Consider the following 55,337-nt stretch of genomic DNA (forward strand, 5'->3'; position numbering starts at 1 on the left):
GCGGGGACGGAAGCGATGCGAGACATGGCAGGACCCTTCGTACGGTCACGAGGTGGCGTGCCCGGTCGTTCCGGGCAGCATCAGCCTTCCGTGCCCCGCGGCCGCGCACATCGCACCGTGGGCCGGGCCTGCTCCGCCGCACGGGGGAGGAGAGCCGGCCCGAAGTCGTAAGGGCCGCGTCAAGACGACGCAACAAATCGCCGCCGACCGGCCAGGACGCGCAATGAATCATGCGGATGCGCGCAACGGTGGCGCCTTGTCCGGGCCGAACGGCGGAACGTACCGTCTATCCGACCCCACAATGCACTTCCGCCCCTGCCGAGGACTGCCCATGCCGCCGTTGCGCACCGCCCTGCTCCAGAGCTCCGGCCGGCTCTCGGACGTCGCCGCGAACCTGACGGCGCTGGACGAAGCGGCCGGGCGGGCGGCCGCGACCGGCGCCGGGCTGCTCGTCTGCCCCGAACTGTTCCTCACCGGGTACGCCATCGGCGACAACGTGGCGAAGCTGGCCGAGGCCGCCGACGGCCCCTGTGCGCGGGCGATCGCCGACATCGCCGTACGGCACGGCCTGGCCGTCGCCTACGGCTACCCCGAGCGCGACGGCGAGACCGTCTACAACGCGGTCCAGCTCATCGGCCCCGACGGCGGCCGCCTCGCGAACTACCGCAAGACCCACCTCTTCGGCTGCTTCGAGCAGGAGGCGTTCACGCCGGGCGAGCAGCCGGTCGTCCAGGCCGAGCTGAACGGCCTCCGCATCGGCCTGATGATCTGCTACGACGTGGAGTTCCCGGAGAACGTGCGGGCGCACGCGCTGGCCGGCACCGACCTCCTCCTGGTGCCCACCGCGCAGATGCACCCCTTCCAGTTCGTCGCCGAGTCCGTCGTGCCGGTGCGCGCCTTCGAGAACCAGCTGTACATCGCGTACGTCAACCGGACCGGGCCGGAAGGCGAGTTCGAGTTCGTCGGGCTGAGCTGTCTGGCCGGTCCCGACGGCGCGGCGCGGGCCCGCGCGGGCCGGGGCACCGAACTGGTCGTGGGCGACGTCGACCCCGAGTTCCTGGCCGCCTCGCGCGCCGGCAACCCGTATCTGCGCGACCGCCGCCCCGGCCTCTACGCCTCCCTCGTCTGAGCCCCCAGCTCCCTCAACTTCCGTACTGTGCAAGGAGTCCGTACCCCATGACGTCCACGGTGCCCACCGCCGTCCAGCACATCGACGAGCAGCCGCCCGTCACGATGTTCGGGCCGGACTTCCCCTACGCGTACGACGACTTCCTCGCGCACCCGGCCGGGCTCGGCCAGATACCCGCGACCGAGCACGGCGCGGAGGTGGCGGTCATCGGTGGCGGCCTCTCCGGCATCGTCGCCGCGTACGAGCTGATGAAGATGGGCCTCAAGCCCGTCGTGTACGAGGCCGACCAGATCGGCGGCCGGCTGCGCACGGTCGGCTTCCCGGGCTGCGACCCCGAGCTGACCGCCGAGATGGGCGCGATGCGGTTCCCCCCGTGCTCCACCGCGCTCCAGCACTACATCGATCTGGTGGGCCTGGAGACCAAGCCGTTCCCCAACCCGCTCGCGCCCGACACCCCCTCGACCGTGGTCGACCTCAAGGGCGAGTCCCACTACGCCACTTCGGTGGATGAGCTGCCGGCCGTGTACCGCGAGGTCATGGACGCGTGGAACGCCTGCCTCGAAGAGGGCGCCGACTTCTCCGACATGAACCAGGCGATCCGCGAGCGGGACATCCCGCGCATCCGCGAGATCTGGGCCGAGCTGGTGGAGAAGCTCGACAACCAGACCTTCTACGGCTTCCTCTGCGAGTCGGAGGCCTTCAAGTCCTTCCGGCACCGCGAGATCTTCGGCCAGGTCGGCTTCGGCACCGGCGGCTGGGACACCGACTTCCCGAACTCCATCCTGGAGATCCTCCGCGTTGTCTACACCGAGGCCGACGACCACCACCGCGGCATAGTCGGCGGCTCCCAGCAGCTGCCGCAGCGCCTGTGGGAGCGCGAGCCGCAGAAGCTCGTGCACTGGACGCCGGGCACCTCGCTGAGCTCGCTGCACGACGGCGCCCCCAAGCCCGCAGTGACCCGGTTGCACCGCACCGCGGGCAACCGCATCACGGTGACCGACGCGGACGGCGACATCCGCACCTACCGTGCGGCGATCTTCACCGCGCAGTCCTGGATGCTGCTCTCCAAGATCGCCTGTGACGACTCGCTCTTCCCGATCGACCACTGGACGGCGATCGAGCGCACCCACTACATGGAGTCCTCCAAGCTCTTCGTCCCGGTCGACCGGCCGTTCTGGCTGGACAAGGATGAGGAGACGGGCCGTGACGTCATGTCGATGACGCTCACCGACCGCATGACGCGCGGGACCTACCTGCTCGACAACGGGCCGGACAAGCCCGCCGTCATCTGCCTCTCCTACACCTGGTGCGACGACAGCCTGAAGTGGCTGCCGCTCTCGGCGGGCGAGCGCATGGAGGTCATGCTCAAGTCGCTCGGCGAGATCTACCCGAAGGTCGACATCCGGGGCCACATCATCGGCAACCCGGTGACGGTCTCCTGGGAGAACGAGCCGTACTTCATGGGCGCGTTCAAGGCGAACCTGCCGGGCCACTACCGCTACCAGCGGCGGCTGTTCACCCACTTCATGCAGGACTCGCTGCCCGAGGACAAGCGGGGCATCTTCCTCGCGGGCGACGACATCTCGTGGACGGCGGGCTGGGCGGAGGGCGCGGTGCAGACCGCGCTGAACGCGGTGTGGGGGGTTATGCACCACTTCGGCGGTGCGACCGATGCGGCCAACCCGGGGCCGGGTGACCTGTACGAGGAGATCGCGCCCGTCGAGCTCCCCGAGGACTGAGAGCCCCCTCCGGCGGGCGGGGTTGCTGGGGGCGCCGCCCCTCCAGCAACCCCGCTCCTCAAGCGCCGGAGCGGTTTGGTTTTTGCCGACCGGGGCCCGGTTACAGGCCCGCCGCGCGGGCCAGGCCGTACACCTCCTCGGCCACGTCCTTCAGCTCCTCGGCGTCCCGCGTGGAGCCCTGGAGGTCTATCAGGAACTCGCCGACCCCTTCGACGGCGTGTGCGGCGAGGTCCTCCACGATCTGGGCCGCGCTGCCCGTGAACGGAGGCCGCTGAGCACCCTCGTACGGCTTCGCGGTGTACCGGGTGTTGACGCGGACGCAGACCTCGATGGGCCGGGTCCTGCCGCGCTCGGCGGCCAGGTCCCTGAGCCCGGTCCACGCCTCGGCGAGCTGGGCGGCGCCCTGGGCCACGGGCAGCCAGCCGTCCGCGCGGTCCACCAGGCGGCGGGCCGCGCGCGGGCCCATCGCCGGGAGGTAGACCGGGATGGGGCGGGCCGGCTTGGGGCCGACCTCGGACGGGGCGATGGTCGTCAACTCGCCCTGATACGCGACCGGATCGGGGCCCCACACCGCGGCGCACACGTCGAGGAGCTCGTCCAGGACCTTGCCCCGCTTCTCGAAGGGCGCCACCGACGCCGCCGCGAACTCGTCGTGCGACCAGCCCGTGCCGAACCCGGCGAGGACCCGGCCGCCGCTCGCCGCGTCCAGCGAGGCGAGCGAGCGGGCCAGCTGGAACGGCACGTGCAGCGGAGCGATCAGCACGCTGGAGCCGAGCCGGGCCCGCTCGGTCGCCGCGGCCGCCAGCGTCAGCGTGACCAGCGGGTCGGCGACCGAGCGGTAGACGTCGGGCCAGGGCAGGCCCGGAACGCCGTACAGACCCTGGGTGGCGGGCTCGGGGAACAGCACCCGCTCGAAGACCCACAGGCTCTCGAAACCCATGTCCTCGGCCGCCCGTGCCACCGCGGGCACATCGCGGCCGATGTCGTACTGCTTCATCTGCGGAAGGCCGAGTCCGAGCCGGATCGTCATGGTCACTCCTCAGTCGGAACGAGAAAGCGGTGTGAGCAGGCACCGGTTCACAAGGCCGACGCCCGAGTCCAACCGATCTGTGAACTCCTGGACGAGGCCCGGAAGTTCCCGCAGTTGCCACAGCACTCTCGCCGCGGACCAGGAGGCTTCCCGGGCCCGCTCCAGGCTCCAGGACGCGAGGAGGTGGGTCAGAGGATGGGCCACCTCCAACAGGTCGGGCCCCGGCATGAGTTCCTCGCGGATCCGCTCCTCCAGGGCCGCGAGCGTGTCGCCCACGCGGTCGAAGTCCCGTTCCAGAGCGGCGGGTTCGACGCCGAGCCGGCGGCAGCTGTCCATCACGGCGAGCGCCAGGTCGTGCCCGATGTGCGCGTTGATCCCGGCCAGCGCGAACTGCAGGGGATGGACGCCGGGATGGCGCCGGTACTGGAACAGCGGGCGCCAGCAGTCCGGCGGGCGCCGCCCGGCCGACGCCGCGTCCACGGCCGCGAGATAGCGCGCCGCGAACAGCACGTCGAGGGTGGCCGCGGCCCGTGGATCGCCGAACGCGCCGCGTCCGAGGAGCCGGGCGATCTCCTCGGTGACTTCCAGATAGACCCGGTTGAAGACCGCGATGCCGTCCCGGGCCGGCAGATCGGCCCGCAGCGCGCGCATCCGCCGCACCACGGGGCCGAGCGGCGCGGCGAACCGGTCGGCGTGCGGAAGGTGTCCGGTCTGCGTCATGGGGGCAGCGTCCCAGCCCGCCGCCGCGCCGAGCGCCGCCGGACCCGGGCTTGACCGGAACGGATGAATACGCGGCCGGTGGGCGGCCCGTCGGCTTCCTACGCCTCGTTCGTCTCGTACGACGATGTGCCCGAATCGAGCAGCGGCTCCTGCTGCTTGAGGTGGGCCGGGGCCAGTGCGCGCAGCACGTGGTAGCCGGTGATGACCACGATCGTGCCGAGTGCGATGCCGCTGAGCTGGAAGTTCTCGGTGAACTTCAGGGTGACGCCGCCGACGCCGATGATGATGCCCGCGGCGGCCGGCACCAGGTTCAGCGGATTGCGCAGATCGACCTTGGCGTTGATCCAGATCTGCGCGCCGAGCAGGCCGATCATGCCGTACAGGATGACGGTGATGCCGCCGAGGACGCCGCCGGGGATGGCCGCGACGACCGCGCCGAACTTGGGGCACAGACCGAAGAGCAGCGCGAATCCGGCGGCGGCCCAGTAGGCGGCGGTCGAGTAGACGCGGGTGGCGGCCATGACGCCGATGTTCTCGGAGTACGTGGTGTTGGGCGGGCCGCCGACCGCGGTCGACAGCATGGACGCGGCGCCGTCGGCGGCGATCGCGGTGCCCAGCTGGTCGTCGAGGTCGGCGCCGGTCATCTCGCCGACGGCCTTGACGTGTCCGGCGTTCTCCGCGATCAGGGCGATGACGACGGGCAGCGCGACGAGGATCGCGGACCATTCGAAGCTCGGGGCGTGGAAGGCCGGCAGTCCGATCCAGTCGGCCTTGCCGACGCCCGAGAGGTCGAGGCGCCAGTGGTCCACGGCCGCCGGGCCGCCGTGCACCGAGTGGATCTTCCCGAAGACCCGGTCGAGGAGCCAGGAGACGGCGTACCCGAAGATCAGCCCGAGGAAGATCGCGATCCGGGAGAAGAAGCCGCGCAGGCACACCACGGCCAGACCGGTGAACAGCATCACCATGAGCGCCGTCCACTGGTCCTGCGGCCAGTACGTGGACGCGGTGACCGGCGCCAGGTTGAAGCCGATCAGCATGACGACGGCGCCCGTGACGATCGGCGGCATCGCGGCATGGATGATCCGCGCGCCGAACCGCTGCACGGCGACACCCGCGAAGAAGAGCACCACGCCGACGACGAAGACCGCGCCGGTGACGGTGGCGCTGGTGCCGCCGGTCGCCCGGATCGCGGCGGCGACGCCGACGAAGGACAGCGAGCAGCCGAGATAGCTGGGCACCCGCCCCTTGGTGGCGAGCAGGAAGATGACCGTCGCGATGCCGGACATCATGATCGCGAGGTTCGGGTCGAGGCCCATGAGGACGGGGGCCACGAAGGAGGCACCGAACATCGCCACCACATGCTGGGCGCCGAGGCCGATGGTGCGCGGCCAGGAGAGCCGTTCGTCGGGGCGTACGACGGCTCCTGGAGCGGGGGTCCGCCCGTCGCCGTGCAAGGTCCAGCGCACGCCGAGACGCATGGGGTCGCTCCAGTTCGTCCGTAGGTGTCGGTGATTCGACAGGGTGATTCGGCAAGGTTGATTCGAAAAGTCCAGGCCAAATGTTAATGCCGGACCGAGGGGGCGCTCCTTTCGCGGGCCGACGCCCGCGCTCCAACCCGGCGGCCCCACCCGGGCAGGGTGTATGAGCGTTTGCTTAGGATGGCTGGAAATCGCCTCGTCGGCATCTCGCCGCCGGCCTCGGACCAGCAGCTCAGGAGCCCCGCCCGTGACCGCCGAAACCCTGCCCGTCTCCTATGGCTGCCTGGTCCCCGTCGCCGTCCACTTCGACGATCTCGACGCGCTCGGACTGCTGCACAACGCCCGCTACCCGGTGCTGGTCGAGCGCGCCTGGACCGGCTACTGGAACGAGCGCGGCTACGGCTTCGACGGGGACTGGGTGGCGGCCGGGGACTCGTGCAACGCCGTCAAGGAACTGCGCATCGGCTACGAGGCGCCGGTCAGCCGCCCCGGCGGGTACGCCGTCCACCTCTGGCTGGAGCGACTCGGCAGGACCGGCCTGACGTACGGCTTCCGCTTCTGCTCGGCCGACGGTTCGCGGACGTACGCCCACGGCACCCGGGTGCTCGTCCGCCTCGACCCGGCCGAACTGCGCCCCACGCCCTGGAGCGACCGGTTCAGGGCCGACGGGCAGGCGCTGCTGCGTCCGCGGAGCTGACCGCCGTCTGCGGGCGGGCACCCGCCCGCAGGACCCGGGCCCCCGCGACGAGTCCGAGACCGAGCACCGTCACCAGGCCGAACGACACCACGAGCGAGGTCAGATCCGCGATCGAACCGATCGCGGACGGCGCGACCAGGCCCGAGGTGTACGTGATGGTCGCGACGCCCGCGATGGCCTGACTCGGGTTGGGACCGCTGCGCCCCGCCGCCGCGAAGGCGAGCGGCACGACGACCGCCACGCCCAGGCCCAGCAGCGCGAATCCGCTCATCGCCGCCGCGGGGCCCGGCGCGACCACCACGAGCAGCCCGCCGAGCGTGGCCAGAACACCTCCGCCGCGCACCGTCCGCACCGCGCCGAAACGGTCGACCACCTTGTCACCGGCGATCCGCGCCACCGCCATGGTCAGGGTGAACGCGGTGGTGCAGGCCGCCGCCGCCCCGGCCGAACTGCCGAGCTCGTCACGCAGATAGACCGCCGACCAGTCCAGGCTGGCGCCCTCCGCGAACACCGCGCAGAACCCCACCAGGCCGATGACCAGCGCCGACCTGGGCGGCAGCGTGAACCGCGGCGGCGGTGCCGCACCGGGCGAGCTGCGCAGATCGAGCACGCCCCGGCAGGCGGCGAGGCCGAGCAGGGTGAGCGTGGCGGCGGCGACCACGTGGTGCAGCCGCGCGTCGGCCCCCAGGTGCGCGGCCAGCGTGCCGGCCGCCGAGCCGATCAGCGCCCCCGCGCTCCACATGCCGTGCAGACCCGACATGATCGAACGGCCGAGGCGGTTCTCGGTCTCCACGCCCAGCGCGTTCATCGCCACGTCCGCCATGCCCGCGGTCGCGCCGTACACGAAGAGCGCCGCGCACAATGTGTAGACGTTCGGGGCGAGCGCGGGCAGCGCCAGGGCCAGCGTCCACAGGGCGAGCAGCCCGCGCAGCGCGGTGCGGGCGCCGAACCGGTGGGTGACGGCGCCGGACAGCGGCATCAGCAGGGACGAGCCGATCGCCGGGAAGGCGAGTGCGATGCCTAGCCGGCCGGTGGACACCCCGGCGTGCTCCTGGATCCAGGGGACCCGGGTGGCGAAGTTGCCGGTGACCGCGCCGTGCACACAGAAGACTGCGGCGACCGCGATCCTCGCCCGCCTCAACTGCCGTTGATCCAGAGCCGGTTCGGCTGTCATCGGCCGCATTCCCCCTCCCCCGGGGCGGCCTCCCCGCCGCCGCGCCGTAAACTATCAGGAACCCTGCCTGATAAATAGAACGGGCGGCAACCGGCTTTCGGCGATCTGGAAGGATTCCCGGCATGCCCGCATCTCCGAGCACCGCACGGGTCATCAACGACCAGCTCGCCCTGCGCCTCCTGCAGGACGAGGGCCCGTTGACGGCAGGCCAGTTGAAGAAGCTCACCGGACTGTCCCGGCCCACCGTCGCCGACCTCGTGGAACGCCTCCAGGATGCGGGTCTGGTCCATGTCGTGGGGGAGTCCGGCGCCGAGCGGCGCGGCCCCAACGCCCGGCTGTACTCCATCGTCGCCGACCGGGCCCATCTCGCGGCCCTGGACGTCCGCACCCGCAGCGTCTCCCTCGTCGTCGCCGATCTGCTGGGCCGGACGCTGGCCGAGGCGACGCTGCCGATCGAGCCGGACGCCGGCACGGGGCCCGTCGTCGAGCAGGCCGTCGCGCTGCTTGAGCGCACGGCCAAGGAGGCGGGCGCGGAGCGGCTGCACAGCGTGGGCATCGGCGCCCCCGGCCTGATCGACCCGGCGAGCGGCGAACTGCGCGACACCGGCGGGCTGCCCGGCTGGCACCGCGAACTCGCCTCCGTACTCGCGCGCCGCCTGAGCGCCGCCGTCCTGGTCGAGAACGAGACCAATCTGGCCGCCGTGGCCGAGCAGCGGCTCGGCGCGGCCCGCGGGCAGGACACCTTCGTGCTGCTCTGGCTCGGGCAGGGCGTCGGCGCCGCCGTCGTCCTGGACGGGAAGCTGCGCCGGGGCGCCTCGGGCGGGGCGGGGGAGATCGGCTTCCTGCCGGTGCCCGGCACCGGCGCACTGCCGTCGGCGACCGGCTGCGACGGGGGCTTCCATGAACTGGTGCACGCGGGCGCGGTCACCCGGCTCGCTGCCGAACACGGCCGGACGGGCGGCGGGCAGGCGGCGGTACGCGACGCCGACGGACCGTTCCTCGACGCGCTGGCCGAACGGATCGCCATCGGGGCGGCGAGCGTGGTCGCGGTCCTCGACCCCGGTCTGATCGTCCTGGGCGGTGAACTGGGCCACGCGGGCGGGGAGTTGCTCGCCGCCCGGGTGCAGCACCGGCTCGCCGGTCTCACTCCGCTCGCCACCGAGGTCAGACCCAGTGGGCTCGGCGACCGCGCGGTGCTGTGCGGCGCCCTGCTGACCGCGCGGGACGCGGCCCAGGACGAGCTCTTCGCTCCCAAGCCGTAGGAGAACTCCGGGAGTACGAGCCCGACGGCGGCCAAGGGCCGGGAGACCGCCGCCGGGCGTCAGGGGCCGCGCACACCGGCAGGGCCTCTCCTGGGAGGTGACGCAGAGATTAAGAGGACTAGACCATTGCGTCAAGAGGTGGGACCGGACGCGTCGCCGGGCCCGTACCGGAAGGGGAGGGGCCTCTTCCCGGCGTCCGGCTTGAGACTCGCTCGAATCCGGCACCTTGTGAGCCAGGCCACAACCGTTCACTCGCATGGCCCTCGATCGGGCGTGGCACACTGGCCGTGTACCAGCAGCAGCGCACTCCGGGGTCGGTGTAATTCCGAACCGGCGGTAATAGTCCGCGACCCGTCCGCATCCAGCGGCCGGTTGATCAGGTGAAATTCCTGGACCGACGGTGAAAGTCCGGATGGGAGGCAGTGCGCGGCGGGCGGACCGTTCCACGGTCGCGTCGGCCGTCTGTTACCGGTCGCCATCCAGGGCACCGGTCTCTTTCGGCCATGGCGTGAGCTGTGCGCGATGGTCCCGTTTCCCGCTCTCTGTCGTCATCGACAGGCCCCGGAGTCCGTGCCCGAAGAGGCAGGAGGACCCGGTGGACACCGCAGCCGACGCAGACGCCATGCGACGGGCCATTGAGCTCGCCGCGCGCGGACTCGGCTCCACCAGCCCCAACCCGGTCGTCGGATGCGTCATCACCGACGCCTCGGGCGCACTCGTCGGCGAGGGCTTCCACCAGCGGGCCGGCGGCCCGCACGCCGAGGTCCACGCCCTCGAAGCCGCAGGCGGCAAGGCCCGCGGCGGCACCGCCTACGTCACCCTCGAACCCTGCAACCACACCGGCCGCACCGGCCCCTGTGTCCAGGCGCTCATCGAGGCCGGCGTCACCCGCGTCTTCTACGCGGTCGGCGATCCAAACCCCCAGGCCACCGGCGGCGCCGACACGCTGCGCGCGGCCGGCGTCCAGGTCGAGCGGGGCCTCCTCGCCGCCGAGGCCGAGGCGGTCAACACCGCCTGGCTCACCTCCGTACGGCTCGGCCGCCCCCACGTCACCTGGAAGTACGCGGCGACGCTCGACGGCCGGATCGCCGCCGCCGACGGCACCAGCCGCTGGATCACCTCCCCCGAGTCCCGCGCCGACGTCCACCGGCTGCGCGCCGAGTCCGACGCCGTGGTCGTCGGCTCCGGCACCGCCCGCACCGACGACCCGCACCTCGCGGTCCGCGGCATCGAAGGAGCAACTCAGCCCCTTCGGCTGGCAGTTGACACCAATGCCACCGCCGTCAAGGCGGGCGCCCGCATCCTCGACGGCGCCGCGCCCACCCTGATCGCGGTCGCCGAGGACGCCGACGCGGCCCACCTGCCCGAAGAAGCGGTCGTGCGCATCCCGCGCGCCGCCGCCGGACTGGACGTCGCGGCCCTGCTCGCCGCCCTGCACGCGCGGGGCGTGCGCTCCGTACTCCTCGAAGGCGGCCCGGCACTGGCCGGCGCCTTCGTCGCCGCGGGCGCCGTCGACAAGGTCGTCGGCTACCTCGCGCCCGTCCTGCTCGGCGCCGGGCCCGCTGCCCTCGCCGACGCCGGAATCTCCACCATCGCCGAGGCGTTGCGTCTCGACATCAGCGAGACCGTGCGCATCGGCCCCGATCTGCGCATTACTGCCACCCCTTCCGTCAAGGAGCGTTGAGCGTGTTCACCGGAATCGTCGAAGAGCTGGGTGAGGTCACCGCCATCGAGAACCTCGGTGACGCCTCCCGCTTCCGTCTGCGCGGCCCCGTCGTCACCGAGGGCGCCGGCCACGGCGACTCGATCGCCGTCAACGGCGTGTGTCTGACCGTCGTGGAGTTCGGGGGCGGCGAGTTCACCGCGGACGTGATGGACGAGACGCTGAAGCGCTCCAGCCTCGGCGCCCTCGAAGTCGGCTCCCGGGTCAACCTGGAGCGGCCCATGGCCGTCGGCGGCCGGCTCGGCGGGCACATCGTGCAGGGCCACGTCGACGGCACCGGCACGGTCGTGGCGCGCACGCCCTCCGAGAACTGGGAGATCGTCAAGATCTCGCTTCCCGGTGACCTCTCCCGGTACGTCGTGGAGAAGGGCTCCATCACCGTGGACGGCGTCAGTCTCACCGTCGTGGAGGCCGCCGCCGACTACTTCACCATCAGCCTCATCCCGACCACCCTCGCGCTGACCACGCTCGGCATCAAGCAGCCCGGCGACCCGGTCAACCTGGAGGTCGACGTCATCGCCAAGTACGTCGAGCGGCTGCTCGGCGCGAGCCACGGGGGGAACGCCAAGTGAGCGCAGTGAACTGGCTGAACGGTGAGGCCTTCACGGTCTTCGGGCAGCACATCAAGTGGTCGGACATGATCGGCAACACGATCGGGCTCGTCGCCCTCGCGCTCGGCTGGCGGCGCTCCATATGGACCTGGCCCGCCCAGTTCGTGTCGGGCCTCATCCTGTTCGTGGCCTTCGCCGCCGGACACCTCTCCGGCAGCGCGGGCAAGCAGGTCGTGGTGATGGCCGTGGCCGCCGGCGGCTGGCTCGCCTGGAGCCGCGGCAGGCAGCAGGCGCAGGACGGCACCATCGCCGTACGGTTCGCCACCTGGCGGGAGCGGGCCTTCCTGCTCGGCGGCGCCGCCCTCGGCACGGTGGCCGTCGCGGGCCTCTTCACCGCCTACCCGTCGCTGTCCTGGGACCCGTGGCCCGACGCCTACGTCTTCGTCGGCACCGTCGTCGCCATGTTCGCCCAGGCCCGGGGCATGGTCGAGTTCTGGTTCGCCTGGCTGCTCGTCGACCTCGTGGGCGTGCCCCTCAACTTCGCCAACGGCTACGCCTTCTCCGGTTTCGTCTACGTCATTTACGGCGCGCTCGTCCTGTGGGGCATGCGCGACTGGTGGCTGCGCTCGCGCACGAGCGTCAAGCCCGTCCTGGAAGGAGCGACGGCATGACCACGCACGCACCCACCTGGTACTCCACCGACAACCGCGAGGACCTCGCCCTCGACCCCGTCGAGCAGGCCATCCGCGACATCGCGGCCGGCCGGCCCGTGGTCGTCGTGGACGACGAGGACCGCGAGAACGAGGGCGACCTCGTCATCGCCGCCGAGAAGGCCACTCCCGAGATCGTCGCCTTCATGATGAGCGAGTGCCGCGGCCTGATCTGCGCGCCCATGGAGGGCGAGGCGCTCGACCGGCTCCAATTGCCGCAGATGGTCGACCACAACACCGAGTCGATGAAGACGGCCTTCACCGTCTCCGTCGACGCGAGCGCCGCGCACGGCGTGAGCACCGGCATCTCCGCCGCCGACCGCGCCACCACGCTGCGCCTGCTCGCCGACGGCCGGTCCGGCGCCGACGACTTCGTACGCCCCGGCCACGTCTTCCCGCTGCGCGCCAAGCCCGGCGGCGTGCTCGTCCGCAACGGCCACACCGAGGCCGCGGTCGACCTCGCCCGGCTCGCCGGGCTCGCCCCGGCCGGCGCCATCGTCGAGATCGCGGGCGAGGACGGCGTGATGCTGCGGCTTCCCGAGCTCGTCCCGTTTGCCCGCAAGCACGGACTGTCGATCATCTCCATCGAGGACCTGATCGCCTACCGGCGCTCCTCGGAACCGACCGTCCGCCGCGAGGCCGAGGTCCATCTGCCCACCGCCTCCGGTGAGTTCACGGCGTACGGCTACCGCTCCACCGTCGACGGCGTCGAGCACGTCGCCCTCGTCCACGGCGAGCTCGGCGACGGCGAGGACATCCTGGTCCGGGTCCACTCCGAGTGCCTGACCGGCGACATCTTCTCCTCCCTGCGCTGCGACTGCGGCCCCCAGCTCCAGGCCTCCATGGAACGCATCACCGAAGCCGGCCGCGGCGTGGTGGTCTACCTGCGCGGCCACGAGGGGCGCGGCATCGGCCTCCTGTCCAAGCTGCGGGCGTACGAACTCCAGGAGCGCGGCCGCGACACCCTGGACGCCAACCTGGAGCTCGGCCTGCCCGCCGACGCCCGCGACTACGCGGCGGGCGCCCAGATCCTCGCCGACCTCGGCGTGCACAGCCTGCGGCTCATGACCAACAACCCCGACAAGATCACCGCGCTCGTACGGCACGGCCTGAAGGTGTCGGGACGCGAGGCCATGCCCGTCCAGGCGGGCGAGCACAACCTGCGGTACCTGCGGACCAAGCGGGACCGGATGGGTCACGACCTGCCGTGGCTGGACACCGACCCGACGTCGATGTCCGCCTGCGGCAACCAGTAGAAGCACACCCGAGAAACACCTGAGGAGAGCACGTGAGTGGCAAGGGCGCACCCGAACTGTCCGTACGCAACTGCGGAGACCTCCGTGTCGCCGTGATCGCGGCACAGTGGCACGAAAAGGTGATGGACGGACTCGTCGACGGCGCGCTGCGCGCCCTGCACGAACTCGGCATCGACGAGCCGACGCTGCTGCGCGTCCCCGGCAGCTTCGAACTGCCGGTCGTGGCGAAGGTGCTCGCGGGCCGCGGCTACGATGCCATCGTCGCGCTCGGCGTCGTCATCAGGGGCGGCACCCCGCACTTCGAGTATGTGTGCCAGGGTGTCACCAACGGACTCACCCAGGTCAGCGTCGACACCGGCGTACCCGTCGGTTTCGGCGTGCTGACCTGCGACACCGAGGAGCAGGCCCTGGACCGGGCCGGCCTCGAAGGGTCGAACGAGGACAAGGGGCATGAAGCGGTCACCGCCGCCGTGGCCACCGCGACCACGCTGCGCACCGTCAGCGAACCCTGGCGCTGAGCGAGCAACCCCACCCCTTACCCTAAGAAGCATCATGGCGAACAAACCCTCCAAGAGCTTCGAAGAGCTCTTCACGGAGCTCCAGCTCAAGGCCGCCCATGGCGACCCGTCCACCTCCCGCACCGCCGAGCTGGTGGACAAGGGCGTGCATGCCATCGGCAAGAAGGTCGTCGAGGAGGCCGCCGAAGTCTGGATGGCCGCCGAGTACGAGGGCAAGGAAGCCGCCGCCGAGGAGATCTCGCAGCTGCTGTACCACGTCCAGGTGATGATGGTCGCGCGCGGGATCTCCCTCGACGACGTCTACGCCCACCTCTGAGCACGCCCGCACTTCCCACATCACCGAACTAAGGAAGCTGACCTCATGCTGCGCATCGCCGTCCCCAACAAGGGTTCACTGTCCGGACCTGCGTCGGCGATGCTCCATGAGGCCGGCTACCAGATGCGCAAGGAGTCGAAGGAGCTCGTCCTCGTCGACCCCGAGAACGAGGTCGAGTTCTTCTACCTGCGCCCCAAGGACATCGCGATCTACGTGTCCGCGGGCAGGCTCGACATCGGCATCACCGGCCAGGACCTCCTGGTCGACTCCGGTGCGAACGCCGAGGTGATCCTGCCGCTCGGCTTCGCCCGCTCCACCTTCCGCTACGCCACCAAGCCCGGCACCGCGAGCGGCATCGCCGACTTCGGCGGCATGACGATCGCGACCTCCTACGAGGGCATCGTCGCCAAGCACCTCGCGGACAGCGGCGTCGACGCCGCTGTCGTCCACCTCGACGGCGCCGTCGAGACCGCCATCGAGCTGGGCGTCGCCCAGGTCATCGCGGACGTCGTGGAGACCGGCACCTCGCTGCGCAACGCGGGCCTCGAAGTCATCGGCGAGCCGATCATGAAGTCCGAGGCGGTCGTCATCCGCCGCACCGGCGCCACCGCCGACGACCCGAAGGTCCAGCAGTTCCTGCGCCGCCTCCAGGGCGTCCTGGTGGCCCGCAGCTACGTGATGATGGACTACGACTGCCGCGCCGAGCACTTGGAGCGCGCCGTCGCCCTCACCCCGGGCCTGGAGTCGCCGACGATCTCCCCGCTGCACAACGAGGGCTGGGTGGCGGTCCGCTCGATGGTCCCCGCCAAGGACTCCCAGCGGGTCATGGACGACCTGTACGAGCTGGGCGCCCGCGCGATCCTCACCACGGCCATCCACGCCTGCCGCCTCTGAGAGCCCGCTCCGTGTCCGGACCCCGGGGTTCGGACACGGGCTCCGACGCCCGGCCCGCGACAGCAACGAAAGCGAACGACACCGTGTCCGCCCCCGCGCCCCAACCGCCCGTCCTGCCGGTCACGTTCAGGCCGACCCGCACCCGGGCAGTCCTGCTGATCAGCGGAGCCGCCATGTTCGTCGCCATGACGGCGATGTCGCTGCTCCTGGAGGGCCTGAGCGGGGGCGAGCGGGGCAGCTTCATCCTCATGGCCGCCCTGTTCCTCGGGGTGCTCGTACTGCTCAGCAGGCCCAAGGTCGTCGCAGACGACGCGGGCGTCACGGTCGTCAACCTCACCGCCAGGCGCCGGCTCGCCTGGGCGGAGATCCTCCGGGTGAACCTCCGTCCGGGCGACCCCTGGGTCTTCCTCGACCTCAGCGACGGCACCAGCCTGCCCGCGCTCGGCATCCAGCCCGGAATCGGCAAGGCCCAGGCGATCCGCGACGCCAAGGCGCTGCGCGCGCTCGCCGAAGTCCACGGGACGCACGCCGATTCACCCGGCGCGGCTCACGACAACGGCTGAGCCCCCTGCCCCACCTGGCACCATCTTGATTACTCTGATGTCGGCGGCGCCGAGTGCGCCCCGTCCCGCACACGGGCCTGCATCATCGGCCGCGGGGCACCAGCGACCCGAGGAGTGACTCCCTCCAGCAATGGACGGATCGTCCGGTAGTACCTGCGCCGCCCCCTCCCAGGAGGCGGCGGCATGACCATCACGCTTCTGCTGCTCGCCGCGGCATTCCTGCTGATCCTCGCCAACGGCTTCTTCGTGGCGGCCGAATTCGGCCTGGTCACCGTCGACCGGCCGGACGCCGAGCGCGCCGCCGCCGAGGGCGACCGCCGGGCCCGCACCGTGGTGGAGGCCCTGCGCGAGCTGTCCTTCCAGCTCTCCGGCACCCAGCTCGGCATCACCATCACCTCGCTGGTCGTCGGCATGCTCGCCGAGCCGGCACTCGCCGACCTGCTCGACGGGCCGATCGGCGCCACCGGCCTCCCGGCCGGCGCCGCCTCCGGCATCAGCGTCGTCCTCGGCATGCTGCTCGCCGCCGCCGTCCAGATGGTGATCGGCGAGCTCGTCCCGAAGAACTGGGCGGTCTCCCGGCCGCTCCAGGTGGCCCGCTTCGTCGCCGGACCGCAGAACCGCTTCTCGCGGCTCTTCCGCCCGGTGATCGCCCTGCTCAACGCCGTGGCCAACCGCCTGGTGCGGGCGCTCGGGGTGGAACCCGCCGACGAGCTGGCCTCCGCCCGCACCCCCGGCGAACTGGCCTCCCTGGTCAAGCACTCGGCGCTGGCCGGCGCGCTGGAACAGGACACCGCCGACCTCTTCGTACGGACCCTCTCGCTCGGCCACCTCACCGCCGAGAACGTGATGACCCCGCGCGTCAAGGTCAGCGCCCTGCAGACCACCGCGACCGCCGCCGACGTCCTCAACCTCACCCGGGCCACCGGACTCTCCCGCTTCCCGGTCTACCGGGACCGGATCGACGAGGTCGTCGGCATGGTCCACCTCAAGGACGCACTCGCGGTGCGTCCGCCGGAGCGGCTGCGCACCCCGGTCGGCCTGATCGCCGTGCCGCCGCTGCTCGTCCCGGAGACCCTGCCGGTGCAGCAGCTCCTCGAACGGCTGCGCAGCGAACAGCCCATAGCCGTCGTCGTGGACGAGTACGGCGGCACGGCCGGCGTGGTCACCCTCGAAGACATCGTCGAGGAACTGGTCGGCGAGGTGCGCGACGAACACGACCGCGCGGACGCCGCCCGCCCCGAACTGGCCGTGGTGGCCGGCGAGGACGGCCGCCCCGCCTGGGAGGCCGACGGCAGCTGCCGGATCCTCTCGCTGAGCCGGATAGGCCTCGCCGCACCCGAGGGCCCGTACGAGACCGTCGCCGGACTGGTCGCCGACCTGCTCGGCCGGATCCCGGTACCGGGCGACCGGGTCGAGCTGCCCGGCTGGCGGATCCAGGTCCGCCAGGTGGAGCGGTACCGCGCGGAACGGGTCCGCTTCGTGCGGGCGGCCGACGTGCCGGTGGCGGAGGCCGTCCGATGAGCCTGCTCCAACTCCTGTTCGCGCTGCTCCTCGTGCTCGCCAACGGCTTCTTCGTCGGCGCCGAGTTCGCACTCGTCTCCGTACGCCGCAGCCAGATCGAACCGCTCGCCGGTGAATCCGCGCGGGCCCGCCAGGTGCTGCACGGCCTGGAGAACCTGCCGCAGATGATGGCGGCCGCCCAATTCGGCATCACCGTCTGCTCGTTGACGCTCGGCGCGGTCGCCGAGCCGACCGTGGCCCGGCTCCTCGAACCCGTCTTCCAGGCGGCCCGGCTGCCCGAGGGCCTGGTCCACCCGCTCGGCTACGTCATCGCCCTCGCCCTGGTGGTCTCCCTCCACCTCGTCATCGGCGAGATGGTCCCGAAGAACCTGGCGATGGCGGCGCCCGAGAAGACCGCGCTCTGGTTCAGTCCGGGCCTGGTCGCCTTCGCGCGGGTCTGCAAGCCCGTGACGATCGCGCTCGGCGCCTGCGCACGGCTGATCCTGAAGCTCTTCCGGGTCGAGCCGAAGGACGAGGTGGAGGCCGTCTTCACCAGCGTCCAGCTCGGCCGGCTCGTCGAGGACTCCGGCCAGGCCGGGCTGCTCGCGCCCGAGGCCCAGGAACGCCTGGAGGACGCCCTGGAGCTGGGCAGCCGCCCGGTGACGGACGTCCTGCTCGACCGGGCCTCGCTCATCACGGTCGGCTGCTCGGTCACGCCCCGGGAGCTGGAGGAGCTGACGGTACGCACCGGATACTCCCGCTTCCCGGTGTGCGCGGAGGGCGGCGCCTTCATGGGCTTCCTGCACGTCAAGGACGTACTCGACGTGGAGGACCGGGAGCGCGCGGTGCCGCAGCAGCTGTGGCGGCCGCTCGCCGTGCTGCGCGCCGAACTGCCCCTGGACGACGCCCTGACGGTGATGCGCCGCGCGGCCGCCCACCTCGCCCAGGTCGCGGACGGCTCGGGCCGGGTGCTCGGCCTGGTCGCCCTGGAGGACGTCCTGGAAATGCTGGTGGGCGAGGTCCGCGACCCCGCCCACCGCGAGGAGCCCACCCCCCTGACGCGCTTCGCCGAACCCCGCAGCGAACAGGCGGAACAGGCGCTGGCTCGCTAGGGCCTGTCCGGTGGGTCTGGCCGCCTTCGGTCCGGGCCGCCCTTTCGGCGCTGGTGAGCGGGGGCGTGGCACGTGCAGCTGCAAGGCGGAGGAGGGCGGCGACGCGATGGGGGTCCCCCCCTGCTCGTCAAGAGCTTGGGGGAGTCGGCAACCGACGACAACGCCGCAGATGGGCGTGCCACGCCCCCGCGGCCCAGGCAAGACCCACCGGACAGGCCCTAGAGCGGTTCCTGCGGGTCGCGGCGCGTGGGGCCGCGACCCGACAGGACCTCTCCGTACGCCTGCATCAGGTCGGGCAGCCGCAGGGTGGACAGATCGTCCCGGGTGGGTGTCGACGGGTACATCGACAGCCTCAAGTCGCGGTAGGCGCAGCTCTTCTCGTACAGGGTGCGCAGGAAGCGGCCGTTGCCGAGCTCGTCGATCCAGCCCTGGTCGACCACGTGCCCGCTGATCGAGCGCAGCTCCTCCAGCGCCTCCTCGTCCCAGACGTCCCCGTTCTCACCCGCGAGCACCTCGCCGATCGAGGTGAGTTCGAGCGGCCGGTAGGAGGGGAAGTCGACGCGGGTGGTGAAGCGGGAGGACAGGCCGGGGTTGGCGGCGAGCAGCCGGTCCATCCCCTCGGGGTAGCCCGCGAGGATGACCACCAGGTGGTCGCGGTTGTCCTCGGCGCGCTTGAGGAGCACCTGGAGCGCCTCGTCGCCGTACGCATCGCCCTTGCTGTAACCGGAGTTGGAGAGCGAGTACGCTTCGTCCACGAAGAGGACGCCGCCCAGCGCCGAGTCGATCAGCTCATTGGCCTTGACGGCCGTCTGACCGAGGAACTCGCCGACCAGATCGGCTCGTTGGGCCTCCACCAGATGATCGCCGCCGAGCAGTCCGAGCGCGTAGAAGACCCGGCCCAGGATGCGGGCCACGGTGGTCTTGCCGGTGCCGGAGGGGCCGGAGAAGACAAAGTGACGTTTCGGCGGCTGCACCGGCAGCCCCTGACTGGCCCTGAGCCGCGCCATGTTGAGCTGCGCGGAGAGCGCCTTTACCTGACGCTTGACCGGTTCGAGGCCGACCATCCGCTCCAGCTCGGCGAGCGCTTCGGCGAGCAGCACGGCGTCGGTGGGCCCGGCCGGGAACTGCGGAGGGCCGGGCTGCGCCGGCACGCCCGGCTTCTCCCGTACGCCGTCGGGCAGGGCCCGGGGCGCCCCGGGCGGCGGCAATTGCGGCTCCCCGCCGGGTCTGAGCTCGCGGCCCTCGGGTGGATCGAGGCCGAGGGCGGCTTCGGCGTCCGCCTCCACGGTGTCGCCGAAGCCGGACAGGGCGACCGCGGCTAGATCGGGGGAGTCCTCGGAGCCGTCGAACCCGTCGTTCTCGGTGATCGCGGTGAGCCGTGCCGCGGTGTCCATGAACGCCGGGTCGACCCGGTGCACAGCCCGGTACAGGGGGAGCGCCGCGGCCGAGCGCCCGGTGCCCTCGTGGGCGCGGGCCAGCCAGTAGCGCAGCTCCTTGCGCTGGGGCTGTTCACTGCGGCAGCGCATCAGCGCGGCCGAGAGCAGCGGCTCGGCCTGGCCGAACATCTCCAGGCGGACCCGGGCCATCCCGCCGAACAGCCCGGCCTCGATGCCGAGCAGCGGATCGTCCACCAACGGCTCGGTGTGGCGGACGAGTTGCTCCCAGTCCTTGACGAGATAGGCGCGGCAGGCGTGCAGGAAGCGCACCTGCGGATCGGCGTCTACGGGCGGCAGACCCGCCAACGCCCGGTCCAGCTCCGGGACATGGCGTCCGTCCAGCCAGTGCGAGGCGTGGGCGAGCAGCAGATCGCGCGGGCTCTCCAGGACCGGCTGCACCCACCAGCCCAGCCAGTACCAGGAGTTGAGGGTCCTTCGGTGCCCGGCCCGCTGTTCACCGAAGCGGGCACGGTGGCGGTACATGCGAAGCAGCGCGGTCGTGGTGTCCACGCGCAGCGCGTGCAGTCCCAGCCAGCCGTCCGCCATGGCGGGATCGAGGCGCACGGCCGTGCGGAACTCCTCCTCGGCCTGCGGATAGGCGCCCATGGTGTACGCATCCACACCGCGCAGCCAGGCGAGATCGGCCGGGGCGTGCGCGCCCGTAGTGCCGAAGTCCATCACGTCCCCCACCACCGTGCCCCGTGCTGAACCGCCAATTCATACAAGGGAATTGACGGGAGTTGACCGCACCGATGTGCATCGTACCTGCGGGAAGGCCTGCTGCCGAAGGGGGTGCGCGGGGCGCTCTGGTGGTGACCCAGGGTGAGCACAGTGCCCTGCGTGACGGGCCCGATGCGGAAATTTGGGGCAGAACGAAGCCCCCGATCACGGGGGAACAACCGGGGGCTTCGCGTCTGCGGCGGCTTCGGAAAGCCGCACATTGAGAACGTAAGACCTGTATGGCCCCCGGGTCAAGCGGAGTTGAGGCACTCTCGAGGCTGTTTTGCGCCGGTTCAGAGTGGTGGGGTGAGCTCGTCACGCTCGGTGATGGCGCGGTTCGCGCGTGCTGCCGAATCGGGTCCCGGGAGCCACTCGTACCCCTCCCGTCCCTGACGTACCAAGGCGTCGGCGAAGGGTCTCGACGGGTCCTCGGTGAAATGGCGCATCTCCGCCTGCGTCCAGTCGTCCCAGAAAGCGGAGAGTCCGATTCCGTCGCGTTGGCGACCCCGTACCCAGGAGGCTTCCGCGTCGAGCTCCATCCACAGCAGCAGGGCCAGCGAGGGCCGCAGCGCCCGGCGGCCGGCCCCCACCCCCTCGATCAGCACCACGGGCGCGGGCTCCAGGGTGCGGGCCGCCCCGAAGCGCCGGAGGTTCCAGTCGTACGGGTCGTAGCGCGCGGCCTCGCCGCGCTCGAAGGGGACGAGCACCTGCCGGCGGAACCGGTCCGTCCAGCCGAAGAACTCCTCGTGGGTGGCCAGATCGTCGAGGTGCAGCACCGGCGCCCCGTCCAGTGCCTCCGCGAGCCGCGCCGCGAACGTGGACTTCCCGGAGCCCGCGTGCCCGTCGACGCCGACCAGCCGCACCGGGCCGCAGGACGGAGTCAACGCGCGGATGCGGACGGCCAGTTCGCAAAGATCGGTCTCGGGGTGCGGGGTGCCGTTCATGCGTGCTTCCTGATTCTGCGGTGGCCGGTGCGGATCGGTGCGGGGCGGCGCCTGCGTACCCGCAGGTCGGCCCATGGGACTTTGACCGTACCCGGTGGCCGGTGCGGAGCCGGTGTGCCGCTTCGGGTCCGGGTGCGAGGGCGCGGGTCATCGGCAGCCCCGCAGGTCATGTCAGTGGTCGAGACCAATATTGGCGGCGGGACGCGGGGCGAATCACTGGCCGAAGGGCCCCCGGACCCGCGATAGTTGGCCCGCCGACGTGCGCCCGCCGCCCCATCCGTGACCGACTGGGGGTCCCACCGTGACCAGCTCCACCCCGCGCAGAACCGTCCTCGCCGCAGCCGTCGCCATCGCGGCCGGTGCCGCCGTGACCGCCTCGGTCGGTCCGGCGGCGGCCTCCGGCGGCGCGTCCCGGCCGAGGCCGGCCCCGAAGCTCGTGGACAACCGTGCCTGGACCTCGCACGCCCAGTGGTGCTCGGGCAGCGCCGACGGGGTGCGCGCCGAAAGGGGCCGCCGTCCCGGCATCGTCATCGACGCGCCCGCCGGAAGCACCGCCTACACCGACCCGCACACCCACAAGACCGCCACCTGGGAGTACGCGAGCTGGACCTCGCCGGTGCACCGCTCGACCGTCCCCGCCACCGAGGCCGTCGCCCACTGGAACGCGCACACCCCGCCCGGCACCTGGCTCCAGGTCGAACTGCTCGGCACCTATACGGACGGCACCGCCACCCCGGCGTACGTCATGGGCCGCTGGACGGCGGGCGACGGCGACAGCGACATCCGGCGCACCTCCGTCGACGGCCAGAGCGACGGCAGGAGCTCCATCTCCACCGACACCTTCGCGATCGACACCCCGGCCGGGGGCCTGCGCCTGGCCGCCTACCAGCTGCGGGTCACCCTCTACCGCCTCCCGGGCAGCGGCCTCACGCCCACCGTGTGGCGGCTCGGGGCCATGGCCTCCGACATCCCGGACCGGTTCACGGTGGACGCCTCGACCCCGGGATTCGCGGGCGAACTGGAGGTGCCGCGCTATTCGCAGGAGATCCACAAGGGCCAGTACCCGCAGTACGACAACGGCGGCGAGGCCTGGTGCAGCCCCACCTCCTCGGAGATGATCGTCGAGTACTGGGGGCGCAAGCCCGGCGCGGCCGACCTCGCCTGGGTCGATCCGTCCTACGCCGACCCGCAGGTCTGCCAGGCCGCCCGGCGCACCTACGACTACCAGTACGCGGGCTGCGGCAACTGGCCCTTCAACGCCGCGTACGCCGCCACGTACCAGGACATGAGCTCGGTGGTGACCCGGCTGCGGTCGCTCACCGACCTGGAGACGCTGATCCGCGCCGGCATCCCCGCCATAACGTCCCAGTCCTTCCTGAAGACCGAGCTGACCGGCGCGGGCTACGGCACCTCGGGGCACCTGATGACGGTGATCGGCTTCACCGACGACGGCGACGTGATCGCCAACGACCCGGCCTCGGCGGACGACGCCGCCGTGCGCCGCGTCTACAAGAGGCGCGAGTTCGAGAACATCTGGCTGCGGACCAAGCGCCACAACGCGAGCGGGAAGGTGGTGTCCGGCACAGGGGGCGTCTGCTACCTGTACTGGCCCGCGCGCCCGACGGCCGGGCAGCGCAAGGCGCTCGCCGCCGTGGGCATCGGCTGAGCGGCCACCGGCCCCGGGGGCAGTGACGAACGTCTCTCCCCCGGGGGACCGATCCGCTGGCACTGTGGAGAGGTCACCCGGGGGGACCGTGCACCGCCACACGACCGAGTGAGTTCCCATGACCCTGCCTGCCACCACCGCCGACGACCCCCGAGCGCTGGCCGAGCTCCGCGCCCGCACCGGCGGCCCCAAGGACACCGGTCCCAAGATCCTGGAGCACGTCCTCGGCTGGACCCTCGTGGTGGTGCTCGCGATGCTGGTCACGCAGTCGGGCCTGCTCTGAGCGGTCGCGTGAAAGTCCGGTGCGGTTGACCGGTGCGGTCAAGGGGCGCGGGGAACCGCGCGACCAGCCACGGCCGGCCCACCGCCGACGCATGCCACGTCCCGAGGAGCGCTCAGTACGTGGGCTCCAGGTCGAGCTCGGCCTTCCAGTGCCGCTTGGGGACGCCGACCAGACCGTAGAGCAGCCGCACCGGTGAACGCCGGGCCAGCAGGGCGCAGCCCGCCACCGCGGCGAAGACCGCGAGGCCCAGCGGCCACCCCGCGAGGTGGATCAGCAGGCTCGCCCCGAGGGCGCCGGCGAACGGCAGCCCGTAGACCCCGGCCGCCGCGATGGCGACCGCGAGCACCCTCGCCACCCCCCGGTCCTCGTCCGCGCCCGGCAGCTCCCAGCCCTCCATCAGCCAGCCGATCTCCGTGATCAGCATCGTGCCGATCACCGCGGCCCCGAGGACGAGCAGGGCGAGGAACGTCCCCGAGGTCAGGAAGTGCAGCAGATGGTTGACCACGCTGTCCTTCGCCCAGTCCCGGTAGGCCCCCTGGCTCGTGGTCAGCAGCCGGCGGTAGCCACTCCCGTCCCAGCCGTGGACGAGCACCCCGAACAGCAGGAAGTGCGCGCCCACGCACTGGAGGTACGCCCAGTAGCCCGCCCCCACGAGCACGAGCGACTGTGCCACGAGGAAGCCGAGCAGTGCGGCGACGACGGTGCCACCGGCGTAGAACAGCACGAACCCGGCCCAGATCCCGTGCTGGTCGCGGGCCACCTGCATGGTCGCCCACGACGGGTTCTGCCACATCATGAAGAGTCCGGTGGGCACCAGGAGCACGGCCGCGAACAGCACGGTCAGCATCAGGTACGGGTTGGCGGCGCGGCTGCGGGTGCGCACGCCCTCCTCGTGCACCGAGCGCTGCCACCACTGGAGTTGGCGGGCCGCCGAGACGGCGAAGGTCGCGCCGGTTCCGTACGCCCAGAAGAGCGCGGCCTGGATCTGGATCACGATGCCCCCAGGGTCAGTCCGTTCGCGACGATCAAGTCCGAGGTGACCAGGGCCTGTTCGGCCGTGACGTCGGTCATGAAGACGAACGGCGGGACGATCGGCGGCACCGGCAAGGTGTTGGGATCGAAGGTCAGACAGAGCAGCCCTTCGAGGCAGCCGCTGAACTTGGTGAGGTAGAGCGTCACATCACCGCTGAGGTCCAACGAGCTTGCACCGAGGGCGAGTTCGTCGTGGCCGTCGTGGGTCCTGAGCCGGTAGTCGGTGAGTGAGGCCGACTTCATCCTGAGGACCATGGCCTTGAGAGGGCCGTGCGCGGTGGGCACGGTCGTCACCCCGGCGAGCAGGAAGCCGTCGGGGGCGAAGCGGGTGGTGGTGATGGTCGGCGGAACCGCCGGCGCGGAGACCGAGCGGGGCTGTGCAGCTTGGGCGATTGCCGTCCGGGCTGCCGTGCCGGGCTCGGGCGCCTGCGCGAGGGGCCGGCCGCCGAGGGTGATGAGCAGGGCGACGGGCAGGGCCGCGGCGAGGGTGCGCTGGGTGCGGGCGTTCGGCGGGTGCGCCGCGGGTTCCTCCTTCGGGGTCCAGCCGAAGCCCATCGCGCTGCCCGCGATCCCCAGCGCCATCCCGACCAGGAACCCGCCGAGGTTGGTGGCCGCGAACGACAGCACGGACAGGATCAGGGCGTTGACGGACACGTAGTGCCGGGTGTGCGGCAGGAACCACAGGAAGAGCCCGGCGACGGCCAGGGCGAGCCCGATGCCGATCGCGGCGATGCCGCCGAGCCCGAGGCTGACCAGGATGGTCAGCGGCGACAGCGGCACGACGAGCAGTTCGATGCCGCCGAGCAGGAGGAAGAGCCCCGCCCAGAAGGGCCGCGTCCGCCGCCACCCCCGGAACACGCGCCGGGCCTCGGGCAGTGGCAGCCGCGCATCGAGCCATGCCCCGGGCCCCGCACCGGCCGAGCCGTACGAAGCCGTACCCCAGGAGGCCCGGCCGGGTCCACGAGCGGAGGACGCCACACTCCGGCCCCTCCGGGCCCCCGCGCCTGCGCCGGTGTGGGCCCCCGTCCCTTCGCTAGTACGGGGTCCCGCGCCCTCGCCGCTCCGGGCCCCTGCCCCTTCGCCGGTGCGGGGCCCCGCCCCCTCGCTGGTTCGGGGCCCCGCACCTTGGCCGGTCCCGCCGCCGAACCCGAGGCCCGCGAGCAGTCCGGCGTCGGTGTCCGAGGCGTCGGGCCCGCCGGGTCGCGGGCCGCCCTGCACCCGGACCGGTGGGTCGCCCTTCGCGCCCCGGCCCCCGGGTCGCGGGCCGCCCCGCGCGCCCGCGCCCCCGGCCTGACCGGCCGGCGCGGCCCCGCCCGCCGTATGCCTCGCGGGGGTGTCCGCCCCGGCCCGGGGGAGCCGGAGCAACCCCACTCGTCTCAGAAGCACTTCTTGCCGCCGATGCTCACATCGACCTTCATCCCCTTCAGCCGGAAGTTGCCGCCGGTCGCCGACCAGGCATGCGACTTCACGCCGTTGACCTCGATGTCCCCGGCCTGCAGGCCGAACTTGCCCTGCTCGCCCTGGACGCCCTTCACCGCGTCCAGCGTCGAGGCGTCCCGGCCGATCTGCGCCGTGCCGAAGCGGGCGTCGCCGACCAGGTCCGCGCCGTCGATGACCAGGTTGCTGGCCGTCACCTCGCCCGCGTCACCGCCCGCCGTCAGCTTGAACACCACGGTCCCGACAGGGGTGTTGACCTCCGCCGACTGGCAGATGTCGCTGAGCCTCGCGTCGCCGATGCCGAGCAGCGCCACCGGGTGGCCCTTGCCGTCGACCGACCTGTCGGTCTGCACGAACGAGGCGAGACCCGAACTGGTCAGCTTCCCCGACGCGACCTGGAAACTCGTACCCGAGACCGCGAACGACGCGGCCAGCGCGCCCTCGGCCATCACATTGGCCATGATCCCGACCGCGACGACCGCCGGCAGGGCGACGACCGCGGTCTTCTTCCAGGCTGTTCTGCCTTCGGCCAACGGCCTTCCAGCTGCGCTCACTTGATCCTCCCGTACGGTCCGTGGTCCAGCGGTGCAGGGGGAGTGCGAATGCAGGTCTGCCATACTGCGGGCATCCTGTGGCAGTTGGAGACTAGGGCCGAATTTGAATAATAGTCAACAGCGCGGTACGACCGAGAGATCCCAGGTCCGCCGCTCTGAACTCATCGCAACCGGCCGGAAGTTGTTCGCGGACACCTCGTACGACGCGCTGTCGATGGACGACATCGCCCAGCACGCCGGGGTCGCGAAGGGCCTGATCTACTACTACTTCAAGTCCAAACGGGGCTACTACCTGGCCATCGTCGAGGACTCCGTCGCCGACCTCGTGTCCCGCGCCGGGAGCGACACCGATCTGCCCCGCGCCGAACGCGTCCACCGCACCGTCGACGGCTATCTCCGCTACGCGGAGCACCACCAGGCGGCGTACCGGACGATCGTCACCGGCGGCGTCGGCTTCGACACCGAGGTGCAGGCCATCCGGGACGCCGTGCGCGAGGAGCTGATCGCCACCATCGCCGAGGGCGCCTACGGCACCCGGGAGATACCGCCGCTCGCCCGGCTCGCGCTGCTCGGCTGGCTGGGCAGCGTGGAGAGCGTCACCCTGGACTGGCTCGGCACCCTGGAGCCGCCGCGCGACACGGTGCGCGAACTGCTCGTACGGATGCTGCGGCACACCCTCGACACCATCGAGGAGTTCGAACCGTCCTGCCCCTCGCCCGACACTCCCTAGGGAGCCCATGCCGAAGGGGCGGACGGCCGCCGCCGTCCGCCCCTCCAACTCCCTTGCTAGCCGATCGACTTGATGAGCTCACCGTCGCCGGTGTCGCCGCTCAGCTCCCAAAAGAAGGTCCCGCCGAGGCCCTGGTCGTTTTTGTAGGCCGTCTTCCCGGCGATGGTGGACGGGGTGTCGTAACTCCACCAGTCGTTGCCGCAGTAGGCGTACGCGGTCCCCGCGACCGTCCCGTTGGCGGGGCACTTGGTCTTGAGCACCTTGTAGTCGTCGATGCCCTGCTCGTACGTTCCCGCCGCCGGCCCCGTCGCGGTGCCGCCCGGCGCCTGCTGCGTCACGCCCGTCCAGCCGCGTCCGTAGAAGCCGATGCCGAGCAGCAGTTTGCCCGACGGAATGCCGAGGCCCTTCAGCTTCTGGATGGCCGCGTCCGTGGTGAAGCCCTGCGTGGGGATCCCGCTGTAGGAGGTCAGCGGGGAGTGCGGGGCGGTCGGGCCCTGGGCCGCCCAGGCGCCGAAGAAGTCGTACGTCATCGGGTTGTACCAGTCGACGTACTGCGCGGCGCCCGCGTAGTCGGTGGCGTCCATCTTGCCGTTGGCCGAAGCGTCCGCGGTGATGGCGGCGGTCACCAGACTCGATCCGCCGAACTTCGAACGCAGCGCCGCCAGCAGGTTCGTGAAGGCCTCGCGCCCGCTGGTGTCACAGGTGAGGCCGCAGGCGTTGGGGTACTCCCAGTCGATGTCGATGCCGTCGAAGACATCGGCCCAGCGCGGGTCCTTGACCAGCGAGTAGCAGGAGTCGGCGAACGCGGCCGGGTCCTTCGCGGCCTCGCCGAATCCGCCCGACCACGTCCAACCGCCGAACGACCAGAGGACCTTGAGCCCGGGATGCTTCTTCCTGAGCTCCCTCAACTGGTTGAAGCTGCCCGCGACCGGCTGGTCCCACGTGTCGGCGGTGCCGTCGACGCTGGAGGCGGCGTCGTACGTCTTCTGGTAGTCGGCGTAGGCGTCGCCGATGGCGCACTTGCCGCCGGTGACATTGCCGAACGCGTAGTTGATGTGGGTCAGTCGGTCCGCCGAGCCGGAGGTCTCGATGTTCTTGACGTGGTAGTTGCGCTGGTAGACGCCCCAGTCGGTGAAGTACCCGACGACCTTGGAGCCGGCCGCCGCGGCGGGCCGGGGGGCCTTCTCGGGGGAGGCGGTCGCGCTGCCCGCGCCGGTGAGCAGGGTGACACCGAGCGCGGCGGTACACGCGGCGGCGATCAGCGCCCGGATGGGGGTACCCCCCGCTCGACGGGGAGTTGAGAGCCTGGGGGAGCGGGGGCGGTGGGGTCCGAGCATCGTGATCTCCTCGTGGGGAGGGGAGGGTGGGGGCCGGTCACGGGTGCTTTGACATGAACGCACTAAGGCGCCGAGGGGAACGCTAGGAGGACTAGACCAGTTCGGTCAATGGTTCGGACCAATTCCGGAGGGCTCAATTCCAGGGCGCTGTCCGGCGCGGAGCCCGGGGAAATCGTGATCTTGGGGCCAGTGACGGGACGCGTCCGATCGGGCATACTCACAGCGCCACAGCCGCCCGCCTGCTACTTCCGTGACCCGGAGGGGAAGGCAACGGCTGTAGAGCAGAGTCACCGGCGGCGCGGCCACACCCTGCGCGCGCGTCCGCCGAAGCGCCCGACAGGGAGGAGAGCGCCGCCATGCCCGACCGTGCCCCGCAGCCGGTGGAACGACAGCTGCCCACCGAGGAGGCCCGGGACCTTGTAGCGCTGGTGCGCGACATCGTCCAGCGGGAGATCGCGCCCCAGGCCGCCGAGCAGGAGGACGCCGGGCACTTCCCGCGCGAGATCTTCACCCTGCTCTCCGAATCCGGACTGCTCGGCCTGCCGTACGACTCCGAGTTCGGCGGGGGCGACCAGCCCTACGAGGTCTACCTCCAGGTGCTGGAGGAGCTCGCCGCGGCCCGCCTCACGGTCGGCCTCGGCGTCAGCGTCCACTCGCTCGCCTGCCACGCCCTCGCCGGCTACGGCACCAAGGAGCAGCAGACCGAGCACCTGCCCGCCATGCTCGGCGGCGGCCTGCTCGGCGCGTACTGCCTCTCGGAGCCCTCGTCGGGATCCGATGCGGCATCGCTGCGCACCAAGGCCGTACGGGACGGCGACGACTGGGTCATCACCGGCACCAAGGCCTGGATCACCCACGGCGGGATCGCCGACTTCTACACCGTTCTGGCCCGCACCGGAGGCGAGGGTGCCCGCGGCATCACGGCCTTCCTCGTCCCGGGCGACGCCGAGGGGCTGGCCCCGGCCGCCCCCGAGAAGAAGATGGGCATGAAGGGCTCGCCCACCGCCCAGCTCCACTTCGACGGCGTACGCGTTGCCGACGCGCGCCGCATCGGCGAAGAGGGCCAGGGCTTCGCGATCGCCCTCTCGGCACTCGACTCGGGGCGGCTCGGGATCGCGGCCTGTGCGATCGGGGTGGCCCAGGCGGCATTGGACGAGGCGCTCGCGTACGCCACCGGGCGGCAGCAGTTCGGCCGGCCCATCGCCGACTTCCAGGGCCTGCGCTTCATGCTCGCAGACATGGCGACCCAGATCGAGGCGGGCCGCGCGCTGTACCTGGCCGCCGCCCGGCTCCGCGACGCCGGGCGCCCCTTCTCCCGGCAGGCCGCGATGGCCAAGCTGTTCTGCACGGACGCGGCGATGAAGGTGACCACGGACGCGGTCCAGGTCCTGGGCGGCTACGGTTACACCGCCGACTTCCCGGTCGAGCGGTACATGCGCGAGGCCAAGGTGCTGCAGATCGTCGAGGGCACCAACCAGATCCAGCGCATGGTCATCGCCCGCCACCTCGCGGGTCCAGAGACGCGCTGACCCCCCACCCCGGCCACACCGGGGCCGCCGCGAGCCGGGACCACTCCTGATCGCGGCATCCCGGCAGGGCCCGCCCACTGCTCGCCCAGTGGTGCAGGAGGGCCCGGTAGATGGGTGGGTCGGCCGGGCGCGGAACCGATTCTTCGGATGCGGAAGCGGGCCCGACGAGGCGACGCCGACCATGCCCGGGGCCAATCGAGTAAAGCAAACTCATGCCGACCCAACGCGCCCTGCCACGGGCTGGTCACCGCTCATGGGATTCGCCTGTGCGTGCGGGGGGCGCCCGGCGGGGAGTTGGGCTCCGGGGGGGCGTACCCGCCAAGAAGCCCGAGGTGCCGCCCCGCCCCGCCCGAGGGGGCGGGGGACCCTCGAAGGGGGGCAAGGGTCGCGCTCCAGGGAGGGGAGGGATCCCCTTCCGGAGGGGGCTGCATGCGCCCCCTCCGGGGGTGAGGTGTGGCCCGCCCGAGGGGGGGGCGGCAGGCTCCCTTTCCCTGGGGTCAGGCGGGGGTCCCCTCCCCCTGGGCGTCGGCGGGGCGCCTCTCCTCGGGGTCCGGAGGGGGCGGCTGCCCCTGGGGTCGAGGGGCGCAGCCCCCGATGGGGGTGCAGGGGGCGGAGCCCCGCGGGGGTCTGGGGCGCTGCCCCAGCGCTCAGGTTTCTCAACCCCGCCGAACGGGCGGGGTTGGTGGGAAACCCCCGGGGTCTGGGGCGCAGCCCCAGCGGTGCTGGGGGGGATCCGGAGCCCTGGGTATGGCGAGCTCCGCCAGCCTGACGTACCGTCAACTCTCCCCGCTCGGCAGGAGGTTGGCCATGCCGCAGGACCGCCCCGTCCCCCTCGACGAGTACCCCGTCCACCAGGCCCCGCTCTCGATGAAGCACCTCGTCACCGGCGACCGCAACGCCTACGACCGCTGCATCTTCCACGCCTTCGACCACCAGGGCCGCGCCCTGCTCGTCGCGGGCCTCGGGGTCTACCCCAACGCCGGGGTGATCGACGCCTACGCCACCCTCCGCGTGGGCGACCGGCTGCACGCCGTCAGAGCCTCCGACGCCCTCACCGACGACCGCATGAACCTTTCCGTCGGCCCTCTGCGGATCACCGTCGACACCCCGTTGCGCCGCCTCGCACTGCACTGCGCTCCCGATCCGGACGACCCGGATTCACTCTCGTACGAAATCGTCTGGAACGCGGATTTCCCCGCGCTGTGGGAGCCCCATCACACGCAGCGCAAGGGCGACCGGCTCACGCTGGAGGGGCGACGGTTCGTGCAGGCGGGGCACTGCACCGGCGTGATCCGCGTCGCCGGCGAGGAGATTCCCGTCACGGCGGGGGAGTGGACCGGGACGCGCGACCGCAGCTGGGGGGTGCGGCCGATCCCCGGCGAGGAGGCCGGGCGCGGCGACGAGTACCGGCCGGAGGGGTTCCACTGGCTGTGGGTGCCGGCCCGTTTCGACGACCGGTTCGTCATGGTGATCGCCCAGGAGGACGCCGACGGCTACCGCACCCTCAACGAGGCGGTGCTCGTCCGCGACGGCCACCCCGACGCCCAACTCGGCTGGCCCCAGGCCGACATCACCTACCGCCCCGGCACCCGTCACCCCGAGCGCGCCGTCATCCACCTCACCGACCAGTCCCGCAAACCCCTCGAACTCGGCGTCGAGATCCTCGCCTCCTCGCCCCTCGCGGTCGGCGCCGGCTACCCGCCCGCCGACGGCTGGCAGCACGGCACCTGGCAGGGGCGCGGCTGGACCGACCGGCAGACCTACGACCTTGCCGACCCGGCCGCCCACCCGATGGCCGCGTTCGGCGTCACCGACCACGCGGCCCGCTTCACCCTCGACGGGCAGACCGGCTACGGGATCTTCGAACACGGCAGCTTCGGCCGCCACGACCCCAGCGGCTTCACCGACTACGCCTCCGTTGCACCCTGATCCGCCGCCCTGATCCGTCGCCCCGATCCCGTCGTCCGCCGCTGTCATCTCGCTGTGAGTCGTCGCCTCCGCCATTTCGCCGTGAAGGGAGCACCGCCTTGGCCACCGCGCCCCGCCCCCGCACCTCCACCCGCGATCCCGAGGAAGTCGGCCGCCGGCTCACCCTCTGGCTCGACGCCCGGCTGCCCGGCGCCCGGGTCGCGGACATCCGGGTGCCGTCCTCCAACGGCATGTCGAGCGAGACCCTCCTCTTCGACATCGAGCACCCCGAAACCCCCGTCCGGGCCTGCGCCCTGCGGCTCGCCGCCGACCCGGCCGCGTACACCGTCTTCCCGGTGTACGACATGGCCCGCCAGCACCGGGTGATGCGCCTGGTGGCCGAGCACACCGATGTTCCCGTGCCCCGGGTTCGCTGGCTGGAGGAAGACCTCGCGCCGCTCGGGGCGCCGTTCTTCGTGATGGACCGGGCCGAGGGGCGCGTACCGCCGGACGTCATGCCCTATACGTACGAAGGCAATTGGCTGCACTCGGCCACCGACGCGGAACGCGCCCGCCTCCAGGACGCCACTGTGTCCGTACTGGCCCGGCTGCACGGCCAATTCCCGCCCGGGGAAGCCGAGTTTCTGCTCCCCGACGGCAAGGGATCGGCCCTGAGCCGTCATGTGGGCGCCCAACGGGATTACTACGAATGGGTGGTTGACGGCCTTCCGCGATCACCGCTCATAGAGTCGGCCTTCGACTGGCTCGACGCGCACTGGCCCGAGGACGAAGGCCCCTCGGTGCTCACCTGGGGCGACGCCCGCATCGGAAACATCGTCTACGACGGATTCGACCCCGTGGCGGTGCTCGACTGGGAGATGGCCGCCTGCGGCCCGCGCGAACTCGACCTCGGCTGGACCGTCTATCTGCACCGTTTCTTCCAGGACTTGACGGTGAGTTTCGGCCAGCCGGGCCTCCCCGGCTTCCTGCGGCGCGACGACATCGAGCGCCGCTATGCCCAACTCACCGGCCACACCCCGCGCGACATGGAGTTCCACACCCTCTACGCGGCGCTGCGGCACGCCGTCGTCATGCTGCGGATCGCCCACCGGCAACTGCACTTCGGCGAGGCCGAACCGCCCCCGGACCCGGACGCACTGATCCTGCACCGGGCCAGTCTGGAGGCCATGGTGCGCGGTACGTACTGGAGTTGAGGATTCCGTTGAGGTGGAGGCTTTCTGCGGCTCAAGGCCGGACGCGCCTCGGCGGCGCCCGGCCCACCGGCGGCCTCGCGCGCTCAGGCGGCGCGGCGCATCTGCGGCACGCGCATCGGGCGCGAGCCCGGACCGCCGACGTGCGAGAAGGGCTGGGTGCGCCAGTCGAGCCCCTGGGGGAGCGTGAGCAGCAGCGCGGTGTCCTGCTCCTGGACGCCGGGCGACTCGTCCGCCGCCTGGGCGTCCCCCGCGGCGCGGCCGGTCCCGGCGCACACGGTCAGCACGAACGGGTTCCACGGGCTGGGGCACAGCGCGTGCTCGGGCAGCTCGTCCTCGTCGGCGAGCAGGGCGATCGGCTGCACGCAGTCCGGGCAGATCACCCGGTACATCTCGAAGGTGTCGTACGCGTCGAGCGAGTCCTCCTCCTCGATGAACTCGCCGATATCGACAGGCTCCGGTTCGCTGCGTTCACGTTCCGTACGTCCGGTGCGCTTGGGATTCTGCATTGGGACACTCCCCCTCGGGTGGGCCGGCATGTGCGCCGTGGCCGCGACCAAAGCAAGCACTTCCCGCCACGTGCGAGAGGTAACCGCGCGGGCCCCCGCGACCCGTCCGCAAACCTGTGGCGTTCGTCACATGCCGCCCGCAGGTGCCGATTCCGGCGCCGTCCGACTGTGCCGGAAGCGACCTGGGGCAATAGGTTGATCGCCATGGAGGAGCTGGACCGTCAGATCGTGGATCTGCTCGTCAAGGACGGGCGGATGAGCTACACCGACCTGGGCAAGGCCACGGGCCTGTCCACCTCGGCGGTGCACCAGCGGGTACGCCGTCTCGAACAGCGCGGGGTCATCCGCGGATACGCCGCCGTCGTGGACCCCGAGGCGGTGGGCCTGCCGCTGACCGCGTTCATCTCGGTGAAGCCCTTCGACCCCAGCGCCCCCGACGACATCGCGGAGCGCCTGGCGGGCGTGCCGGAGCTGGAGGCCTGCCACAGCGTGGCCGGCGACGAGAACTACATCCTCAAGGTGCGGGTGGCGACGCCGCTGGAGCTGGAGCACCTGCTGACCCGCATCCGCACGCTGGCCGGTGTCTCGACCCGTACGACCGTCGTCCTGTCCACCGCGTACGAGGCACGGCCGCCGCGTATCTAGGCTGTCCTCCATGAGTTCCGCGACCGAAGAGACCGCCCACCGCACCGTCCTGCTGCGCGGCGGCGACGTGCACAGCCCCGCCGACCCCTTCGCCACCGCGATGGTCGTCGAACGCGGACACGTCGCCTGGGTGGGCTCGGAAGGCGCCGCTGACGCCTTCGCCTCCGGTGTCGACGAGGTCGTGGACCTCGAAGGCGCGCTGGTCACCCCCGCGTTCACCGACGCACACGTGCACACCACCGCCACCGGCCTCGCGCTGACCGGCCTCGACCTCTCCTCGGCCCGCACCCTCGCCGAAGCCCTCGACGCGGTACGCGCCCACGCGGCCGCCCGCCCCGAGGACCGGGTGCTGCTCGGCCACGGCTGGGACGCCGCCCGCTGGCCCGAGCGGCGCCACCCCTCGCGGGCCGAACTCGACGCGGCCACCGGCGGCCGCCCGCTCTACCTGACGCGCATCGACGTCCATTCGGCCGTCGTCACCACCGCCCTGCTCGACCTGGTGCCCGGCGTCCGCGACCTGGCCGGATACCGCGACGGCGAGCCCCTCATCGGGGGCGCGCACCACGCGGTGCGGGCCGCCGCCCACGGCGCGATCACCCCGCACCAGCGCACCGAGGCCCAGCGCGCGGCCCGCCGCCACGCCGCATCGCTCGGCATCGGCACCCTCCACGAATGCGGCGGCCCCGACATCTCCGACGCGGACGACTTCACCTCGCTGCTCCGCCTGGCCCGCGAGGAATCCGGGCCGCGGGTCTTCGGCTACTGGGCCGAGCGCGTGGCGGGTGCCAAGGACGCCGATCGCATCCGCGAACTCGGTGCGCTCGGGGCGGCCGGTGACCTCTTCGTGGACGGCTCCCTCGGCTCCCACACCGCCTGCCTGCACGCCCCCTACGCCGACGCCCCGCACACCGGCACCGGTCACCTGGACGCCGCCGACGTGGCCGCCCATGTGGCCGCCTGCACCGAGGCCGGGCTCCAGGCCGGTTTCCACGCCATCGGCGACGGCGCCGTCAGCGCGGTCGTGGAGGGCGTCCGGGCCGCCGCCGAGCGGGTGGGCCTCGCCCGGATCAGGGCCGCGCGGCACCGCGTCGAGCACGCCGAGATGCTCACCCCCGCGACCATCGCCGCCTTCGCCGAGCTCGGCCTCACCGCCTCCGTGCAGCCCGCGTTCGACGCGCTGTGGGGCGGCGACGAGGGCATGTACGCCGAGCGGCTCGGCGTCGAGCGGGCCCGCACCCTCAACCCGTACGCCGCCCTGCTGCGGGCCGGGGTGCCGCTCGCGTTCGGCTCCGACTCACCGGTGACCCCGCTGGACCCCTGGGGGACCGTCCGCGCGGCCGCCTTCCACCGCACCCCCGGGCACCGGATCTCGGCGCGGGCCGCCTTCACCGCCCACACCCGGGGCGGCTGGCGCGCGCTCGGCCGGGACGACGCGGGCACGCTGGTGCCCGGTGCTCCGGCCGACTACGCGGTCTGGCGCACCGAGGAGCTCGTGGTCCAGGCCCCGGACGACCGGGTGGCCCGCTGGTCCACCGACCCCCGCTCGGGCACCCCGGGCCTGCCGGACCTCACTCCGGGCACCGCGCTGCCGGTCTGTCTGCGCACCGTGGTGTTCGGACAAACGGTATTCGCGCAGCCGAACGAGTGACATAGGGATATTTCGTACCGTTGGCGGACGGCCGTCACGGCATCGCCACGACCTGCGGATCTTCGTCGCTGACCTGGTGAATTGCAAAAACGTCGCAGCTCAAACGGCTGTTGACAGAAAGCGGCCGGGGGCCGGTAGGTTCGGCCGAGTCCACCACAGGACGTCCGACCGGTTAAACCTCCACGCAGTCGTCGAACGCCGCTGGGTCATGGGGTGGTGTGCCGCACCGGCACACCACCACTGGGAGCCAGGTTCAGCGCCCGCGCCTCGGGGGCGAGGGAAGGTTTCAGCCGTGCGGGCGTCCCCCCTGCCCGGCTGCGGGCCCAGGGGACGGTGCGACCCGGGTGGGGCCCGGACGCTCAGTAGACAACGGCTTTCGTCGACCCGCAGCCAGCGGGTCCCAGGTCGGCCCGAAGGGCGCCGGGCCCCCGTACCGACACTTCCCGCGACATCCGGCATTCCGGCGGATCCCCACCGCCATCCGGGCGCATCCGACACCACCCACCCTCGCGGTGCGGCCGGACCGCGACCGCTCGCTATGGTGGTCACCTGCGTACGGACAATAAGGGGCAGTAGTGAACGACGGCGGTCAGAGGCGGTACGGCCCGCTGGGCAGGACCTTGGTGATCATTCCGACCTACAACGAGGCGGAGAACATCAAGCCGATCGTCGCCCGCGTCAGAGCGGCGGTCCCCGAGGCCCACATTCTGGTCGCCGACGACAACAGCCCCGACGGCACGGGCAAGTTCGCGGACGAGATCGCCGCCGATGACGACCAGGTGCACGTCCTGCACCGCAAGGGCAAGGAAGGCCTCGGCGCCGCCTATCTGGCCGGTTTCCGCTGGGGCATCGAGCACGACTACGGCGTACTCGTCGAAATGGACGCCGACGGCTCCCACCAGCCCGAGGAACTGCCCCGGCTGCTCACCGCCCTCAAGGGCGCCGACCTGGTGCTGGGATCGCGCTGGGTGCCGGGCGGGCGGATCGTGAACTGGCCCAAGTACCGCGAGTTCATCTCGCGCGGCGGCTCCACGTACTCGCGGCTGCTGCTCGGCGTTCCGATCCGGGACGTCACCGGTGGCTACCGGGCCTTCCGCCGGGAGACCCTCGAAGGCCTCGGCCTGGACGAGGTCGCCTCCGCCGGCTACTGCTTCCAGGTCGACCTGGCCCGGCGCGCGGTCGGCGCGGGCTTCCACGTCGTGGAGGTCCCCATCACGTTCATCGAGCGCGAACGCGGCGACTCCAAGATGAGCAACGACATCCTGATCGAGGCGCTCTGGCGGGTCACCGCCTGGGGAGTCGGCTCCCGCGCCGGCAAACTCCTGGGCCGCAAGCCCTCGTGACCAGCGCGTACTGATCTCCTCCTTACGCCGTACGGATCGGCTCCCAGGCACACTGGGAGCATGACGACCGGCACTCCGCCTCCGACAGTTCCCAAGCGCTCGCGCGCACGCACCTTCGTACCCCTGGGGATCGCCGCCTGGCTGGTCCTGGAGATCTGGCTGCTCACCGTGGTGGCCGGCGCCACCAGCGGCCTCACCGTTCTGCTGCTGCTCATCGGCGGCTTCGCGCTCGGCTCGTATGTCATCAAGCGGGCCGGGCGGCGCGCCTTCCGCACTCTCACGGAGACGTTCCAGCAGCAGCAGTCCGGGGCCGCCCCGTCCGCCGCCCAGAACGGCGGCGAGGGCAACGCCCTGACCATGCTGGGCGGCCTTCTGCTGATCATCCCCGGGTTCGTGTCGGACGCGGTGGGGCTGCTCTGCCTGCTCCCGCCGGTCCGGAAGTTCGCGGCCCGCTTTGCCGAGCGCTCGCTGCAGAAGAGGATGCGCACCGCCCCGCCCGGCAGCTTCGGCGACGCCTTCCAGCAGGCCCGCATCCACTACCCGGACGGCAAGGTCGTGCAGGGCGAGGTCATCCGGGACGACGCCCCGCCCTCGTACCCCGCGCGCGACGACCGGGGCCCCCGTCCGCCGCTGACTCCCTGACCACAGCAAAAGCTGAGGGCCGGTCACACCAGATGGTGTGACCGGCCCTCAGCTTTTGTGCGCTGTGTCGCCGAACTGCGCGACTAGGCGGACTTGCGGCTGTCGCGCGGATGCACGGCAATGTTCATGGTGCCGGAACGAAGGACCTCCAGCCTCTCGGCCAGAACCTCCTCCAGCTCCTCGCGGGTGCGCCGCTCCATGAGCATGTCCCAGTGCGTACGCGCAGGCTTGCCCTTCTTCTCTTCAGGGCCGTCGCCGTCCACCAGGAGTGCGGGGGCCCCGCAGACCTTGCACTCCCACTCCGGCGGGATCTCCGCCTCCACCGAGAAGGGCATCTCAAAGCGATGTCCCTTCTCGCATGCGTACTCCACGGCCTGGCGCGGGGCCAGATCGATGCCGCGGTCGGTCTCGTAGCTGGTCACCACGAGGCGCGTGCCGCGAAGAGCTCGCTCACTCATGAATCGTGCCTCCCGGGCTTGTCGCCCACAGGACAGGTGTCACTGTCGTCGTCATCCGGTCAACGTCCGGTCGGCGGTAAAGATTCCCGTTCTGGGTCATGCGTCGCCGTCGTGCCGCCCCTTGTTGTACCCACCAGTGACCGGTTTGTCACATCTGACAGCAGATGTCACCCAGCGTCTTCACTACTTGAGCACGCAGTAACGGTCCGCCTGGCAGGCCAAAGGCGTACACTACCGGCCTTTCACTTCAACGTCTAAATCCGTGCCGGAACAGGGTTCCCGGCGGCCGCCACGGCGGCCCGTACCGGCACCCGCGCGAGCAGCACGAATCCGGCCGCGAAGAACACCACCAGCGAGATGATGGCATCCCGGTAGCTCCCGGTCAGCTGATACGCGAGACCGAACACCAATGGCCCCAGCCAGCTCAGGCCCCGGTCGCTCATCTCGTAGGCCGAGAAGTACTCGGCCTCCTTGCCGCTCGGCACCATGTGTGAGAAAAGCGACCTCGACAGGGCCTGGCTGCCGCCGAGTACCGTCCCGATCGCCGCCGCGAGCACGAAGAAGAGGACCGGCTGCCGGGCCGGCAGGAAGTAGCCGACCCCGAGGATCACCGCCCAGACGGCGAGCGAGCCCAGAATGGTGCGCTTCGCACCGTACGTCTGCGCCATCCGCCCCATCGTGAGGGCACCGGCCACCGCCAGGACCTGCACGAGCAGCACGGCGACGATGAGCGTGTTCTGATCCAGGCCGAGCTCCTCGGACCCGTAGATCGAAGCCTGCGAGATCACCGTCTGCACACCGTCGTTGTAGATGAGGTACGCCAGCAGGAAGGCGAGCGTCAGCGGGCGGGCGCGCATGTCCCGCAGGGTCGCGATCAGCTGCCGCCAGCCCGCCCCGACCTTCCCCTCGGCCGCCGCCACCGCCACCTTGCGGTCACGCAGCCGCCGGAGCGGTACGAGGGTGAACGCGCCCCACCAGACCCCGGCCGACGCCAGACAGATCCGTACCGCGGCCGACTCCGACAGGCCGAAGCCGTCGTGCCCCGAGTAGAGGATCAGGTTGAGGACCAGGACCCCGGCCCCCGAGGTGTAGCCGAAGGCCCAGCCGCGCGAGGAGACCCGGTCGCGCTCCTCGGGCCCCGCGATCTGCGGCAGATAGGCGTTGTAGAGGACCATCGACACCGAGAGCGAGGCGTTCGCCACGATCAGCAGGACCGCGCCGAGCAGATAGCGGTGCCCGTCCAGGAAGAACATCCCGGCCGTAGCGGTCGCACCCGTGTAGGCGGCGGCCGCCAGGAGCGGCTTCTTGCGGCCGCTGCGGTCCGCGGCCGCGCCCACGATCGGCATGAGGACCACCGCGAGGATCACCGAGGCGGACACGGCGTACGCGAAGAGCGAGCCCGCGCGCACCGGGACGCCCAGTGGGTGCACGAACCCGTCGGGGTCCGCCGCCGACTTGGCGATCGAGGTCAGATAGGGGCCGACGAACACGGTGAGCACGCTCGTCGAATACACCGAGCAGGCGAAGTCGTAGAAGTACCAGCCGTGTTGCTCCCGCTTGCGGTCGGCCGTGCTCACCGGCTGATCCGCCCGGTCAACGGTTCCAGCGCTCAACCCGCGCCCCCTCGCTCGTCCTCGTACGCGAGCGGTGGCTGCCGGGTGGTCAGTGCCAGACTCCCCGGTCGGTCAGTACCGTGCGCAGTGTCTCCAGATGATCGGTCATGATGCCATCCACACCGAGGTCGAGGAGAGCCCTCATCCGATCGGGATCATTGATCGTCCAGACATGTACCTGCAGGCCGAGCGCGTGCGCGGTCCGCACGAAGCGGCGGTCCACGACCGGGATGCCGCTCTGGCTCACGGGCACCTGCGCGCTGACGGCGCCCGGCCGCAGCGGCACCGGGATCCCGTAGGAGCGCAGCCGGAGCGCGGCGACGCCCCGCACGCCGTACGACGTGGCCAGGCGCGGTCCCGCGAGCCGGTGCGCCCGCGCGACCCGGGCCTCCGAGAACGAGCCCACGCAGACCCGGTCCCAGGCGTCCGTGCGGCGGATCAGGTCGATCAGCGGGACGAGCGCGGACTCGGCCTTGAGGTCGACGTTCCAGCGGGCCTCGGGGAAGGCCTCCAGGAGCTCCTCGAACAGGGGCAGCGGCTCACGGCCTGCCACCCGGGCCCGCTTCACCACGGCCCAGGGCAGCTCGGCGATCCTTCCCCCGGAGTCGGTGACGCGGTCGAGCGTCGGGTCGTGGAAGGCGACCAGACGCCCGTCCGCCGTGGTGTGCACATCGGTCTCGAAGTACCGGTAGCCCGCCTCGGCCGCCCGCTCGAAGGCGGCGGCGGTGTTCTCGACGCCGTCCGCCGCCCCGCCGCGATGGGCGAACGGGATCGGCGTCGGATGGTCCAGATAGGGGTGGCGTACGCGAGTCACCCGGGAAGTATGGCGCGCTCCGGTGTCGGCGCGGCGACGGCGGTGCTTCCGGCGGGTACCGGGGACGTGGCTTCGGGGGCCGCCTCCTGGGCGGGGGCCTCGGGGATCGCGAAGATACGGAGGAAGAACTGGGCGAGCGGCCCGATCGCCAGCGCGTAGAGGACCGTGCCGACACCGAGCGAGCCGCCGAGCAGGAAGCCGGTGGCCACGACGATCACCTCAAGTCCCGTGCGTACGACCCGGATTGAGCGTCCGGTCACCTTGTGCAGGCCCGTCATCAGGCCGTCGCGCGGACCGGGGCCGAAGCGGGCCGAGATGTAGAGGCCGGTCGCCACGCCGTTGCAGACGATGGCGGCCGCCGTCAGCGGAACCTGGGCGAGCAGGCCGTGCACATCGGGGACCACGGCGAGCGTCCCGTCCATGAAGATGCCGATCGCGAAGACGTTGGAGACGGTGCCGAGCCCCGGCCGCTGCCGGATGGGGATCCACAGCAGCAGGACCGCCGCGCCGACGATGATGGAGACGACGCCTATGGAGAGGCCGGTGTGCTTGGCGAGACCCTGGTGCAGCACCCCCCACGGTTCGAGACCGAGCCCGGCGCGGACCAGCAGCCCCGAGCTGACGCCGTACAACGCGAGACCGACGTAGAGCTGCAGCAGCCTCCGCGTGAGGTGCGTGGACAAGGTGGTTCCCCCCTGTGTGGTGCTGGTGGACTGACTCATGACACTCTGTGCGGGGAAATGGACTCCAACCATGGCCAATTCGAGGAAGGTGGACTGACTTCCATGGCTCAGTGGACCTCGGCGATCGGGCCCGCCCAGCTCGCCCGTCAGCTCAAGGCGCAGCAGCCCCGCCCGGCCGGTGCGGGACTGCGCAAACCGCCCGCCTACCGGGCACTGGCCGACGGCATCCGGCTGCTCGTCCTCGAAGGCCGGGTCCCGGCCGCCGCCCGGCTGCCCGCCGAGCGCGAACTGGCCGTCGCCCTGTCGGTGAGCCGCACGACCGTCGCCGCCGCCTACGAGGCGCTGCGCGGCGAGGGCTTCCTCGAATCGAGGCGCGGCGCCGGCAGCTGGACCTCCGTGCCCGCCGGGCATCCGCTGCCCGGCCGCGGCCTCGAACCGCTCCCGCCCGAACAGCTCGGCTCCATGATCGACCTGGGCTGCGCGGCGCTGCCCGCCCCCGAACCCTGGCTGACCCGGGGAGTGCAGGGCGCGCTCGAAGAGCTCCCGCCGTACGCCCACACCCACGGCGACTACCCGGCCGGTCTGCCCGCGCTGCGCCAGATGCTCGCCGAGCGCTACACCGCGCGCGGCATCCCGACGATGCCCGAGCAGATCATGGTGACGACGGGGGCGATGGGCGCGATGGACGCCATCTGCCATCTGTTCGCCGGACGTGGTGAACGCATCGCCGTCGAATCGCCTTCGTACGCCAACATCCTCCAGCTCATGCGCGAGGCGGGCGCCCGGCTGGTGCCGATCGCCATGGCCGAGGGGCTGACCGGCTGGGACCTGCCGCGCTGGCGCCAGGTGCTGAGGGACGCCGCGCCCCGGCTCGCCTATGTCGTCGCCGACTTCCACAACCCCACCGGCGCACTCGCCGACGAGGACCAGCGGCGCCAGCTCGTGGACGCCGCGCGCTCGGCCGGCACCGTGCTCGTCGTCGACGAGACGATGAGCGAGCTGTGGCTCGACGAGGACCTGGACATGCCGCGCCCCGTCTGCGCCTTCGACCCGGCCGGGGCCACGGTGCTCACGGTCGGCTCGGCGAGCAAGGCGTTCTGGGCGGGCATGCGCATCGGCTGGGTGCGGGCCGCCCCCGACGTCATCCGCTCCCTCGTCGCGGCCCGCGCGTACGCCGATCTCGGCACCCCGGTGCTCGAACAGCTCGCCGTCAACTGGCTGATGGCGACGGGTGGTTGGGAACAGGCCGTCGAACTCCGCCGCGCCCAGGCCCGCGAGAACCGCGACGCGCTGGTCGCGGCGGTGCGCCGGGAACTCCCCGACTGGGAGTTCCACGTGCCGCGCGGCGGCCTCACCCTGTGGGTCCGCACGGGCGGCCTCTCGGGATCCCGCCTGGCCGAGGTCGGCGAACGGGTCGGGGTGCGCGTGCCCTCCGGTCCCCGCTTCGGAGTCGACGGAGCCTTCGAGGGCTATGTCCGCCTGCCGTTCACGGTGGGCGGCCCGGTCGCCGAGGAGGCCGCGGTACGTCTCGCGGCTGCGGCCCGGCTGGTGGAGACGGGGGGCGGGTCGGGGGGTGCGGAGCCGCCCCGGACGTTTGTGGCCTGACGGACCCTGCCATCCGTCACCTCTCCGTCGGAACCGCCTCGTGCGCCGTCCCCGGTGGAGCCGCCTCCACCGGTCCGTCGTGGGCCGGCAGGAGGTCCTGGACCGCCTGCCGGTGGGCCGCCGACGTCGCGTCGTCGTAGGGGTCCGGGGTCGCGGGGACCTGGAGGCGCAGGACCTCTCCCGCACCCAGGCGGGCGTAGCCGCGGCCCGGGGGGACGTCGGGGGTGGGGGTGGTGTGCGGCGGGACGCCGAGCACCGACTCGACCTGGCCCCGGGAGGCGGGGCCGAGGACCACGCGGGCCCGGGTGTGGGAGCGTACGGGCTCGGTCAGGTCGTCCAGGGTGTCGAACTGTTCGGCGACGACCACCGTGACCCCGGCGGCCCGGCCGTGTCGCAGCGGCACCTGGAGCAGGTGCTGCGGGTCGGTGCGGCCGTCGGCCGCGGCCAGGTCGGTGAGGACGCTGGGGCGGTCGAGCAGGATCCACAGCGGCCGCTTGGTGTCCTCGGGGGCCGGTTGGCCGGCCTGGCGGGCCCGGTTGGCGGAGATCAGGCGCCGCTCGGTCTCGTGCGAGGCCCATTCCAGGAGGGCCAGCGCCCCGGCGAGCCCGCATTCGACGGCCAGGACGCCCGAGCGGCCCGTCAGGCAGGCGTACTCGCCGGTGCCGCTGCCCTCGATGACCAGCAGGTCGCCGTGCTGGAGGGCCTGCAGGGCGATGGAGCGGAGCAGGGTCGTGGTGCCCGAGCCGGGCTGGCCGACGGCCAGGAGGTGGGGTTCGGTGGAGCGGGGGCCGGTGCGCCAGACGACCGGCGGGGCGTCGTGGCTCTCCTCGCCCGCGGTCACCGGAACGGTGCGCTGGACGGCGTCCGCGTCGGTGAAGCCGAGGACCGTCTCGCCCGGGGAGGTCACGAAGCGCTGGGCGGCGATCGAGGTGGGCAGCGCCTCCAGGACGCTCATGACGAGCTGGTTGCCCTCCTCGTCCCAGGCGAAGTGGTATTCGCGGCCACGTCCCGACTTGACGTGCAGGAGCTGTTCGATCCGGGCGCGGGAGGCGGCCTCGCCGTCGGTGAAGTACGCCGGGTAGCGCACCCGGAGCCGGGTCGGGCGGCCGCTGTCGTCGAACTCGTACTCGCTGAAGGCCTTGTCCCACTCGCCGCCGTGGGCGAAGAGCGGGTCCGGGTCCTCCGGGACGGAGAAGTACGGCACGAGCGCCTCGTAGAGGGCCTGGAGCCGGGTGAGCTCCGCCTCGTCGGGGCCGGTCTTGACGGCCGGTTTCTCGCGGCCCTTCCAGGCGGCCGCGCCCATCACCGTGATCAGGGCGAGCAGCGGCCCGTACGGGATGAGCGCGACGACCAGGACCACGGCCGCGGTCAGGAACAGTGCGGGGCCACGCCGTTCCTTGGGGGTGGCGGCCCACTTGCCGCGCAGGGCGGCGGCGATCAGTCGCAGGCCGCGGGTGATCGTGATGAGCGGATGGAGGACGTCGGTGGCGCTGTCGGCGGCCGTACGCGCGATCTCGCGGCTGCGAACGATCGGTGCGCTGTAGCTGCTCAGAATGCGGGGGAGCGGTCGCCGGGCCACGTCGTTCTCCTGGTGTCGATTGTGCAGTTGTACGCAGGACAGCGGGAGTTCAGAACTTGATCCCGCCCAGCAGGCTGGCCAGGCTCGCGCCTCCGGCCGTGATGCTCGGGGCGATGGCGGTGCCCGCGAGGTAGAAGCCGAAGAGGGCGCAGACGAATGCGTGCGAGGCCTTGAGCCCGTCCTTCCGGAAGAAGAGGAAGACGATGATTCCGAGCAGCACCACACCTGAGATGGAAAGGATCATTTCGGGATCTCCTGGTTGATGGGGACAGTCACCATGAGTTCTTCCAGGCTCACAGGAAGTATCTATGGGATAAAAGGTGCGAATGGGTGAAATTCCCGCAATTTCACTGGAGTGGCGGATATGAAAAACCGCTCGGAGCGGCACACTGTGCGGCCGCCACCTCTGTCGTCGTCACTCCCGGTGATCTTTGCCGCCGATGGGCCGCCTCATGTGGGCCGCCAGCCAGTACCCTGTCGATTCACTCGTACGGCGCTGTGGCCGTGCGGGTCTGTTCCGCTGCCGTAAAGGAGTTTGCGATGAGCGAGGAACTCGATCCCGAGGTGGTCGAGCTGGCGTCCAAGGTCTTCGATCTGGCCCGCCAGGGAGACGCCGACGCGCTCGCCGCGCACGTCGACGCCGGGGTGCCCGCGAACCTCACCAACGACCGCGGCGACTCCCTCGTCATGCTCGCCGCCTACCACGGGCACGCGGCCTGTGTGAGCGCCCTGCTCGCCCGGGGCGCCGACGCCAACCGCGCCAACGACCGAGGCCAGACCCCGCTCTCCGGAGCCGTCTTCAAGGGCGAGGACGCGGTGATCAAGGCCCTGCTCGCCGGCGGAGCCGATCCTTCCGCAGGGACGCCCTCCGCGGTCGACACCGCCCGGATGTTCGGCAAGACGGAGCTGCTAGCCCTGTTCGGGGCCAACTGAGCGTCCACGAAGCGTTTACGGGGGATCCACCGAAGAGCCCGCGGAGAGGGGCGCCGTAAATGTGGTCGCGATGGCGAAATGACTGGGTCATCATGACGTCGAACCCCTGCATCGGGGGCAGGGTCCCTACATCGGGGACCACGACGAGAGGGCAGCAAGATGGTCTACACCAAGCAGAAGACGGCGGGCGGCCGAACATGTTGCTGCGCGGCCTAGGGCAAGGCACGAATCCCGGTTGCGTCGACAGCTTGATGTGAGGCTATTTCCATGTTCGATCCAGTCATAGCGCCGAGCGGCACGTTGCTCGGCCTGCTGCAGCGGGGCCGCGGCGACGGCACCCTGCACGCGCTGGCCGCCCCGCGCGACGAGGCCCTGGCGGCCCTCAACCACTGCGTACTGAGCGACCCCCGCCACGACTGGCAGGTCGAGAACCGCTCCCTGTACTACGCGCGCCTCTTCCTGGATCTCGACGGCGGGCTCGACCAGATCGAGCGCCACCTCTTCGGCGCCGAGGACATCCTCGACACCGAGGACTCCAGGACCGGACTCGCCCTCGCCGTCCTCGGCCACCTCGCCTCGTACGGCCGGGCGGACGCGCTGGCGCTGCTGCGCCGGTACGCCTCGTCCGGCTCGAACTGGGCCTGGGCCCTGGACGAGCTGGCGCTGCGCGACGACGACGCGGGCCTGCGCGGCCTCGCCACGTCCGTGCTCGGCCGTTTCCCCGCCACCGCGGAGGGAGAGGCGGAGCTCGCCGCCACCGTGCGTGACGCCTATGAGCCGCGTCCCTGGCGGCTGTGGGCCGAGGATCCGCGGGACGGCGTGGGCGCCCGGGTGCGGGCCGCCCGGGAGAACGGCTCCTTCGACCGCTGGCAGCGGCAGATGCGGCCCGCCGGGCCCCGCCCCGGCTGGAGCGTCCAGGCCGTCTTCGACTGGGCCGAGGAAGGTCTGGAGCGCGGCGCGGTCCTGCACCTGCCCGCGGCCAGGTGCCTCGGCGCGGTCGCCGGTCCCGAGGACCGCGGCGCCATCATCGAGGCGGCCGGATCCGGCACCGACGGCGCCCGCGGCGCCGCCCTGCACTATCTCGCCGAATCGCGCGACCCCCGCGTGCTCGACCTCATCGAATCCGCCGTCTCGGCCGGCTCGCACACCGTCGCCGAGGCCGCCGTCCACGCCTTCGAGCGGATGTGCGGCCCCGAGGCCGTCGACCGGGCCCGCGGCTGGGTCCAGCGCCCCGACGAACTCGGCGCCTCCGCCGCCAGCGTGCTCGCCGCCAGAGGCGGGACCGGCGACGAGAAGCTGGTGCTCGGCGCGCTCCGCGAGACCGTACGGTCCCAGGGCCCCGACGCCCCGCTGCTGCGGGCGCTCGTCGACGGGGCGGGACGGCTCGGCATCTGCTGCGCCGCCCCCGTCCTCAGACACGTCTACCGGGAGACGGCCTCCTCCGAACTGCGCGGCCGCACCGCCCGCGCGCTCGCCGCCACCGACCCCTCCTTCGCCACCGGGTTCGCCGTCGAATGCCTGTGGGACTGCGAGGAGACCACGCGGGAAGTGGCCGCCCAGTACGCGGAGCTCGTCGACGCCCGGGTGGCCGAGCGGCTGCGCAGGCTCGCCGCGGACCCGGCCGAGGAGGCCGAGGTGCAGAGCGTCATCCACGACCGCCTCGGCCCGGACGCCACGGCCGTGTGACCCATGGCCGCCCGGGAGCAGCGCCGTGCGATCCACGGCCGGACCCGGGTGAGACAACGCTCATGGGACGTTCCCCGGGCGGAAAGATCCAAGTCGGCCGGGCCACTCCCGACGCGACGACAACACGGGTATGCGTGTCGTCATCGTCACCGAATCCTTCCCGCCCGACGTCAACGGCGTTGCCCACTGCGCCCTGCAGACCGCCCGGCATCTCGCCGTACGCGGTCACCAACCGCTCGTCATAGCCCCGGCCACGGCCACGGGGGAGGGCTCTGACGCGCCGTGCCCCGTCATACGAGTGCCCTCGCTGCCGCTGCCCGGCTATCCGCAGGTCCGCCTCGCCCTGCCGAGCCGCCGCGTCGCCGCCACGATCGCCGCCCACCGGGCCGACCTCGTCCACCTGGCGAGCCCCTTCGTCCTCGGCGTGCGCGGCATGGCCGCCGCCGCCCGCCTCGACGTCCCCGCCGTCGCCGTCTACCAGACCGATCTGGCCGGGTACGCCCGCACCTACATGGGCACCGGCGAAGGCACCGCGTGGCGCCGGCTCCGAGCCGTGCACGGCGCCGCCGACCGGACCCTCGCACCGTCCACCTCGGCCATGCGCGACCTGACGGAGCACGGCGTCCAGCGGGTGCGGCTGTGGCCGCGCGGCGTCGACACCGACCGCTTCCGCCCCGAGCGGCGCGACGAGGCACTGCGCCGCGAACTCGCCCCGCACGGCGAACTGCTCGTCGGCTACGTCGGCCGGCTCGCCCCGGAGAAGCAGGTGGAGCTCCTCGCGGACGTCTGCGCCCTCGACGGCGTACGCGTCGTCATCACCGGCGACGGGCCGAGCGCGCCCGCGCTGCGCGGCGCGCTGCCCGGCGCCGTCTTCCTCGGCCGCCGCACCGGCGACGAACTCGCGCGGATCTTCGCCTCGTTGGACGTCTTCGCGCACACCGGACCGTACGAAACGTTCTGCCAGACCGTGCAGGAGGCAATGGCGAGCGGAGTGCCCGTGGTGGCCCCCGCGGCGGGCGGTCCGCTCGATCTCGTACGCCATGGGACGACCGGGCTGCTGGTCCCCCCGAGGGACGCGGGGGCCGTGCGCGACGCCGTGCTGCGGCTCGCCGATCCTGCCGTCGGGGCGGCCTGCGGGCGCGCCGGGCGGGCCGCCGTCGAGGGACGGACCTGGGCCGCCGTGGGCGATCTGCTGCTCGACCACTACGGCGAGGTGCTCGGCGCGCGGGCGGCGGTGGCGGCATGAGCGGCCTCAGGATCGTGCGGCTCGCCAACTTCGTCACCCCCGCGTCCGGCGGGCTGCGCACCGCGCTGCGCGAGCTCGGCCGGGGCTATCTGGCCGCCGGACACGAACCCGTGCTCGTCGTGCCGGGAGAGCGGGCCCGCGACGAACTCACCGAGCAGGGACGGGTGATCACCCTGCCGGGCCTTGTGCTGCCGGGCACCGGCGGCTACCGGGTGCTCGCCGACCGGCGCCGTCTGCGCCGGGTCCTCGAAGACCTCGCCCCCGACCGCATCGAGGTGTCCGACCGCACCACGCTGCGCTGGACCGGCGAGTGGGCGCGCCGGGCCCGGGTCCCCTCCGTGATGGTCTCGCACGAGACGGCGGACGGGGTGCTGCGCACCTGGGGCCTGCCCGAAGCCCTGGCCCGCGGCGCCGCCGACCGGCTCAACAGGCGTACCGCGTGGGCCTATTCGCGGATCGTGTGCACCACCGAGTGGGCGGAGCGCGAGTTCGTACGGATCGGGGCGCGGAACGTGGCCAGGGCGCCGCTCGGTGTCGATCTGGCGCAGTGCCGGCCGGGCCGGCGCTCGACCGTGCTGCGGGCCCGCCACGCGCGGGGGGCCCACGTGCTGCTCCTGATGTGCTCGCGGCTCTCGGTCGAGAAGCGCCCCGGGCTCGCCCTGGACGCGCTCGCGGCGCTGCGCCGCGCGGGTGTGGCGGCGGCGCTGGTGGTCGCGGGGGACGGCCCGCTGGCGGGGAGCCTGGAGCGCCGGGCGGCCGCCGAGCGGTTGCCGGTGGAGTTCCTGGGGCATGTCGCCGACCGTGAGGTGCTGGCCGACCTGCAGGCAGCCGCCGACCTGTGCCTGGCGCCGGGTCCGGCCGAGACGTTCGGCCTCTCGGCCCTCGAAGCCCTGGCCTGCGGGACCCCCGTCGTGTGCAGCGCCTCCTCCGCCCTGCCGGAAGTCGTCGGCGACGCCGGTCTCGCGGCCGGGGGAACGGCCGGGGAATTCGCCGCGGCGGCAAGGGAGTTGCTCGCCAGGCCGGAGGAGCAGCGCCGGGCCGCCGCGCGGGCGCGGGCCGGGCTGTTCGGCTGGGACGCGTCGGTGACGGCCTTCCTCGCCGCACACGAGGCTCCGGTGGTGCGGCGGGCGAGGTCCGGCGCGGGACCGGGGGTGGCCGCGTGACCGCCATGGCCTTCGCCGCCGAACAGGCGCCCCCGCCACCGCTTGAGAGGCTGCGGTTCGCGGCCCTCGGGGACTCGCTCACCGAAGGCATCGGGGACCCGGTGGCAGGCGGCTGGCGCGGCTGGGCGGCGCTGCTCGCCGGTCACCAGCAGGGCTGGGAGTTCCGGAACTTCGCCGCCAGCGGTGCGCTCACCCGTGATGTCGCGGAGGAACAGGCGCCGCTGGCAAGGGAGTTCGCGCCCGACCTCGCCGCGGTCGTCGTCGGCGTCAACGACACGCTGCGCCGCTCCTTCGACATCCACCGGATCGCCGTAGGGCTCGACACGGTGTACGGCGGCCTCGCCGGACAGGGAGCGGTGCTGTTCACCGCCTGTCTGCCCGACCCGGGCGCCATGCTGGGACTGCCGGGGCCGCTCGCCCGGCCGCTCGCCAGGCGGCAGCGGGCGGTCAACACGGTGGTGCACACCCTGTCCGCCCGTTACGGCGCGATCCATCTGCACCTCGCCGACCGCGAATGGGTCGCCGACCGCGCCCTGTGGAGCGCGGACCGGCTGCATCCGGGCGAGCGCGGGCACCGGCTGATCGCGGCCCGCTGCCACGCGCTGCTCGCCGAGCGGGGCCTCGCGCCGGGCGCGCCGCCCTCGCGCGAACCGGAGCAGCCGCCACCGGGCGCGGCCGCCTCCCTGTTCTGGCTGGCCACCTCCGGCACCGCCTGGCTGGCCCGCCGCTCCACCGACCTGCTGCCCCAACTGCTCCGGCTGGCCGGTGACGAACTGCGCCACGCGGCGCGAGGAACCGCGGCCCGCCTCGATCTGCACGCCGCCGAGGCCCTGTCGTCCGCGCTGGCGGCCGTCTCACCGGTCCCGGCCGAAGGCGCTCACGAGGACCGGAACCGTCCCACCGGCACGAACCGCACGGGTGTGCCCGGCGCGGCCTGCGCCGCGGCCGCCAGGTCGGTTTCGGGGACGACGCCGATCACCGGGTAGCCGCCGGTCGTCGGGTGGTCGGCGAGGAAGACCACCGGGCGGCCGTCCGGCGGCACCTGGACCGCGCCCAACACCATTCCCTCGCTGGGGAGTTCACCCTCGACGGCGCGCGCCAGCGCGGGCCCCTCGGTGCGCAGCCCGATGCGGTTGCTCGCCGAGGACACCCGGTAGCGGCCGCCCGCCAGGACGGCGGGCGCGTCCGCGGTGAACCAGTCCGCGCGGGGCCCCGGCAGCACGCGCAGCACCAGTTCCTCCGGCGGCCCCGGCGCGGGCGCCGCGTCCACCGGCGGGCAGGTGGCCGACGGGGAGCCCAGCGGCAGTACCGCGCCGTCCCTCAGCAGGGCCGGGCCGAGGCCCGACAGGAGGTCGGTGGAGCGGCTGCCGAGCACCGGCTCGACGGTGACGCCGCCCGCGAACGCCAGATAGGAGCGCACCCCGCGCGTCGCCGCGCCCACCTCGACCACGGCCCCCGAGGGCACCCGCACCGGCGCGCCCCACGCCACCGGGCGGCCGTCGACCGTGACCGGGCAGGGCGCGCCGGTCACCGCCACGGTGACCGCACAACGAGGGCGTACCGCACACCCGTTGAGGGTCGTTTCGAGGACGGCCGCCCCCATTGCGTTGCCGACCAGCCGGTTGGCAAGGCGGCTCGCGGGCAGGTCGAGCGCGCCCGAGCGCGGCACCCCGAGGTGCGCGTGCCCAGGCCGTCCCTCGTCCTGTACGGAGGTGAGCGCGCCGGCCCGTACGACGGACAGGGCGCGGTCGGTCATCGCGCCTCCCGCTCGACGAAGCGGACCCGGGTGCCGGGGGAGAGGAGGGCGGCGGGCTCGCGGTGCGGGTCCCACAGTGCGGCGTCCGTGCTGCCGATCAGCTGCCAGCCGCCGGGGGAGGAGCGCGGATAGATGCCGGTGTACGGGCCGGCGAGGGCCACCGAACCCGCTGGGACCGTGGTGCGCGGAGTGGCCCGGCGCGCCACCGCGTACCGCTCGGGAAGGCCGGTGAGGTAGCCGAAGCCGGGCGCGAACCCGCAGAAGGCGACCCGGAATTCGGCCGAGGAGTGGATGCGTACCGCCTCTTGCGGCGAGACCCGCCACAGGGCCGCGACCTCCGCGAGATCGGGGCCGTCGTAGCGCACGGCGATCTCGACCGTCTCCTGGGCGCCCGCCTTCAGAGGAGGGATCTCCCAGGTTGTCAAGAGGGCGGCGAGCGCCTGGGGGTCCCGTACGCCGTCAAGGAGCACGGTGCGGGCCGCGGGCACGATCTCGCGCACCGGGGGAAGCGTGCCGGCGGCGCGGCGGCGCAGCAGCTCGGCGTGCAGCGCCTCGGCCGCCTCGCCGCTGTCGAGTTCGACCAGGAGGGCGCGGTCGCCGACCGGGAGGGTGCGCAGGGCGTCGCTGGTCATGCGAAGGCCGCCACGCGGACGCCCGCCGATTCGAGAGCGGCCCGCACCCGGCGGGCCAGTCCCACCGCGCCCGGGGTGTCGCCGTGCACGCACAGCGAGCGCGCACCGACGCCGACGACTTCCCCGGTCGCTGCTACGACCGTGCCGTGCAGGGCCATCGCGACGGAGCGCTCGACCACCGCATCGGGGTCGCTGACGACCGCGCCGTCCTGGCCGCGCGGCACCAGCGTGCCCTCGGCGGTGTAGGCGCGGTCCGCGAACGCCTCGGTGATGACGGGCAGTCGGGCCTGCTCGGCCGTCGCGAGCAGCCGGGAGCCCGGCAGGCCGAGTACCGCGAGCCCCTCGCCCGCGAGCAGCACCCCGGCCACGACGGCGGCCGCCTGCTCCTCGTCGTGCACGACCCGGTTGTAGAGCGCGCCGTGCGGTTTGACGTACGCGACCCGGCTGCCCGCGGCGCGTGCGAAGACCTCCAACGCGCCGATCTGGTAGGCGACTTCGGCCGCGAGCTCGGCGGGCGGCACGTCCATGGAGCGGCGGCCGAAGCCCGCCAGGTCGCGGTAGGAGACCTGCGCGCCGATGCGTACGCCGCGCTCCGCCGCCAGCGCGCAGACCCGCCGCATGATGGCCGGATCGCCGGCGTGGAAGCCGCAGGCCACATTGGCGCTGGTGACAACAGACAGAAGTTGTTCGTCATCAGTCAATCGCCAGTGACCGAACCCCTCGCCGAGGTCGGCGTTGAGATCGATCGACGTCGTCGCGGGCCGGGTCATGGATGCGGGATCTCCTGTTCCAGATGGTGCGTGGCGCTGTTGTGCAGTCTGCCCCGGGCGGGCTCAGGGCGCTCGGTGGTGCTCGTCAGTGCTCGTCAGTGCTCGTCTGGGATGTCGGTGATGAACATCCGGCCCGGTGCGTGGGTGAGCACGAACGGCGGCCGGGACGCCATCACCGCGGCCTGCGGAGTGACCCCGCAGGCCCAGAACACCGGCACGTCGCCGGGCAGCGCCTCCACCGGGTCCCCGAAGTCCGGCCGGGACAGGTCGCGGATGCCGAGCGCTGCGGGATCGCCCGCGTGCACGGGCGCGCCGTGCACCGCGGGCATCGCCCGGGTCACCCGGCAGGCCGTGCCCACCAGCCGGGCCGGGACCGGCCGCATCGACACCACGAGCGGGCCGCTGAGCCGCCCCGCGGGCCGGCAGGTCCGGTTCGTCACGTACATCGAGACGTTGCGGCCCTGCTCGATGTGGCGCAGCGGTACGCCCTCGGCGGCCAGCCGCGACTCGAAGGTGAAGCTGCACCCGATGAGGAAGGTCACCAGGTCGTCCCGCCAACAGGACACGACATCGGTGGGCTCGGCGACCAGTTCGCCGTTCTCCCACACCCGGTAGCGGGGAACTTCCGTGCGCAGATCGGCGTTGGGGGCGAGCCGCGTCTGCCAGGAGCCCGGCTCCGTGACGTCGAGGACCGGGCAGGGCTGCGGATTGCGCTCGCAGAACAGCCGGACGTCCTCGGCCCAGTCGGCCGGTACGGAGATCAGGTTCACCTGGGTGCGGCCGGGCGCCCAGCCCGCGGTGGGTACGTCCGCACCCGAACGGAAGTGGGCGCGGGCCTGGCGCGGGGAGACGGCCGAAGGTGCCGGCACGGTGGGTTCGACGGCGCTCACAGCAGCTCCTGTCCGCGGGTCTCGGGCAGGCCGAGGAGGGCGAGGACGGCGATGGCGTAGCCGACGGCGCCGAACACCAGGGCGCCGCCGACGCCCCAGCTGTCGGCGAGGTAGCCGACCAGGGTGGGGAAGAACGCGCCCACCGCGCGCCCGGTGTTGTACGTGAACCCCTGCCCGCTGCCGCGCACGGCGGTCGGGTACAGCTCGCTCAGGAACGAGCCGAAGCCGCTGAAGATCGCCGACATGCAGAAGCCGAGCGGGAAGCCGAGCACCAGAAGAAGGGTGTTCGCCCCCGAGGGGAGGTGCGTATAGACGAGGATGCAGACGGCCGACAAGAACGCGAACAGGGCGATGTTCCTCTTCCGGCCGATGCGGTCGGTGAGGTATCCGCCGGTCAGATAGCCGATGAAGGCGCCGGAGATCAGGAACGTCAGATAGCCGCCGGTACCGACGACGGTGAGGTGGCGCTCGCTCTTGAGGAAGGTCGGCACCCAGGTGGCGAGCGTGTAGTAGCCGCCCTGGACACCGGTGGAGAGCAGCACCGCGAACAGGGTGGTGCGCAGCAGCGGGCCCCGGAAGATGGCGGCGAAGGTGGCGCCGCCGCTCGTGGTGCGGGCGGTGGCGAGCCGCTGCTCGGTGGCCTGCGGCGCGTCGCTGACATTGCGGCGCACGTAGACGAGCAGCAGGGCCGGGAGCGCACCGGTCCAGAACATCACGCGCCAGGCGGTGTCCGCGTCCACGTACTGGAAGACCAGCGTGTACACGATGACGGCGAGCGCCCAGCCGGCCGCCCACGCGCTCTGGACGGCGCCCAGGGTGCGCCCGCGGTGCCTGGCCGAGGCGTACTCGGCGACCAGGATCGCGCCGACCGCCCACTCGCCGCCGAAGCCCAGGCCCTGGAGGCCCCGCAGGACCAGCAGCGTCTGGTAGTCGGGCGCGAATCCGCACAGCACGGTGAAGACCGCGTAGGTGCCGACGGTGATCATCAGCGCCCTGACCCGGCCTATGCGGTCGGCGAGCACCCCGGCGAAGGCGCCGCCCACGGCCGAGACCACCAGCGTCACCGTGGTCAGCAGCCCGGTCTGGCCGGTGTCGAGGCCGAAGTACGCCGAGATCGCGACCATGGTGAGCGGGAGCGTGAAGAAGTCGTACGAGTCGAGGGCGTATCCGCCGAAGGCGCCCCCGAAGGCGCGGCGGCCACCGGGGCCGAGCGCGCGCAGCCAGCCGAACGGGCCGTTGTCGTGCGGGTGTTGACCGTGTTGCTGCGCTGCCTGGGTCGTGCTCATGTGCACCTCGCAGGAGGGGATGAGAGGGCTGCCGAGAGTGTGCGGGCGGTGCGGTGCGCAGTGGAACGCGGGTCCGGAGTGCGGGTCCGGAGCGGGGTTCCCGAGTGCGGTTCCCTCAACGTAGGGGATCGTTGAACGATCCGACAAGACTCATGTAGGGACGTTCCTGCTTCCTCGCGAAGCTTCTACGATGGGGCCACGCGTCGGCCGGAGCGGCCGGCGAGAAGAGGGGGTGCTGTGGCCACGACGGACTCCGAGACCGGCGGTCTTGCCCAGG

At 72.2% G+C, this 55,337-nt stretch carries 54 protein-coding genes and 1 riboswitch (2 of these 55 only partly in view); of the genes, 31 read left to right on the forward strand and 23 right to left on the reverse strand.

The features are described from left to right. Positions 1-26: the beginning of a hypothetical protein gene (locus tag ACIQ8J_RS23625; protein WP_403266365.1), read on the reverse strand. The gene continues 556 nt to the left of window position 1, outside the view; 26 of the gene's 582 nt are visible here — the first part of the coding sequence; it begins with the start codon at positions 24-26; its stop codon lies off the left edge, out of view. 305 nt (positions 27-331) lie between these two features. On the opposite strand from ACIQ8J_RS23625, the gene ACIQ8J_RS23630 reads away from it, so the two are divergent. Both ACIQ8J_RS23630 and ACIQ8J_RS23635 read left to right on the forward strand, forming a co-directional pair. Beyond that, complete coding sequence (locus ACIQ8J_RS23630) at positions 332-1,129, forward strand: carbon-nitrogen hydrolase family protein (RefSeq protein ID WP_403266367.1); 798 nt, start codon at positions 332-334, stop codon at positions 1,127-1,129. Positions 1,130-1,176: 47 nt separating this feature from the next. After that, positions 1,177-2,868 carry a flavin monoamine oxidase family protein gene (locus ACIQ8J_RS23635; RefSeq protein WP_403266370.1) on the forward strand — a complete coding sequence of 564 codons (1,692 nt, stop codon included), beginning with the start codon at positions 1,177-1,179 and terminating at the stop codon, positions 2,866-2,868. Between the two features lie 100 nt (positions 2,869-2,968). Here ACIQ8J_RS23635 and ACIQ8J_RS23640 read toward each other — a convergent pair whose 3' ends face one another. The 3 genes from ACIQ8J_RS23640 to ACIQ8J_RS23650 form a co-directional block, all read right to left on the reverse strand. Further along, on the reverse strand, positions 2,969-3,898 hold the full coding sequence (locus ACIQ8J_RS23640) for an LLM class F420-dependent oxidoreductase (protein ID WP_403266373.1): 930 nt from the start codon (positions 3,896-3,898) through the stop codon (positions 2,969-2,971). Positions 3,899-3,907: 9 nt separating this feature from the next. Then, the gene (locus ACIQ8J_RS23645) at positions 3,908-4,618 is read right to left on the reverse strand and encodes a DUF5995 family protein (protein WP_403266376.1); all 711 of its coding nucleotides are present in this window, start codon (positions 4,616-4,618) and stop codon (positions 3,908-3,910) included. A gap of 98 nt (positions 4,619-4,716) precedes the next feature. Then, on the reverse strand, positions 4,717-6,096 hold the full coding sequence (locus ACIQ8J_RS23650) for a uracil-xanthine permease family protein (protein ID WP_403266379.1): 1,380 nt from the start codon (positions 6,094-6,096) through the stop codon (positions 4,717-4,719). Between the two features lie 247 nt (positions 6,097-6,343). Between ACIQ8J_RS23650 and ACIQ8J_RS23655 the strand changes: the two genes are divergently transcribed. Beyond that, positions 6,344-6,793 carry an acyl-CoA thioesterase gene (locus ACIQ8J_RS23655; RefSeq protein WP_403266381.1) on the forward strand — a complete coding sequence of 150 codons (450 nt, stop codon included), beginning with the start codon at positions 6,344-6,346 and terminating at the stop codon, positions 6,791-6,793. Here ACIQ8J_RS23655 and ACIQ8J_RS23660 read toward each other — a convergent pair. Next, entirely contained in the window at positions 6,753-7,967 is a 1,215-nt protein-coding gene (locus tag ACIQ8J_RS23660) for an MFS transporter (protein WP_403266384.1), read from the reverse strand. The two genes, ACIQ8J_RS23655 and ACIQ8J_RS23660, sit on opposite strands and share 41 nt — an antisense overlap. 122 nt (positions 7,968-8,089) lie before the next feature. Between ACIQ8J_RS23660 and ACIQ8J_RS23665 the strand changes: the two genes are divergently transcribed. From ACIQ8J_RS23665 to ACIQ8J_RS23715, 11 genes are all read left to right on the forward strand, one after another. Beyond that, a complete protein-coding gene (locus ACIQ8J_RS23665; RefSeq protein ID WP_403266386.1) occupies positions 8,090-9,229 on the forward strand; it encodes an ROK family transcriptional regulator in 1,140 nt (379 codons plus the stop codon). A 299-nt stretch (positions 9,230-9,528) separates the two neighbouring features. After that, positions 9,529-9,659: riboswitch (FMN riboswitch) on the forward strand. 165 nt (positions 9,660-9,824) lie between these two features. Continuing rightward, on the forward strand, positions 9,825-10,913 hold the full coding sequence (gene ribD / locus ACIQ8J_RS23670) for a bifunctional diaminohydroxyphosphoribosylaminopyrimidine deaminase/5-amino-6-(5-phosphoribosylamino)uracil reductase RibD (protein WP_403266389.1): 1,089 nt from the start codon (positions 9,825-9,827) through the stop codon (positions 10,911-10,913). Positions 10,914-10,915: 2 nt separating this feature from the next. Beyond that, complete coding sequence (locus ACIQ8J_RS23675) at positions 10,916-11,524, forward strand: riboflavin synthase (protein ID WP_403266392.1); 609 nt, start codon at positions 10,916-10,918, stop codon at positions 11,522-11,524. Positions 11,525-11,529: 5 nt separating this feature from the next. Continuing rightward, positions 11,530-12,174: a nicotinamide riboside transporter PnuC gene (locus tag ACIQ8J_RS23680; protein ID WP_403266620.1), complete on the forward strand. Its 645-nt coding sequence runs from the start codon at positions 11,530-11,532 to the stop codon at positions 12,172-12,174. After that, positions 12,171-13,469 carry a bifunctional 3,4-dihydroxy-2-butanone-4-phosphate synthase/GTP cyclohydrolase II gene (locus tag ACIQ8J_RS23685; RefSeq protein ID WP_403266394.1) on the forward strand — a complete coding sequence of 433 codons (1,299 nt, stop codon included), beginning with the start codon at positions 12,171-12,173 and terminating at the stop codon, positions 13,467-13,469. The genes ACIQ8J_RS23680 and ACIQ8J_RS23685 overlap by 4 nt, the downstream gene beginning before the upstream one ends. 32 nt (positions 13,470-13,501) lie before the next feature. Beyond that, on the forward strand, positions 13,502-13,987 hold the full coding sequence (gene ribH, locus ACIQ8J_RS23690; protein ID WP_399051097.1) for a 6,7-dimethyl-8-ribityllumazine synthase: 486 nt from the start codon (positions 13,502-13,504) through the stop codon (positions 13,985-13,987). Between the two features lie 34 nt (positions 13,988-14,021). Beyond that, positions 14,022-14,303, forward strand: coding sequence for a phosphoribosyl-ATP diphosphatase (locus tag ACIQ8J_RS23695; RefSeq protein ID WP_403266397.1), 282 nt, complete (start codon positions 14,022-14,024; stop codon positions 14,301-14,303). A 45-nt stretch (positions 14,304-14,348) separates the two neighbouring features. Further along, complete coding sequence (gene hisG / locus ACIQ8J_RS23700; RefSeq protein ID WP_403266400.1) at positions 14,349-15,197, forward strand: ATP phosphoribosyltransferase; 849 nt, start codon at positions 14,349-14,351, stop codon at positions 15,195-15,197. Between the two features lie 83 nt (positions 15,198-15,280). Beyond that, a complete protein-coding gene (locus ACIQ8J_RS23705) occupies positions 15,281-15,760 on the forward strand; it encodes a PH domain-containing protein (RefSeq protein WP_403266623.1) in 480 nt (159 codons plus the stop codon). A 183-nt stretch (positions 15,761-15,943) separates the two neighbouring features. Continuing rightward, positions 15,944-17,281, forward strand: a complete 1,338-nt coding sequence (locus ACIQ8J_RS23710; protein ID WP_403266403.1) for a hemolysin family protein — start codon at positions 15,944-15,946, stop codon at positions 17,279-17,281. Continuing rightward, the gene (locus ACIQ8J_RS23715; protein ID WP_403266406.1) at positions 17,278-18,372 is read left to right on the forward strand and encodes a hemolysin family protein; all 1,095 of its coding nucleotides are present in this window, start codon (positions 17,278-17,280) and stop codon (positions 18,370-18,372) included. Before ACIQ8J_RS23710 ends, ACIQ8J_RS23715 begins: the two co-directional genes overlap by 4 nt. A gap of 218 nt (positions 18,373-18,590) precedes the next feature. Here the strand turns inward: ACIQ8J_RS23715 and ACIQ8J_RS23720 are convergent, their stop codons facing one another. Both ACIQ8J_RS23720 and ACIQ8J_RS23725 read right to left on the reverse strand, forming a co-directional pair. Continuing rightward, positions 18,591-20,486, reverse strand: coding sequence for an AAA family ATPase (locus ACIQ8J_RS23720; protein ID WP_403266408.1), 1,896 nt, complete (start codon positions 20,484-20,486; stop codon positions 18,591-18,593). Between the two features lie 335 nt (positions 20,487-20,821). Beyond that, positions 20,822-21,472, reverse strand: coding sequence for a uridine kinase (locus tag ACIQ8J_RS23725; protein WP_403266410.1), 651 nt, complete (start codon positions 21,470-21,472; stop codon positions 20,822-20,824). A 301-nt stretch (positions 21,473-21,773) separates the two neighbouring features. Between ACIQ8J_RS23725 and ACIQ8J_RS23730 the strand changes: the two genes are divergently transcribed. Both ACIQ8J_RS23730 and ACIQ8J_RS23735 read left to right on the forward strand, forming a co-directional pair. Further along, a complete protein-coding gene (locus tag ACIQ8J_RS23730; RefSeq protein WP_403266413.1) occupies positions 21,774-23,138 on the forward strand; it encodes a peptidase C39 family protein in 1,365 nt (454 codons plus the stop codon). Between the two features lie 118 nt (positions 23,139-23,256). Beyond that, on the forward strand, positions 23,257-23,421 hold the full coding sequence (locus ACIQ8J_RS23735) for an SCO1431 family membrane protein (protein ID WP_403266416.1): 165 nt from the start codon (positions 23,257-23,259) through the stop codon (positions 23,419-23,421). Between the two features lie 112 nt (positions 23,422-23,533). Here ACIQ8J_RS23735 and ACIQ8J_RS23740 read toward each other — a convergent pair whose 3' ends face one another. The 3 genes from ACIQ8J_RS23740 to ACIQ8J_RS23750 all read right to left on the reverse strand — a co-directional run bounded on the left by ACIQ8J_RS23740 (position 23,534) and on the right by ACIQ8J_RS23750 (position 26,444). Continuing rightward, positions 23,534-24,415 carry a hypothetical protein gene (locus ACIQ8J_RS23740; protein ID WP_403266418.1) on the reverse strand — a complete coding sequence of 294 codons (882 nt, stop codon included), beginning with the start codon at positions 24,413-24,415 and terminating at the stop codon, positions 23,534-23,536. Next, on the reverse strand, positions 24,412-25,431 hold the full coding sequence (locus tag ACIQ8J_RS23745) for a DUF6114 domain-containing protein (protein WP_403266421.1): 1,020 nt from the start codon (positions 25,429-25,431) through the stop codon (positions 24,412-24,414). Before ACIQ8J_RS23745 ends, ACIQ8J_RS23740 begins: the two co-directional genes overlap by 4 nt. Positions 25,432-25,829: 398 nt before the next feature. Beyond that, positions 25,830-26,444, reverse strand: coding sequence for a DUF6230 family protein (locus ACIQ8J_RS23750; protein ID WP_403266423.1), 615 nt, complete (start codon positions 26,442-26,444; stop codon positions 25,830-25,832). Between the two features lie 103 nt (positions 26,445-26,547). On the opposite strand from ACIQ8J_RS23750, the gene ACIQ8J_RS23755 reads away from it, so the two are divergent. Beyond that, positions 26,548-27,174, forward strand: coding sequence for a TetR/AcrR family transcriptional regulator (locus ACIQ8J_RS23755; protein ID WP_403266426.1), 627 nt, complete (start codon positions 26,548-26,550; stop codon positions 27,172-27,174). A gap of 56 nt (positions 27,175-27,230) precedes the next feature. Here the strand turns inward: ACIQ8J_RS23755 and ACIQ8J_RS23760 are convergent, their stop codons facing one another. Then, positions 27,231-28,511 (reverse strand): glycoside hydrolase family 18 protein, encoded by a 1,281-nt coding sequence (locus ACIQ8J_RS23760; protein ID WP_403266429.1) that lies wholly within the window; start codon positions 28,509-28,511, stop codon positions 27,231-27,233. Between the two features lie 356 nt (positions 28,512-28,867). On the opposite strand from ACIQ8J_RS23760, the gene ACIQ8J_RS23765 reads away from it, so the two are divergent. The 3 genes from ACIQ8J_RS23765 to ACIQ8J_RS23775 all read left to right on the forward strand — a co-directional run bounded on the left by ACIQ8J_RS23765 (position 28,868) and on the right by ACIQ8J_RS23775 (position 33,162). Next, the gene (locus ACIQ8J_RS23765) at positions 28,868-30,040 is read left to right on the forward strand and encodes an acyl-CoA dehydrogenase family protein (RefSeq protein WP_403266431.1); all 1,173 of its coding nucleotides are present in this window, start codon (positions 28,868-28,870) and stop codon (positions 30,038-30,040) included. 807 nt (positions 30,041-30,847) lie between these two features. Then, positions 30,848-31,969: a hypothetical protein gene (locus tag ACIQ8J_RS23770; protein ID WP_403266433.1), complete on the forward strand. Its 1,122-nt coding sequence runs from the start codon at positions 30,848-30,850 to the stop codon at positions 31,967-31,969. Positions 31,970-32,067: 98 nt separating this feature from the next. Beyond that, on the forward strand, positions 32,068-33,162 hold the full coding sequence (locus tag ACIQ8J_RS23775; RefSeq protein ID WP_403266436.1) for a phosphotransferase family protein: 1,095 nt from the start codon (positions 32,068-32,070) through the stop codon (positions 33,160-33,162). Positions 33,163-33,245: 83 nt separating this feature from the next. Here the strand turns inward: ACIQ8J_RS23775 and ACIQ8J_RS23780 are convergent, their stop codons facing one another. Then, positions 33,246-33,668 (reverse strand): hypothetical protein, encoded by a 423-nt coding sequence (locus ACIQ8J_RS23780; protein ID WP_403266438.1) that lies wholly within the window; start codon positions 33,666-33,668, stop codon positions 33,246-33,248. A 204-nt stretch (positions 33,669-33,872) separates the two neighbouring features. Here ACIQ8J_RS23780 and ACIQ8J_RS23785 point away from each other — a divergent pair, with 204 nt between their 5' ends. From ACIQ8J_RS23785 to fxsA, 4 genes are all read left to right on the forward strand, one after another. After that, positions 33,873-34,313, forward strand: coding sequence for an Lrp/AsnC family transcriptional regulator (locus ACIQ8J_RS23785; RefSeq protein ID WP_399051078.1), 441 nt, complete (start codon positions 33,873-33,875; stop codon positions 34,311-34,313). 10 nt (positions 34,314-34,323) lie between these two features. Next, the gene (locus ACIQ8J_RS23790) at positions 34,324-35,961 is read left to right on the forward strand and encodes an amidohydrolase (RefSeq protein WP_403266441.1); all 1,638 of its coding nucleotides are present in this window, start codon (positions 34,324-34,326) and stop codon (positions 35,959-35,961) included. A gap of 575 nt (positions 35,962-36,536) precedes the next feature. After that, positions 36,537-37,304: a polyprenol monophosphomannose synthase gene (locus ACIQ8J_RS23795; RefSeq protein ID WP_403266444.1), complete on the forward strand. Its 768-nt coding sequence runs from the start codon at positions 36,537-36,539 to the stop codon at positions 37,302-37,304. Between the two features lie 60 nt (positions 37,305-37,364). Continuing rightward, positions 37,365-37,946, forward strand: a complete 582-nt coding sequence (fxsA, locus tag ACIQ8J_RS23800) for an FxsA family membrane protein (RefSeq protein ID WP_403266447.1) — start codon at positions 37,365-37,367, stop codon at positions 37,944-37,946. 83 nt (positions 37,947-38,029) lie between these two features. Here fxsA and ACIQ8J_RS23805 read toward each other — a convergent pair whose 3' ends face one another. The 4 genes from ACIQ8J_RS23805 to ACIQ8J_RS23820 form a co-directional block, all read right to left on the reverse strand. Next, entirely contained in the window at positions 38,030-38,404 is a 375-nt protein-coding gene (locus ACIQ8J_RS23805) for an RNA polymerase-binding protein RbpA (protein WP_053724453.1), read from the reverse strand. A 254-nt stretch (positions 38,405-38,658) separates the two neighbouring features. Continuing rightward, entirely contained in the window at positions 38,659-40,017 is a 1,359-nt protein-coding gene (locus ACIQ8J_RS23810; protein ID WP_403266450.1) for an MFS transporter, read from the reverse strand. A gap of 49 nt (positions 40,018-40,066) precedes the next feature. After that, complete coding sequence (locus ACIQ8J_RS23815; RefSeq protein ID WP_403266453.1) at positions 40,067-40,831, reverse strand: glycerophosphodiester phosphodiesterase; 765 nt, start codon at positions 40,829-40,831, stop codon at positions 40,067-40,069. After that, positions 40,828-41,553 (reverse strand): YitT family protein, encoded by a 726-nt coding sequence (locus ACIQ8J_RS23820; protein ID WP_403266456.1) that lies wholly within the window; start codon positions 41,551-41,553, stop codon positions 40,828-40,830. Before ACIQ8J_RS23820 ends, ACIQ8J_RS23815 begins: the two co-directional genes overlap by 4 nt. 63 nt (positions 41,554-41,616) lie before the next feature. Between ACIQ8J_RS23820 and ACIQ8J_RS23825 the strand changes: the two genes are divergently transcribed. Beyond that, positions 41,617-43,119: a PLP-dependent aminotransferase family protein gene (locus ACIQ8J_RS23825; RefSeq protein WP_403266458.1), complete on the forward strand. Its 1,503-nt coding sequence runs from the start codon at positions 41,617-41,619 to the stop codon at positions 43,117-43,119. A 16-nt stretch (positions 43,120-43,135) separates the two neighbouring features. Here ACIQ8J_RS23825 and ACIQ8J_RS23830 read toward each other — a convergent pair whose 3' ends face one another. Further along, complete coding sequence (locus tag ACIQ8J_RS23830; RefSeq protein WP_403266461.1) at positions 43,136-44,698, reverse strand: hypothetical protein; 1,563 nt, start codon at positions 44,696-44,698, stop codon at positions 43,136-43,138. Positions 44,699-44,747: 49 nt separating this feature from the next. Then, positions 44,748-44,942 (reverse strand): hypothetical protein, encoded by a 195-nt coding sequence (locus ACIQ8J_RS23835; RefSeq protein ID WP_403266464.1) that lies wholly within the window; start codon positions 44,940-44,942, stop codon positions 44,748-44,750. A gap of 296 nt (positions 44,943-45,238) precedes the next feature. Between ACIQ8J_RS23835 and ACIQ8J_RS23840 the strand changes: the two genes are divergently transcribed. The 5 genes from ACIQ8J_RS23840 to ACIQ8J_RS23860 all read left to right on the forward strand — a co-directional run bounded on the left by ACIQ8J_RS23840 (position 45,239) and on the right by ACIQ8J_RS23860 (position 50,712). Then, on the forward strand, positions 45,239-45,631 hold the full coding sequence (locus tag ACIQ8J_RS23840; protein ID WP_403266467.1) for an ankyrin repeat domain-containing protein: 393 nt from the start codon (positions 45,239-45,241) through the stop codon (positions 45,629-45,631). Between the two features lie 267 nt (positions 45,632-45,898). Beyond that, entirely contained in the window at positions 45,899-47,317 is a 1,419-nt protein-coding gene (locus ACIQ8J_RS23845; RefSeq protein ID WP_403266470.1) for a HEAT repeat domain-containing protein, read from the forward strand. 130 nt (positions 47,318-47,447) lie between these two features. Beyond that, entirely contained in the window at positions 47,448-48,563 is a 1,116-nt protein-coding gene (locus tag ACIQ8J_RS23850) for a glycosyltransferase family 4 protein (protein ID WP_403266473.1), read from the forward strand. Continuing rightward, positions 48,560-49,726 (forward strand): glycosyltransferase, encoded by a 1,167-nt coding sequence (locus ACIQ8J_RS23855; RefSeq protein WP_403266476.1) that lies wholly within the window; start codon positions 48,560-48,562, stop codon positions 49,724-49,726. The genes ACIQ8J_RS23850 and ACIQ8J_RS23855 overlap by 4 nt, the downstream gene beginning before the upstream one ends. A 5-nt stretch (positions 49,727-49,731) precedes the next feature. Then, a complete protein-coding gene (locus ACIQ8J_RS23860) occupies positions 49,732-50,712 on the forward strand; it encodes an SGNH/GDSL hydrolase family protein (protein ID WP_403266626.1) in 981 nt (326 codons plus the stop codon). Here ACIQ8J_RS23860 and ACIQ8J_RS23865 read toward each other — a convergent pair. The 5 genes from ACIQ8J_RS23865 to ACIQ8J_RS23885 form a co-directional block, all read right to left on the reverse strand. Beyond that, positions 50,604-51,482, reverse strand: a complete 879-nt coding sequence (locus tag ACIQ8J_RS23865) for a biotin-dependent carboxyltransferase family protein (RefSeq protein WP_403266479.1) — start codon at positions 51,480-51,482, stop codon at positions 50,604-50,606. The genes ACIQ8J_RS23860 and ACIQ8J_RS23865 overlap by 109 nt on opposite strands. Further along, on the reverse strand, positions 51,479-52,114 hold the full coding sequence (gene pxpB, locus ACIQ8J_RS23870) for a 5-oxoprolinase subunit PxpB (RefSeq protein ID WP_403266482.1): 636 nt from the start codon (positions 52,112-52,114) through the stop codon (positions 51,479-51,481). Before pxpB ends, ACIQ8J_RS23865 begins: the two co-directional genes overlap by 4 nt. Then, a complete protein-coding gene (locus ACIQ8J_RS23875; protein WP_403266485.1) occupies positions 52,111-52,884 on the reverse strand; it encodes a LamB/YcsF family protein in 774 nt (257 codons plus the stop codon). Before ACIQ8J_RS23875 ends, pxpB begins: the two co-directional genes overlap by 4 nt. A gap of 95 nt (positions 52,885-52,979) precedes the next feature. Continuing rightward, positions 52,980-53,774, reverse strand: a complete 795-nt coding sequence (locus tag ACIQ8J_RS23880; protein ID WP_403266488.1) for a putative hydro-lyase — start codon at positions 53,772-53,774, stop codon at positions 52,980-52,982. Continuing rightward, on the reverse strand, positions 53,771-55,060 hold the full coding sequence (locus ACIQ8J_RS23885; RefSeq protein WP_403266491.1) for an MFS transporter: 1,290 nt from the start codon (positions 55,058-55,060) through the stop codon (positions 53,771-53,773). The genes ACIQ8J_RS23880 and ACIQ8J_RS23885 overlap by 4 nt, the downstream gene beginning before the upstream one ends. Before the next feature lie 237 nt (positions 55,061-55,297). Between ACIQ8J_RS23885 and ACIQ8J_RS23890 the strand changes: the two genes are divergently transcribed. After that, positions 55,298-55,337, forward strand: partial view of a GntR family transcriptional regulator gene (locus tag ACIQ8J_RS23890; RefSeq protein WP_403266493.1) — the beginning only. Its footprint extends 668 nt past the window's final position; the window shows 40 of its 708 coding nt (coding positions 1-40); the start codon lies at positions 55,298-55,300; the stop codon falls past the right edge of the window.

It is taken from the genome of Streptomyces sp. NPDC094147 (assembly GCF_044764265.1).
Lineage (GTDB): Bacteria > Actinomycetota > Actinomycetes > Streptomycetales > Streptomycetaceae > Streptomyces.

Excerpts from the sequence above, each read along its gene's own strand:
- hisG (WP_403266400.1), top strand. The coding sequence starts at position 14,349 with ATGCTGCGCATCGCCGTCCCCAACAAGGGTTCACTGTCCGGACCTGCG.
- ACIQ8J_RS23850 (WP_403266473.1), top strand. The coding sequence starts at position 47,448 with ATGCGTGTCGTCATCGTCACCGAATCCTTCCCGCCCGACGTCAACGGC.
- ACIQ8J_RS23660 (WP_403266384.1), bottom strand. The coding sequence starts at position 7,967 with ATGACAGCCGAACCGGCTCTGGATCAACGGCAGTTGAGGCGGGCGAGG.
- ACIQ8J_RS23790 (WP_403266441.1), top strand. The coding sequence starts at position 34,324 with ATGAGTTCCGCGACCGAAGAGACCGCCCACCGCACCGTCCTGCTGCGC.
- ACIQ8J_RS23845 (WP_403266470.1), top strand. The coding sequence starts at position 45,899 with ATGTTCGATCCAGTCATAGCGCCGAGCGGCACGTTGCTCGGCCTGCTG.
- ACIQ8J_RS23875 (WP_403266485.1), bottom strand. The coding sequence starts at position 52,884 with ATGACCCGGCCCGCGACGACGTCGATCGATCTCAACGCCGACCTCGGC.
- ACIQ8J_RS23720 (WP_403266408.1), bottom strand. The coding sequence starts at position 20,486 with ATGGACTTCGGCACTACGGGCGCGCACGCCCCGGCCGATCTCGCCTGG.
- ACIQ8J_RS23685 (WP_403266394.1), top strand. The coding sequence starts at position 12,171 with ATGACCACGCACGCACCCACCTGGTACTCCACCGACAACCGCGAGGAC.
- ACIQ8J_RS23765 (WP_403266431.1), top strand. The coding sequence starts at position 28,868 with ATGCCCGACCGTGCCCCGCAGCCGGTGGAACGACAGCTGCCCACCGAG.
- ACIQ8J_RS23860 (WP_403266626.1), top strand. The coding sequence starts at position 49,732 with ATGGCCTTCGCCGCCGAACAGGCGCCCCCGCCACCGCTTGAGAGGCTG.
- ACIQ8J_RS23825 (WP_403266458.1), top strand. The coding sequence starts at position 41,617 with ATGGCTCAGTGGACCTCGGCGATCGGGCCCGCCCAGCTCGCCCGTCAG.
- ACIQ8J_RS23695 (WP_403266397.1), top strand. The coding sequence starts at position 14,022 with ATGGCGAACAAACCCTCCAAGAGCTTCGAAGAGCTCTTCACGGAGCTC.
- ACIQ8J_RS23840 (WP_403266467.1), top strand. The coding sequence starts at position 45,239 with ATGAGCGAGGAACTCGATCCCGAGGTGGTCGAGCTGGCGTCCAAGGTC.
- ACIQ8J_RS23630 (WP_403266367.1), top strand. The coding sequence starts at position 332 with ATGCCGCCGTTGCGCACCGCCCTGCTCCAGAGCTCCGGCCGGCTCTCG.
- ACIQ8J_RS23780 (WP_403266438.1), bottom strand. The coding sequence starts at position 33,668 with ATGCAGAATCCCAAGCGCACCGGACGTACGGAACGTGAACGCAGCGAA.
- pxpB (WP_403266482.1), bottom strand. The coding sequence starts at position 52,114 with ATGACCAGCGACGCCCTGCGCACCCTCCCGGTCGGCGACCGCGCCCTC.
- ACIQ8J_RS23640 (WP_403266373.1), bottom strand. The coding sequence starts at position 3,898 with ATGACGATCCGGCTCGGACTCGGCCTTCCGCAGATGAAGCAGTACGAC.
- ACIQ8J_RS23735 (WP_403266416.1), top strand. The coding sequence starts at position 23,257 with ATGACCCTGCCTGCCACCACCGCCGACGACCCCCGAGCGCTGGCCGAG.
- ACIQ8J_RS23885 (WP_403266491.1), bottom strand. The coding sequence starts at position 55,060 with ATGAGCACGACCCAGGCAGCGCAGCAACACGGTCAACACCCGCACGAC.
- ACIQ8J_RS23650 (WP_403266379.1), bottom strand. The coding sequence starts at position 6,096 with ATGCGTCTCGGCGTGCGCTGGACCTTGCACGGCGACGGGCGGACCCCC.
- ACIQ8J_RS23835 (WP_403266464.1), bottom strand. The coding sequence starts at position 44,942 with ATGATCCTTTCCATCTCAGGTGTGGTGCTGCTCGGAATCATCGTCTTC.
- ACIQ8J_RS23665 (WP_403266386.1), top strand. The coding sequence starts at position 8,090 with ATGCCCGCATCTCCGAGCACCGCACGGGTCATCAACGACCAGCTCGCC.
- ACIQ8J_RS23635 (WP_403266370.1), top strand. The coding sequence starts at position 1,177 with ATGACGTCCACGGTGCCCACCGCCGTCCAGCACATCGACGAGCAGCCG.
- ACIQ8J_RS23710 (WP_403266403.1), top strand. The coding sequence starts at position 15,944 with ATGACCATCACGCTTCTGCTGCTCGCCGCGGCATTCCTGCTGATCCTC.
- ACIQ8J_RS23805 (WP_053724453.1), bottom strand. The coding sequence starts at position 38,404 with ATGAGTGAGCGAGCTCTTCGCGGCACGCGCCTCGTGGTGACCAGCTAC.
- fxsA (WP_403266447.1), top strand. The coding sequence starts at position 37,365 with ATGACGACCGGCACTCCGCCTCCGACAGTTCCCAAGCGCTCGCGCGCA.
- ACIQ8J_RS23865 (WP_403266479.1), bottom strand. The coding sequence starts at position 51,482 with ATGACCGACCGCGCCCTGTCCGTCGTACGGGCCGGCGCGCTCACCTCC.
- ACIQ8J_RS23770 (WP_403266433.1), top strand. The coding sequence starts at position 30,848 with ATGCCGCAGGACCGCCCCGTCCCCCTCGACGAGTACCCCGTCCACCAG.
- ACIQ8J_RS23855 (WP_403266476.1), top strand. The coding sequence starts at position 48,560 with ATGAGCGGCCTCAGGATCGTGCGGCTCGCCAACTTCGTCACCCCCGCG.
- ACIQ8J_RS23725 (WP_403266410.1), bottom strand. The coding sequence starts at position 21,472 with ATGAACGGCACCCCGCACCCCGAGACCGATCTTTGCGAACTGGCCGTC.
- ACIQ8J_RS23820 (WP_403266456.1), bottom strand. The coding sequence starts at position 41,553 with ATGAGTCAGTCCACCAGCACCACACAGGGGGGAACCACCTTGTCCACG.
- ACIQ8J_RS23715 (WP_403266406.1), top strand. The coding sequence starts at position 17,278 with ATGAGCCTGCTCCAACTCCTGTTCGCGCTGCTCCTCGTGCTCGCCAAC.
- ACIQ8J_RS23760 (WP_403266429.1), bottom strand. The coding sequence starts at position 28,511 with ATGCTCGGACCCCACCGCCCCCGCTCCCCCAGGCTCTCAACTCCCCGT.
- ACIQ8J_RS23785 (WP_399051078.1), top strand. The coding sequence starts at position 33,873 with ATGGAGGAGCTGGACCGTCAGATCGTGGATCTGCTCGTCAAGGACGGG.
- ACIQ8J_RS23645 (WP_403266376.1), bottom strand. The coding sequence starts at position 4,618 with ATGACGCAGACCGGACACCTTCCGCACGCCGACCGGTTCGCCGCGCCG.